Here is a 55,134-nt window from a genome sequence, read left to right as displayed (position 1 = left end):
CGAAGCGTACCGGATCTTCACATCCGGCTCGACGGGCAAACCCAAGATGGTCAGGGTCACGACCCAGGGATGCGCGAACCTGATCGACTGCCTTGGCGAACTGCTCGGATGCGATGCGGACACGAGCGTGCTATCCAGCACCTCGCCCGGCTTCGACATTTTCTATCTGGAGTACGCGCTGCCGCTTGCCAATGGCGCAACCCTGACACTCGCCGATGACGGCCGGGCGGCATCGCCGCAGTTGCTGGCCCGGCTGCTGGAGCAGGTCCGTCCGGCGATTTACCAGTCCACACCGTCGCTGCTGAAGTGCCTGTTGCCGTACCTCGGCGCATCGTTCCGATTCGACCGCCTGCTGGTCGGCGGCGAGCCGCTCGGCCAGACGCTCTCGGCCGAGATCCACGCGCGTGCGGCGCGGCCGTACAACATGTACGGTCCGACCGAAACCACCGTGTGGTCGACCTGTCAACGGATCGATCGGCCCGGTGAACGGCGCATTGGGCTGCCGATCCAGAACACGCATGTGCTGGTCGTCGACGAACATGGCTCGGAGGTGCCGCTTGGCGTGGAGGGACGCATCCTGATCGGGGGGGACGCGGTCGCGCTCGGCTATCTGGGCAACGCCGCGCTTACGGCGGAGAAGTTCATCGCGAGCGCCGACGGCCGCACGATCCGTTACGACACCGGCGACGTCGGCTTCGTCGATCGGGAGGGATGCCTGAATTTCGTCTCGCGCGTCGGCGACTTCGTGAAGATCAACGGGCATCGGGTCGACCTGCAGGAGATCGGCGACACGCTGGAGGCGCTGCCGTTCATCAGCGAGGCGGCGGCGATCCACACGCGCGACCAGAGCGAGATCGACAGCCTGTCCGCATTCATCACGCTCGATCCGCGCCATGTCATCGCGGATCCGGTGGAACTGGCGCACGCGCATCTGCGCCAATGTTTGCCCAAGTATCTGTGGCCGCGCGAGCTGACCGTGATCGACACGCTCCCGCGCAACGGCTCCGGCAAGCTCGATCGGAAAGCGCTTGCGAGCCTGCCGCCTGAGCAACCCATGCCGCTTCCCGTCAAACGGAACGCGGCACCCGATAGCCCCGAACACGTGCTGATCGTCCTGCTCTCACCCTACCTGAACGTGAGCCGGCTCGGCGAGCACGATAACTTCTTCGCGCATGGCCTCACGTCGATGCACGCGGTTTCGTTTCATCTGTCGCTGGCCGACCGATGGCCGCGCATCGAACTCTTTCACATCTTCGAGTACCCGACAATTTCCGGCTTGTCGCGGATCGTGGCAAATTTGCATTGACGCCTCTGGAGTTCGGCGGAGTAGAAGCTTGCCATGTTCATACGGGCAGTCCTGGCCCATTTTTTCATTCGGTCGCTTCTTTCGACCAACGCTTCATCGCTCGGCTGAACGCGGATGTACTTTTGTATCCCAATCGCGCCGCGATCTCCTTGATCGAATATTCCTTTTTGGCCAGATATTGCGATGTCAGATCTTGACGTACAAGGTTGTGCATGGCACTGAACGACGTCCCCATCTCCTGGAGTTTCCGCTGCAAACTGCGCAGTGAAAGTCCGAGCTCTCTGGAAAACTCGGCGATGTCTTGACACGCGGGGTTGTCGTACATCATGCCAAGTAGTCGTCCGATGAGGTCCGACGGGACCCAGTGCGCAAGTTCGAATTCGCGCTTTGCGCACGCCTTTTTTGCCAATTCGAATTCTATCGGGTGTGCGAGCGGAAGTGGGATTTCAAGTGTCGATCGATCGAACTCGAGAAAACTTTCGCGAGAATTGAATTCGATTGGACAGTTGAAATAGGCTCTGTAAGATTCCGCGTGCGGCGGTTCCGGATAGGCAAATCCTATCCTCAGGAATTCCGGATATTGCCCGATCAAATCACGCATCTCCCGGCGAATGGCGGTGAAAACCATGTCGGTATTCAAAACCAGGAGATCCGTGCGATAGGTATAGCCGCCAACCGTAATTCTGGCCACATCGCCCGTTGTCGTTATCCTCATTCTGAAATAGCTGATCCCCAGCAACGGATGCTCGAAGCCCAGGCGCAGCGCGTCACCCAACGTCGGGCTCACCAGCATGGCGTGGGCGCGCAGGCCGTACGATGTCACCGGGATCGCGTTTCCGATATGAAGCCCGATCGCGGTGTTGCCGGTCGCCTCGAGTGCATTCGCAAACAGCACCATTTCCTGCGCATGCGTCACCATTGCGTTGGGTCGCTCGACGTCCGACGGAGAAATGCCCGCGCCTTTCAGCAAGACGTCGACGGGAACCCCCATACGCTTCATGAAGTCGATCGTGATGAAGATGGTGTGAAGCGGCGCCGGACGTTGCGCGGCAGTGCGGTGACTCATGTCGGCTACCGGCTTCATTCGACTCCTAGCGACTTCGTAAACACGACCTGGCATCCATACTCGTCCAGTTCGCCGCGCTTCCACCCGAGACGCTGGTAGAAGCCATCGGCTCGCGAGCCCGGATCGGTCACGAGCGTGACTTGCGCCACGCCCTTTTCCTTCAACCATGTCAGCGCACGGTCGAGCAGCTCCCGGCCGATGCCGGCGCCATGGAACGACGGATTCACAAACAAGGCGGTGATGAACGGCTTTTCGGTGATGACCGGCAGACAGATCCCGACCACCTCATCACGACATTCACAAATCCAGCCGCCTCCCTGCCTGATTTTCTCGATCAGGAGGTTGCGGTTGAGCAGGTGAACCTGGTGGGGATGGATTCTATTCTCGCTCACGGAGAATCGCACGTCGTAAAAAGCGCCGATGTCGCGCTCGGTCATTCGGCGGTATTCCAGCTTATCAGCAATGGCCATATTCGTTATCGACTCTCATCTCGTTATATGAAATATGCATGGTGCGAATCGGGCAACTATCTCACGATTTTTGCAAATCCGCCAACGATCATGCCGCGGAAGCCGGATAGCTGCCACGTGTGCCGCGGCGGACCGGGGTTAGCCGAGCCATCGGCGAAGCCGCATGGCGCCACATGGGGCGCCCATCGGGGCGCCGGCGTGCGGCGCAGTACCCGGTGACCGTTCCCGGTGACCTGACGATTGGTCAACGCTTTAATGTTCCAGCATCGATCTAAATTGCACGAGTACGAGAATTTCTGTTGGCGAAATAATCCAATATAAAATGCCGTTCGCCAAACTTATAATGTCATTGGCGCTGACGGGTAACACATTGGCGCGAACGGCACGGGCAACCCCTATAAATGGAGCGATCTATTTGATACGCTTCCTGCCAATCGAACCGGCCTAATTGAGGTAATTGGTAGTGCGTCAAGTCCCTATGGTCCACCTGCCGAAGCTGAAATCATGGCGGAAGATGTATAACCCGGCGGTGCTCGTCATGGTCGCGGGTGTTGTTCTTCCCATGATCATCCTGGCAGTGGTCTCGCTCAGCGTGCCGCTCGACTTCGGCGGCGTCGCGTGGGGCGACTTCACTGCCCGGGCATACGAGCGGGTCGTCTTCGATCGGGACTTCGACGGTTCGCTTGTCCTTCAGCGGGGCTATCTCGCCATTTTCGCCCGGTCGATGACCATGGCCCTGCTGGCCACCGCGGGATGTCTGCTGATCGGCTTCCCGACGGCGCTTTTCATGGCGACGCGCCCTCGGAAGTGGAAAGCCGCGTTGCTGATCCTGATCACGATCCCGTTCTGGACCTGCGTCGTCGTCCAGATGTACGGGTGGATCATCGTCATCGCAGACAACGGCCTGGTGAATCGGATCTTGATCGGAGCCGGCATCATGCACGGCCCGCTCGGCTTGCTCTACACCGATCTCGCGACCTTGATCGGCCTCGTCTATGCGTTCACACCGTTCATGGTCCTGCCGATCTTTGCCGCGCTCGATGATCTCGACTGGCGGCTGGTCGAAGCGGCCTACGACCTGGGGGCAAACAAGCCGGCCGCACTTGTCCATGTGGTTGTGCCGTGCTGCCGTCCGGGCGTCATGGCGGGCGTAGGGCTCGTCTTCGTCCCTGCACTGGGTTCCTATACGATCCCCGGGCTTCTTGGCGGCAATCACGCGTTCATGATCGGCAACTTGATCGATTTCCAGTTTGCCGGCGGCCGGGATTGGCCTTTGGGCGCCGCCATGTCGTTTGCGTTGCTCGCGATTGTGCTTCTAGCGATGCTCATGCCCCGGCTGGGCGCGCTCTTTCAACGACAGGAGCGCGTTCATGAATTCGCCTGAACTGCGCCGGTTTCCGTTGGCCGCGGCAATCGCGATCGCGGTGCTGTTGTTCCTCTATTTGCCGATGCTGATCGTGATAGGGATGAGCTTCAACGTTGGCCCGTCCGCGCTCGTCTGGGACGGGTTCGGTATCCGCGGCTACGAGGAGGCGTGGTCCGATCCGACGCTGGTCCGTGCCGCGAAGAACTCGCTCGTTCTGGCGTTGATGTCGATGGTGCTTTCCACCGTGCTTGCGACGAGCGCGGCGGTTGCCGGGTGGTCGAGAAGTGATCGGCACGGGTTCGACCGGGCGGGACTTCTCGTCGCGCTTCCGCTTGCCATACCTGAAATCGTGCTGGCGATCGCGACGATGATGCTGTTCTCGATGTTCAAGACCGAGCTCGGATTCGGCGTCGTCCTGTTTGCGCATGTGGTCTTCAGCGTGCCGCTTGCTTACCTTCCGATCAAAGCCAGACTCAAGACGATCGATCGCACGCTGCTCGAGGCTGCTGCGGACCTGTCGGCCACACCCTGGGCCGCATTTCGGCAAATCACCGTGCCTTTGGCGCTGCCCGGCATCGTCGCAGGGGCGCTGCTGTCGTTCGTCGCGTCGATGAATGATTACGTCACCAGTTACTTTCTCGCTGGCGCCGGCATGACCACATTGCCGATGTACATCTTCAGTGCGATGAAGATCGGGATCACCCCAAAGGTCAGCGCTGTCTCGACCGTCGTCATCGGCCTTTCGTCGGTGCAACTGATGGCGGTCTGGGTCATCGGTGCTCGAGGCAAAAGAAGATCCACGCCCAAGCAGTCCGAGATACACCATGCAAATCTCCAAGCAATAGGAACAGTATGAAAAAAACAATCGGGGCGATGTTGCTCCTCGCCGCTGTGACGACGCAGGCCGCCGAGCTTCATATCGGAAGCTGGCCGGGCATCCTGCCCGTGAACTTGCTCAAGAAGTTCCAGGCAGATACCGGTATCGAGACGACGCTTGACACCTATGCAAGCGATGCCGCACTGACCCAGAAACTGCAGGCGGGGGGAGGAGGCTACGACGTCGTGGTGGCCGGCGACTACTACGTCCCGGTGCTCGTGAAATCCGGCCTGTTGCTCAAGCTCGACAAGAGCAAGTTGCCGAATATCGCAAACATCAAGCCTGAATACCGTCATCCGGCATTCGATCCTCAGCGGGACTATGCGATGCCCTTTACGGTCGTCCTGACCGGGTTTGCATACGACAGCGCGCGCGTGCCGGGTGGCCGGCTCGACGATAGCTGGAAATCCTTTTTCGAGCCGCCCGAGGCGCTGCGCGGCCAGATCGGCGATCTGGACGTCGAGGAGGAGCTGTACATGGCCGCGAGCTGGTATCTGGGGCAGGACGAATGTACCGAACGTCCCGAGGATGCGAAGCGCGTGCTTGACGTCCTGCAGAAGCAGAAGCCCTTCGTGAAGACCTACAGCAACGACGGCACGATCGACCGTCTCGCGTCCAGGCAAATCACCGTTCAGCACGTCTGGAACGGTGCCGCTGCGCGCGCGCAGGATCGTCTGCCGACCATCCGGTTCGTGTATCCGAAAGAGGGCGTCCGGCTGTTCATGGATAGTCTGCTTATCCCGGCAAAAGCGCGAAACGTCGAATCGGCCTACAAGTTCGTCGACTGGATGATGCGGCCCGAGAACATTGCACTGGTGACGAACGCGATTCGGTACAGCAACGAGATCGTCGGGTCGGAGCGCTACATCGATCCTGCGCTGATGAACAACCCCGCGACCAAGACGCCCGAGCAATACAAGGATCGCCTCAAGCCGTACAAGATGTGCTCGCCTGCGGCACTTCAACTACGCAACAAGGTCTGGCTGAAGCTGAAGGGCAATCAATGAGCGGCGCCTGCGGCCTGGCCTTGGGGTACACACCAAGAGACCATCATGGCTGAACGTAGATTACGACAGCATCGGCATCCCGAGCCAGCTTGCATAAGCGCACCACTGTGCGCATGTACGGGGGGCGCGGTAGCCGTTCGCAGTCCGCCGCGGAAGCGAAATCGTCGTCTGAACGAAACCCGGTGCACGACGGCCGTGTCCTTGCTCACGTTCCGGACGAAGATATCGACAACGGCATCCGAATCTCGTGTCCGTGGCGGTTGCGCTCTCGGCACGCCCGAGGGCCGTCGGGCAGTCAGTCGCTCGAGTCTTCCGCGCAGGATCGACTAGCCCCGGTCGTTGGCTCCGCCTGTGTTCGGCGATTCATTACCTCTCGGCACAGGCGGCTCGCGATTTCCCCTCTCGATCGCGCTTTTTATTCCACGCGGCATCGCGGACATTCAAAGCTAAATATTATGTATTGCGAAACAGATTGGGTCGATGCGTGCGCAATCTTTCCAGATTCACGATTCTCACATTGCCGAGGAAACGACATGCAAACCTACCTGGACCTGAAAGCCAAGATCCAAGCACTGCAAACTCAAGCTGAACTTGCACGCAAGACGGAATTGCAGAGTGCGGTAAAAGAAATTCAGAAATTGATCGCCGACTTCGATTTGAAGCCGGAAGACATTTTCGACGGTATTCGGTACAAGCTACGTCGGCGGCGTGGCCCGGCTGTCGCAAAGTACCGTGATCCCGTCTCCGGCGCCGTCTGGAGCGGGCGCGGGCGGGAACCTCGTTGGATTGCCGGTCGCGATCGAACGACGTTCCTGATCCAGGCCGAGACGTAAATAATCGTGGGTCAAGGTACGTCCAGACAAGAGCATCTTTTCGTCCGCCATGTCCAGAACAGCCCGATCGAATCGAATCAATTGCACTGCAAACTTGATACGAGCAGCCGTCCACGCTTGCATTCCCGCTTGGTACTGGAAGCGTCGATTCGGTCGGCCTTCGGCGTCGAAACTCGCCGATGCTTTCGCCACCGAGTGCGTCCACGTGGCTAACGTTGCCGCCGCGGGCGCGGTAGCATGCGCCGCGGAGCTTGAGAAATTGGCTGTACGGTATTCGACGCTGGCCACCTCTCATTTTCCGAGTACGCGTGCCCAGGTGGAGCTAATCGGTAGTCGCATCCAGAAAGCTCGCATCCATGCCCAGCGGGCACGTGATCATGCCGACACCGTGATGTCGATCCTTCAGGACAAGGCTGATGGCAACATCGGCTCGCGGTCCGAATGGGCCCGGCACCATGCCAATCTCGCGAGACAAGCGCACCTGCATGCATTCGACCTCCTCGAACTATCGCTTGCGCGAGAGCGGCGCGAGCGGATCCGCAATTCGAGGCGCCGTTCGTCGAGATAAGAGGGTAGATCCGGATGCTTGAGGGTATTTGATTGGATAGAGGGCCGGCGCCCGGCATTCATACCCGGCCGCATTGATCCACACTCGGGGCATCGACAAGCGGGTACGGATTCAATCCTGGGGGGCGATCAAGATCCCTCGATTGGCAAAATAACGATCGAAGGTTTCGCGCCGCATCGTCACGTTTTCCTGCGTGTCCCGTTCAAACCCTGACGGATTATGAAAGATCCAGTCACCGGACATTGCGTCTACGCCAAGCACGAGTACCAGATGGCCGCCACGCCCCGGCGGCTCGAAATCCTGATGCCGGATTCCTGGATGGACCGACGCCATGAGCATATGTCCGTCGCGAAGCCGTTCTTCAAGGACCGCCGATCCCGTATGCTCGACGACGCTGCCTCGAATCTGAAAGCGCTCGCCGAGCCATTGCACGAACGGTCGGTATAGCAGGCGTTTGCCGCTATCGCCCAGTTCAGGGCGATACACGCCGAAGGTCACTGCGTCGCGAACCAGTTCGAGCAACGGGAACACGCGCTTCGTCCGATGCGCGAGCATGCATCTTCAGGCATGCGATGCCGCAGATGTGAGGGCTCCATCGAGCGTACTCTTCGGGATTGTGGGCACCCGACTCGCGCCAGAGCGGATCGTCTTCCGAACGGAGTTCACCGGACAGAAACTTGTCGATCAGCATCCTTGATTCCCACTGGGAGAAATACGGTACGTCAGTCATTTTTCATCCGATAAACAGTATTGCTGCGCCGACGGCCGCCACAACGCCAAAGACGCGTTGTTCGCGGAGTTTGCCTTCAGCATGGATCAATGTGTCGCAGGGCGTTTGCACGCGACAGCTACACTTCCATCTCCCGCGCAATCTCCGCAATCTGCTGCCGCAGCCATCCATGCGCGGGATCGTCGTGCGTGCGCTCATGCCAGATCATCGACAGCGCGAACGGCGGCACCTCGACCGGCAGCTTCACAAGCGTGACCGGCATCGACAACGCGACATGCCGCGCAAGGCGTTGCGGCAACACCAGCGTCATGTCGCTGTTCGCGACGAGCGTCGGTGCCACCAGAACCTTCGCCGGTCAGCGCACCGGCGCCGCCGTCGCCAGCAGGCTGCGCAGGAACACCATGATCATGTGCCCGATGGGCACGTCGGACAGGATCGACTGCTGCAGCGACAGGCCTTGCGAGAGCCCCATGAACGACACGGCCAGGACGGCCGGCGATTCGGGCGGCACTTTCTTCATCCTCGCGAAAATCTGTTCGATGCAATAGGCGAGGCCATCGCGGTGGCCGTCAAGCAACGCCTGCGACGCCGCTGCGAACGCGGGGTTGCGACGCCCCTGGAGCTTGAACTCGACGCCCAGCACCGACCACTCGGGCTCGGCGTCGACGGTCCGCGACCAGACTTCCAGCGCATTCAATATTTCGTCCCCGGTCGCGGACGGGTCGCTCAACGCCCGGGCGATGTCGGCCACTTGCGTTTTCGATCGCTCCCGCATCAACTCCACGAACAGCTCTTCCTTGCTCGCGAAATTCGAATAGAACGCACCCTGCGTATAGCCGGCCTCGGCCGCGATATCCCTGAGCGACGTGGCGCCGAAGCCGCGGTCGACAAACAGCCGCTTTGCCGCGGCGAGCAAATGTGCGCGTGTCTGCAGTCGACTTTCTTCGCGGCTCAGCCGCGGGGGAAGGGGCGCCGTATTCATGGCGGGAAGGATATCAGTTGATATTTGAGATGGATACCATTACGATTGGGCTTCAAATATCACTTGATATGTGAAATGCGGCGCGCGATGGTGCTTCTGGATGTCTCCAGCGGGGAACTTGTCCCGGGTGGACGATCGTTTCGGCAGGACGCGCCTGTCTGTTTGCGGCATCGGAGTGTATGCCGCGGCGTCGGCGTTCCGCGGATTGTCCGTCTCTTCGCGTCGCGTTGTCCGGCGCGCAGCGATGCGTCGCATGCGATCAAGTTAATGTTGCTGTCACGGGGCGTTGTAAAACAGTCCGTTAGTCATGCGAATCATGTCGATTCGCATGCGGATGCGGGACAGGAAGCAGAAGATGAGCGTGAGCAAGACCTATGCGCAGCTCGTGGTCGAGCTGTCCGAACTGGACGAGGAAATCGAGCGCGCACGCGCACGTGAACGCATCGATGCGATCGCGAAGGTTCACTCGCTGATGGATACCTATGCGATCAAGCATCGCGACCTGGTCGGCCGCAACGGTAGCCGAGGTACGTATATCGTGAAAGTACTGCCGGCACGGTATCGCGACCCGGCGAGCGGGAAGGAATGGAGCGGGCGCGGCAATGCGCCGCTCTGGATCAGGGGCAAGGATCGCCGTCAGTTCGTGGTACGCAAGCCGTCGCCCGCAGCCAAGAAAGCCAAGTCAGGTTGACGAAACATGGCCGGGGCGCTGCCTGCATCGACGGATACGACGGTAGCGTCGTGCCCGTCTGTCGCGCCGCTCGCGTTTATCCGCGCCCCACGAAAGGCATCGCAGTGGCCATGATCGTCATGTTCAGGATGTTCGTGTCCAGCGGCAGATTCGCCATCTGGACGACCGCGTTCGCGACATGCGCGACGTCCATGCGCGCCTCGGGCGCCAGGCTGCCGTCCGCCTGCGGGACCCCTTGCGTCATCCGTTCCGTGAGCGACGTCGCCGCGTTGCCGATGTCGATCTGGCCGCACGCGATGTTGTACGCGCGGCCGTCCAGCGCAAGCGACTTGGTGATGCCCGTCACCGCGTGCTTGGTGGCCGTGTACGCGATCGTGTCGGGGCGCGGCGCATGCGCCGAGATCGAGCCGTTGTTGATGATCCTGCCACCCTGCGGCGTCTGAGCTTTCATCAGGCGCCACGCGGCACGCGCGCACAGAAAGACGCCGGTCAGGTTCGTCGCGACGACGCTGTTCCACACGTCGAATTCGTATTCGCCGAGTGAAACGGGCAGGGCGTTGCGTCCGGCATTGTTGAACAGCACGTCCAGCCGGCCGAACTGCTGCGCGATTTGCGAAAACGCGCGGTCGACCGACGCTTCGTCGGTGACGTCGGCGGGAAACACGTGCGCGTCGCCGTCGGCGGCGCGGATCGCGTCCTGCGTTTCGCGCAACGATGCTTCGTTGCGCCCGAGCAGCGCGACGGTGAATCCCGCGTGGGCGAGCGCGACGGCCGCCGCACGACCGATGCCGGATCCGGCGCCCGTGACGGCTGCGAATTTCTTCGTGACAGACATGGCTTGATTTCCTGCTGGTTGAATTGGGAAAGAGGGGCGAGCGATCGATGTCTTCGCCACCCGGTCAATGCATTCGAAATGTGCCCGGAGCAAGCTCAAGCGACATCGTACCGCCCGCTCGATTGCGCGATGACCGCGACTATTTCATCCGCCTGGGTGCCGCCTTCCGCGCTCGCGCACTCGTCTCCGCAAATAGATCGACCACCACGCCGCGCAGCCATCGATTCCCTTCGTCCTGATTGACCCGCGTATGCCAGAGCATATGAATCGGCGCACCGGGCAATGTGACGGGCAGCGCGCGCCAGCCCAGCGAAAACGGCGCGGCGAGTTGCAGCGCGAGATGCTCCGGCACGGTCGCGATCAGGTCGGTGCGCTGCAGGATGTAGCCCACGCTCATGAAATGCGGCACCGTCAGCCGCACCCGGCGCTTCACGCGGCGCCGCTTCAGCCATTCGTCCACCTGCCCGTGGCCGGTGTCGGCCGACACCACGACCAGGTGCTCGGCGTCGCGCCATGCATCGACTGTCAGCCGCGCATCCTCGAGCGGATGCCCGTGCCGGAACAGGCACACATAACGCTGATCGAACAGCCGGCGCTGATAGAACCCGCCCTTGAGTTGCGGCAGCAGGCCGATCGCGAGATCGACGCGGCCGTCGGCCATCTCGTCGCTCAGGTTGACGCTCGTGTTGCGCACGGTATTGAGCGCGATGCCCGGCGCCGCTTGCGACAGGTGTTCGAGCAGCGCGGGCAGGAACACGACTTCGCCGATATCGGTCATGCCGATCGTCAGCGTGCGCGTGGCGCGCAGCGGATCGAAACCGGTCTCGGGATTGAGCGCGGCGTGCAGCGTCGCGAGCGCGTGCGACACGGGCTCCGCGAGACGCAGCGCGAACGGCGTCGGCACCACGCCGCCCGGCCCGCGCACGAACAGCGGATCGCCGAGCCGGCGGCGCAGCTTCGCGAGCGCATTGCTGACGCCCGGCTGGCTCATGTTCATCTGCTCGGCGACGCTCGACACGCGCCGCTCCTGCATCAGCCGCTGAAAAAGCAGCAGCAGGTTCAGGTCGATCTCGCTCAGTTCCATGGGTTTCGCATTGCCCGGCTCATTGCATTCGGTGATGAAGTAGATTCATTTCATTTTATTGCGGGATGAATGTCCACTCCTGAAACTACCGATACGGCGCATGCATTCGACATGACCGCTGCGCAGCACGCAGACCCCACATCTGAATATCGGAGACACCTTCATCATGCAGAAGAACCTGAAAATCGCGATCGTCGGCGCCGGCATCGGCGGCCTGACGCTCGCGCTCGCGCTGCGCGAGCACGGCATCGACGCGCAGCTCTACGAGCAGACCGACGAATTGCGCGAAGTCGGCGCGGCCGTCGCGCTGTCGGCCAATGCGACGCGCTTCTACGAACGCATGGGCTTGCGTGCGGCCTTCGACGCGGTGTGTGCGGACATCCCGGGCCTCGTCTATCGCGACGGGCGCAGCGGTGCGGTGATCGGCCATCATCGCGGCGAACCCGACTATCGCCGGCAATTCGGCGGCGCTTACTGGGGCGTGCATCGCGCGGATCTGCAGGCCGTGCTGTCGAAGGCGGTCGGTCTCGACTGCATCCATCTCGGCCATCGGCTCGTCGATCTCGCGCAGCACGCCGATCGCGTCACGCTCGCGTTCGACAACGGCGAGCGCGTCGAAGCCGATCTCGTGATCGGCGCGGACGGCGCGCGCTCGATCACGCGGCGCTGGATGCTCGGTTATGACGATGCGCTGTATTCGGGCTGCTCGGGCTTTCGCGGCGTGGTACCGGCCGCGAGCATGGACCTGCTGCCCGATCCCGACACGATCCAGTTCTGGGTCGGGCCGCACGGGCATCTGCTGCACTATCCGATCGGCGACAACGGCGACCAGAATTTCCTGCTGGTCGAGCGTCATCCGTCACCGTGGCCGTCGCGCGACTGGGTCATGCCGGCGGAAGAGGGCGAGCAACTGCGCATGTTCAGGAGCTGGCATCCGGCGGTGGTGCAGATGATCACCGCCGTGCCGATCAGCCAGCGCTGGGGGCTGTTCCATCGGCCGCCGCTCGGCCGCTGGAGCCGCGGGCGCGTGACGCTGATCGGCGACGCCGCGCACGCGCTGGTGCCGCATCACGGGCAGGGCGCGAACCAGTCGATCGAGGATGCGGTGGTATTGGCGGCGCAACTGGCGAAGGCCGGCCCGGGCAACTGGCGCGGCGCGCAGGAAGCATACGAGCGCCTGCGTCGCGGCCGTACGCGCAAGGTGCAGTACGCGTCGATTTCCGCGGCCGACGTGCTGCACCTGCCCGACGGGCCGGCCGCGCAGGCGCGCAACGCGCGTCTGGCCGAACGCGACAGCGTGCTGCACCATCTGGACTGGATCCACGATTTCGACGCGCTCGCCGAGGAGCCGAGCGAGCGGCAGGGCGGCACGTGGCTTTGAGCCCGGCGTGCGCGCCCGGGGCGCGCGCAGTGCATTGCGCCAGTCGACGGACGATGGGCCGGGCATCGGCCGGCTTGACGAAAACGGGCGGGGCCACGCCCGCCCGCCGTCACTTCACGCACTCGAGCGCGTACTTCAACCCCTGCCCGAGCAGTCCGCGCCACACGTCCCACGTATGCCCGCCGTCGACGATGCGCAACTCGGCCGGGTTCTGCGCACGGCGCAGCTGCGTGTACAGCACGCTCGATTCCGCCTGGATCGTCAGGTCGTCGTCGCCGGCGGCGATGAACATCGGCACGCGCCAGCTACGCGCGAAATAGCCGCGCATCAGCGCCGGGTAGTTGAGCTCGTGCCACACGCGCGAGTCGAACTGCCGGTCGCCGAACACGCCGACATAGCGCGCGGCGGAATTGAGCGGCGGCTCGTTCGCATAGATCGCGGGGCTCAGCAGCATCGCACCGCAGAACAGGCCGGGTTCGAGCAGCGAGAAGCGCAGCGCACCGAAACCGCCCATCGACACGCCGCCGATCGCGCGGCCCGCGCGCTGGTTCGACACCGCGAAGTGCGCTTCGACTTCGGGCAGCAGATCGTTGAGGAACGCGCTCTGCATCTTCTCCTTGCGGTCGACGTACCAGTCGGTGCCGCCCTGCGGCATCACGATCACGACGGGCGGAATCTCGCGGCGCTCGATCAGCGTGTCGGCGGTGGCCTGCAGCCGGCCCTGCGTGATCCAGTCGTTCGCGTTGCCGGCATTGCCGTGCAGCAGGTACATCACCGGGTAGCGCGCGCCTTCCGGGTTATAGCCGGGCGGCAGGTAGACCGTGTACGACCAGTCGCGCTTCAGCGATGCCGACCGGAACGTGCGCAGCGCGACGCTGCTGCCTGGGTTGACCGGCGGCTCCTGGGCGGCCGGCGTGACCGGCGCGGCCTGGGTGGCTTGCGCGGCCAGCGGCGGCGCGGACGAACCCGTCGGCGCGGCCGGCGTGGCGCGGGCGGTGGCGATGGAGCCGGCGATCAGGGCGACGGTGAACGGTAGGGCGAGTCGGCGCATGGCGAATCGTTTCAGGAGAGGCGCCGGCTATCGTAGCAGCGGCGCATGACGGCGCGGCGCGTCATTGCCGCGAACGGAACGGCAGCCGCGCGACGAGCGGCCCGTAGAGTTTGGCGACGAGATACAGCAGGCCCATCGCGACGGCATCGGCGGTCAGGCCGAGCGGCACGTCGAGATAGCCTTCGGTCGCCTGGTAAAGCAGCGAATCGACCGCGAGCGAGATGCCGGTGCCCGCTACGAAGCACAGCAGCCCCTGCCGGCCGATCGTGCCGATCCACGGCATCGCGTGCGCGACCTTCTTCATCCAGCCGAGGTGCACGAGTTTGGCCGCGAGCCACGCGATCGCGAGGAAGTTCACGAGCCGCAGCGCGCCGAGGTTCTGCTTGATCGACGGATCGGTTGGAAACGGCTCGATGCGCAGCCGGTAGTACGCGCCGGCCGCGACGATCGCGAGTGAGGCGGCCGTGAGCAGCCAGCCCTGCGGCTTGGGCGCGAGCGTCTGGTAGACGGGCTGGCAGCGCGCGATCACGCCGAGCACGAACAGGAACTGCCACGCGAACGGGTTGAAGTCCCACGGCGCGCCTTCAACGGTCGGCAAAAAGCGCGCGACGTGCGGCGCCGCGTACCACAGCGATCCGCTGAACGCGAGCATCAGCCACGGCTGCGTGCGCGCGAGCGGCAGCGCGAGCGGGACGAGCAGCGCGAAGAACGCGTACATCGGCAGCACCGACGCGAGGTACGGCTGGCGGCGGAACAGCAGGATGTCGCGCAGCGCGGCGAGCGGTTTGTGGAGCAGGCCGTCGAGATCGTTGGTCGGCATGTTCGGGCCGTCGATCGCGAGCGCGTTCAGCGCGGCCGTGATCAGCAGCATCAGGCCGGCCGTCACGAGGAACGCGCGGTAGATCTCGAACGCGCGCAGGATGAAGCGCTGGCGCGCGGCGGCCTCGTCGTGCCGCTCGGCGAGCGAGTTGTACGCGATCGCGGTCGCGAAGCCGCCGAGGAACACGAATACCTCGGCCGCGTCGCACAGCGCGTACGCGTGCAGCGTCACGCGCGACAGGATGCTGCCGCCGATATGGTCGACGACGATGACGAGCAGCACGAGGCCGCGGAAGAAATCGAGCTCGGCGTAGCGGCCGGCCCGGGCAGGCGCGGTCATCGGACCGCCGCCCGGCGCGGGCCGCGTGCGCGGCCGGCACGCGCCGCGCATGAATCGGGGTGAAGCATGACTTCGTGAAGAAATGGCGAACGGATGCGCATTGTGCCACCGATGCGGCGCCTGTCGGGTTTACGCGGATGGCGGGCCGGGTCGCCGCTGCCGACAAGCCCCGTCAGGCTGTCTGCGCAACGGGGCAGTTGGGAGAGCGCAACGCTTTGCGCGCGGTTTCCTTGCCCCGATGGACGGACGGTTTGCGACGTGACACCATTTTGTCCTCACGCGGCCGCACACCGCGTCGTCCGCCCTGCGGGCCACACACAAAACAGACCAAACATTCGCCGGGCGCTCGGCCCGCCCGGCCCTCGGCTCCGGAGATCCGTCATGAAGAAGCACGTCATTTTTGCCGCCGCGCTCGCTGCCTTCGCCGCGCCGGCCTTTGCCCAGAACAGCGTGACGCTGTACGGCCTGATCGACGAAGGCTTCAATTACACGAACAACGTGAACGTCAATGGGGTCGGAAAGACGAATTACCAGCTCGCGAGCGGTTTCGCGCAGGGCAGCCGCTGGGGCCTGAAGGGCAGCGAGGATCTCGGCGGCGGGCTCAAGGCGATCTTCACGCTGGAAAACGGTTTTGACGTGAACAACGGCCGGCTCAACCAGGGCGGCCGCATGTTCGGCCGCCAGGCGTTCGTCGGGCTGAGCGAGTCGCGCTTCGGCACGCTGACCTTCGGCCGCCAGTACGATTCCGTCGTCGACTATCTGGCGCCGCTGACCGCGAACGGCAACTGGGGCGGCACGCTGCTCTCGCACCCGTTCGACAACGACAACACGGACAACTCGTTCCGCGTCAACAACACGGTCAAGTACGCGAGCCCCGACTGGAACGGCCTGACGTTCGGCGGCACGTACAGCTTCAGCAACAGCACCGGTTTCTCGAACAACCGCCAGTACAGCATCGGTGCGCAGTATTCGCTGGCCGGGCTGCAGGTCGCGGCCGCGTACCTGCAGGCGAACAACCCGGGCGTCGGCAGCGCGGGCGCGATCGCGGCCGACGACGCGAACTTCGTTGCCGATCGCCTGCGCATCTTCGGCGGCGGCGTCAACTACACGTTCGGCCCGGCAACGGTCGGCTTCGTTTACACGAAGACGGACGTGAAGAACCCGGTGTCGACCGTCTACCTGCCGGCCTCGACGTTCGCTGGCCTCGGGCTGACCGCGACGAAGTTCCAGAACTTCGAGATCAACGGCAAGTACCAGCTCACGCCCGATTTCTATCTCGGCGCGCAGTACGTATACACGGACGGCAAGTTCGATGCCGCGGCCGGCACGTTCAAGCCGAAGTACCACACGGTCGGCCTGATGGCCGACTACAGCCTGTCGAAGCGAACCGACGTCTATCTGCAGGGCGCGTGGCAGAAGGTCGGCGGCGACAAGACCGGCACGGCGGCCGACGGCGGCTACGTCGTCGGGACGGACGGGCCGTCGTCGTCGTCGAACCAGTTCGCGGTGCGCGCCGCGATCCGCCACAAGTTCTGAACGGGGGGCGGCCGGGGCCGAGTGCCCCTATGCAGGCCCTTGTCAGCCCGCCTGGCGCGTGCCGCCGAGCGTTTCCGCGAGCCAGTCGACGAAGATCCGCACGCGCGGCGCGAGATGGCGCCCGTGCGGGAACACCACCGACACGGGCAGCGGCTCGGCATGCCATTCCGGCAGCACCTCGACCAGCGAGCCGTCGGCGAAAAGCGGCGCGAGCCCGTCGCGCGGCGCCTGGATCAGCCCGAGGCCGGCGAGACAGCACGCGAGATACGCCTGCGAGCTGTTCACCGACACGATGCTGCGCATCTTCACCGCGTGCAGCTCGCCCGTATCCATGTCTGCATATTCCCAGTCCAGCTCGCGGCCCGTGCGGCTCGAGAAATAGCCGACCGCGACGTGGTCGGGCAGTTCGTCCGGCGATCTCGGCGTGCCGTGGCGCGCGAGATACGCGGGCGACGCGCAGTTGATCTGCGCCATCTCGCCGATCCGCCGCGCGACGAGCGACGTGTCGGACAGCACGCCGACCCGCACCGCGCAGTCGATGCCGTCGGAGACGAGATCGACGAAGCGGTCGGTCGTGCTGATCATGACGCGCAGGTCCGGGTAGCGCGCATGAAAATCCGGCAGTGCCGGAATCACCTGGTTCAGCGCGAAGCGCTCGGGCAGGTCGACGCGGATCACGCCGCGTGGCGACGCGCGGGCGTCCTCGAACAGCGATTCCGCATCGTCGAGATCGACCAGCAACTGCACGCAGCGCTCGTAATAGGTCGCGCCCTCGGCGGTCAGCGCGACGCGCCGCGTCGTGCGCTGCAGCAAGCGGATATTCAGGTGCTTTTCCAGATACTGGACGGCGTTGCTCACCGTCGGGCGCGGCAGTTGCAACTGCTCGGCCGCTTTCGTAAAGCTGCCGAGATGGGCGACGCGCGCGAAGATGCGCATTGCTTGCAGATGGTCCATACGGGGCGGGAGCGTTGGCGGATTGGAACAGGCTCCATTGTTGATCAGCGTCGAATGGTTTGGTGGAGCGTTTCGCGTTTATCGCGCGCCGCGATGCACCGACAATCCGGTCCGTCCACTCACCACTCGAAGGTCGACGCGCTGCGCGCGATCGCCGACGAGAAGGGCAGCAATCCGGCCCGGGGCGCGATCGCGTGAGTGCTGTCGCGCGGCATCGACATCGTGCCGCTGGTCGGCGCGCGCAAGCGCACGCAATTGACGGACGCATTGCACGCGCCTGAGTTGCAACTAACGGTCAATGATCTCTCTCGCATCGAAACGGCGGTTCCCGCCGGGGCGGCTGCCGGCGACCGCTATCCGGCTTCACAGATGGCTCACCTCGACAGCGAGCAGGCGCGAGGGGTGATCCATGGGGCCCGAACGGAGGGCCTGACAGGCCCGCTCGACGGGCCCTAGCCAGCCTCAGGCAAAACCAGATGGCGGGCAGGCTGACGGCGGTTCACCATCGGCGCCGTAATCATCCCAACCGGACGGAACGCCCTCCATGCAAATTCATACGCTGACGATCATCGTGCTGGTTTTCCTGCTGGCCGGCGCGGTGAAGGGAATGATCGGGCTCGGGCTGCCGACGATCGCGATGGGGTTGCTGACGCTCGCGATGCCGCCGTCGGCCGCGGCGAGCCTGCTGCTCGTGCCGTCGTTCATCACCAATGTGTGGCAGTTGTGGCTCGGCCCGTCGTTCGGGCCGTTGCTGCGTCGCCTGTGGCCGCTGCTCGCCGGTCTCGCGATCGGCACGCTGACGGGCGGACTGCCCGCGCTCGCGGCCGGCAGCACGTGGACGCATGCGGCGTTGGGCATGGTGCTGATCGCCTACGGGCTGTGGGGGCTGGCCGCCGCGCGGCTGCCCGCGCCGGGGCGTCACGAAACCTGGCTGTCGGCCGTGGTCGGCTACCTGACGGGCGTCGTGACGGCCGCGACCGGCGTGTTCGTCGTGCCGGCCGTGCCGTACCTGCAGGCGCTGCGGCTGTCGAAGGACGACCTGATCCAGGCGCTCGGGCTGTCGTTTACCGCATCGACGATCGCGCTCGGCTTGCAGTTGCGCGTGACGGGCGCGCTGCAGACGGTCGATCTCGGCGTGTCGGCGCTTGCGCTCGTGCCGGCGCTGGCCGGAATGGCCGGCGGGCAATACGCGCGGCGCGTGATGAGCGAGAAGGCGTTCAGGCGCTGCTTCTTCGTCGGGCTGATTGCGCTCGGTGCGTACATGGCTGCCTCGGGGTGGCTGTAAGCGGGTATCGCCGCGGAGCGTGATGCCCGCCGTCCCGAAACATCCCGAAGCCGGTTTCTGCTGCCGGCTTCGGGAGCTATAACAGGACGGCGGTCGCACCGCTCAGGCCGGATCGGCGTACTTCAGTGTCCAACCGAGCGTGCGGGTCGTGCCCGCGCCGAGCGCAAACGGCTTCGTCGTGCACGCGAAGTTCGAATGCAACTGGCCGATCGGCGTCGTCGACAGCGGATTCGTCGTGCCGTTTGCCGTGTCGAAGGCGGACAGCACACAGTTGTCGAACCCGGATGCCGCATAGCCGGTCGCAGCGCTGTTCGCGTATGCCACCGATACGCCGTCGCCGTTGGCGTGCGTGGACGCGAAATCCGCGAACGACGTGAAGTCCGTCTCGACCGACAGGTTGCCGGCGAGCGTGCCCGAACTCAGCGTGTCGCTGCGCGCGACCGTGCCGTGCGCGAACGTCAGCACCGTATGCACCTGCAGGTCGAGATCGGTCGTGTACGCCGCGTTCTTCGACGCGAGACGGAATTTCGCGGTATCGAACGACACGATCACCTGGCCGTTGGCCTGCTGCACGTTCAGGTTCCTGTAGTACGTGACGGGAATGTAGGTCTTCCCGTTGTACGACACCTGCGGCACCAGCAGCGCATAGCCTAGATCGGTCGTGCCGTAGATCAGCTTGTCGGAGAACGGCACCGGGTAGTACGGCGTGAACGAGTTGTAGTCGGGCGCCTGGCTGAGGTTCAGGTTGATCACGCGCCGGCCGTCGCGCACGGTGAGCAGCGCCGCGCTGTACGGATGCGCGGTGTCGCCGGGCTGGTTGTACCAGGTGAGCGTATAGCGCGGCAGCGCGTCGAGCCACGCGTTGTAGTCCGCATCCGCCATCGGCGCCTTGCCGCCGAAGCCGAGCTTGTTCCACCACGCGTTCACGTACAGGTACTGGTGCAGCAGGCTGAAGTTCTCGCCCATCACGCGCGGCTTGCCGCGATACGTGTCGGTGCCGCGACCCTTGACCCACATGTTCACCGACGGCGTCGGCAGCGACGGGTCGTACCAGTAGGTGTCGAAGCGATGCGCGGCCCGGTAGATGAATGCATACGCGACCTGCTTCTCCTGGTCGGACAGCACACCGGCGTTGGCCGCGGCCGTCAGCACTTCCATGAACGCGGAATCGCCGTACGGGCCGATCGAGCGGCCGTAATTGAAGCCCTGGCCGTCGGTGTTCAGCTGCGGCAGGATCAGGTCGACCGACTTGCGCAGATAACCCTTCAGCTCGGGCGTGAGATTCGCTTCGTTACCCATCTCGAACGTGCGCTCGACCACTTCGCCGATCAGCAGCGTGCTGTAGCGGTCGAAGCGCGCCTGGTCGTAATAGGTGGTGTGCGTGTTCGACGCTTCGTCCGAGAACCCGCCCGACGAATCCTTGCGGATGTGGTTCGCGAGCGTGTACAGCAGCGCGTCGCGCGCGCCCATCGTCGCGACGGACGGATCGGTCGCCGACGCGAATGACGGGCTGCTCCAGCCGAGCTTCTGCCGCAGCCCTGCGATTCCGTAGGACACCGCATAGTAGTTCTGCGCGGTGTTGAGCGACGCGATGTCGATCGGCGTGCCGGCGGCCGGGCACGTACTGGTCTTGCCGCTCGCGTCGGGGCCGAACATGTCGCAGAAGGTGAGCCGCTGCTGCAGCGTCGCGAGCATCGCGTCGCTGAAGACTTCGTTGAGCATCCCGTGCGCCTTCAGGTTGTTCAGCGCGACGAGGTAGTAGTACTCGCCCCACGACGTATTCGCATATGCGTAGTTGCCGCCCGACTGCGCCATCATCGCGGTCGTGATCGACTGGTACGTCGCGAGGTAGCTCGCGTATTGCGGGTCGCCCTTCGACTTCATGTCGATCAGGATGTACGACAGGCCGAGCGCGAGCTTGCCGGGCAGGAATTTGTCGCCGGTGTTCGTATCGAGCACGTGCACCGGCGTGCCGTCGCCGAGATCCATCACGACCTGCGTGAAGTCGGGCGATTTCCGGATCAGGTCGAACAGCGCGCGCATCTGGCCCATCATCGTGACGGGAATGTTCGTGCCGGCCGGCACGCTGGTGTCGGGCGCGCCGTAGACGAGCGCCTGCAGCGAGTTCGCCGCGAGCGCGGGTGTCGAAGACGGGGGCGGCGACGGCGGCGGCGTGTCGGTCACGTCGCTGCCGCCGCACGCGCTGACGAACAGGACGGAAAGGGCGCCGAGCGCGGCGCCGAGCGTGAATCTGCTGCGCGGATGCATTGTGTCTCCAGTTTGAATAGTGATGAAGGACGGGCAGGTATGGCCGTTGCCGCGCTCGACGCCCGTACCTGACCTCCGCCATGCAACCCTGATCCCTGACGACGGATGGCCTGAATCACAACCCGAGCGGGCAAGCGTTCCCCCTGCGCGGGCCGAGGCCGGCGTCGCGCTGATGCATTGGGAAAACGTTTTCCAAATTTAGGCATCGAACGGCGTGATGTCAATGAACTTTGACGCCGGAGGCGCCGGTAGAAACCCGAATAGTGGGAAGAGGGGGTGTGGGGCGAGATCGGGATTACACGGAAATTGCGGGGAATTTTTTCCGAAGACGATTAGGCGCAGTGCGGGATACCGACGCGGAAGCGGCAGGCGGGTGCGCTCTCCAGTGATGCGCGTTTGATCATATTTGAGAGAAAACGTTATCCATAAGGATCGAAGCGAATCAAGCCGGGCATCGGCGCATCGATCACGATCGGTGCCCGGCCGCGCCGGCGCTGCTAAAGCTGGGCCTCGATCGCCGCCTTGTCGATCACCGACCAGACCTGTCGGATCTTGCCGTCGTGGAACTCATAGAACACGTTCTCGGCGAACGTGACCTTCCTGCCGTCGACGGCAAGCCCCATGAACGTCCCTTTCGGCGAACACGCGAAGCGAAGCCGGCTCGCGACGCGCGGCGGCTCGCACGCGAGCAGCCGGATGTCGAAACGGAGATCGGGAATGTCGCGAAAGTCCTGTTCCAGCATCGCGCGGTAACCGGCGAGGCCGAGCGGCCGGTCGTTGTGGATCACGTTGTCGTCGACATACCGGCCGAGTGACGGCCAGTCCTGCCGGTTCAGGCAGTCGATATACGCGCGGTAGCGGGTGGCGAGATCGGTGTCGGTCATGGCCGTGCCTCCGTATGCCGGTGGGGTGGGTCGAATGCGGCGTGCGTCACCGCGGTGCTGTTTCGCAGGACAAAAACGTCACGAATTCTCGCGTGTACTTCGGCAGTGCATCGAACGACCGCGCGCAGAGCGTCAGCTTCCGGTGGCTCCATGGATCGGCCAGTTCGACGAGCCGCACGTCCATCGTCTGCATCGCGCGCTCGGCCGCGTGCCGCGACACGATGCCGATGCCCACGCCGCTCGCGATCACACGGCAGATCGCATCGAAGCTCTTCAACTGCACGCGATAGCGGATCCGCTTGCCGAGCGCGCGCGCCTGGTCGGCCAGATGCACCTGCAGCGCGCTGCCGTCGGTGAGGCCGATGAAATCGGCATCGGCGATCGCGTCGAACGCGACCTTGTCGTGCGACGCGAGCGGATGCGCGGCCGGCACGACGACGATCAGCCAGTCTTCGCGGAACGGTTTCTGTTCGAGCCCGCCGAGCCCGACCGAATCGGCAACGATGCCGATCTCCGCCGTCTTGTTGCGGATCGCATGCACGATCTCCTGGCTCGAACGCTCCTCGACGCTGATCGACAGCTTCGGATGATGCGGCAGGTAATCGGCCAGCGCGTCGGGCAGGTATTCGCTCAGCGACGCCGTGTTGCACAGCAGCCGGATATGGCCGCGCAGCCCCTGACCGTATTGCTGCAGTTCGCCGCGCATGTGGTCGATCTGTTGCAGCACGGTGCGCGCGTGGTGTTCGAGCGCGCGGCCGGCGTCGGTCGCCTGCGCGCCCGATTTCGTCCGGTGCAGCAGCGGCACGCCGAGCTCGTCCTCCATGCCGCGGATGCGCTCGCTCGCGGCCTGCAGCGTGATGTGCGTGCGTTCGGCGCCGCTCGTGATCGTGCCGGCCTCGCAGATGTTCAGGAAGAGCCGCAGGTCGGTCAGGTCGAAGCGCATGATGGGCGGGGAGCGATAGCGTTGGAATGGCCGATAAGTTAGCAGGAACCGCCGTGTCGGTCTCAGGCGCAGCCTGAGACCCGATTCGCCGGTTCCGCATTTTCGGGGCACGATCGATGCCCGATCATGGCCGCATCTCGACAGTGGGGAGCCAGTCATGCAGATCGATTCGTCGTGGGGCGTGTCGTTCAAGATCGCGTTGCATGTGTTGTTCCTGTGCATCGGCATCGCGTGGGCCTGTTCCGAACTCGTCGCATGGCTGCGTTGAGCGCGGCGGCACAATCCTATTGAAATCAATCCGCCATAGTCTCCTGAGACGAAAATTCTTCCGTTTTCACGCGAAAAGACCATCAAGTTTTTCGGGATCGGACCGTATTACCGGTAGCGAATGTCGGCTGGCGTCCCGTTCGTGATCGTTTGTCATCATTGTTTGCATCCGGTTACACGTCGGCCGTTCCGTTTTTGAGATGCTTGAAAGATTGTCAAACCGGAGTCGGATCGTCCATGAAAACGCGCGAGATTTGCCGCAATGCGGCTTGGCTGTCGGGCCTGGCCGCCGTGCTCGTCATGGCCGGTTGTGCAAACACGCAGTCCGTCCCGCCGAGCGACACGCTGGCGGGGCAGCCGTCGCCGTCGAGCCAGCCCGCCGCTGGGCCGTCGGCCGCGACGCCGCCGCCGGCGCCGATTCTCGTCGCGCAAAAGTACGTCGTGAAACGCGGTGACACGCTGACGGGCATCGCGTCCGCGAACGGCTGTAGCGTTGCCGACCTGCGCACCTGGAACAAGCTGGGCGCGAACGGCAAGCTGCGCAAGGGGCAGGTGCTGCGCATCGTCAGGCAGCAGCCGCTGCCGCCGTCGGGCGCGGCCGGCACGCAGGCCGCCGCGCCGGCCGCCGCGAGCGATGCGGTGGCCGGTAACCAGGCCACGGCATCGACGGCGAGCAACCGTCAGGTCGTGAAGGAAACGAAGCGGCATGCGGGCGGCGTCGCGCTCAAATGGCCCGCGAACGGCAAGATCGTCGAAGGGTTCCGGCCGGGGCAGAACCGCGGCATCCAGATCGCCGGCCGGCCGGGCGACCCGGTTCGCGCGGCGGCCGACGGCCGCGTGATGTACGCGGGCACCGGCCTGAACGATTACGGCAGCCTGATCATCGTCCAGCACAACGCGGATTTCCTGACCGCCTATGCGCACAATCGCAAGGTGCTCGTGAAGACGGGCGATATCGTGCGCCAGGGCGACGAGATTGCCGAGATGGGCGATCTCGACAACTCGCGCGTCGCGCTGCTGTTCGAAGTGCGGCGCGATGGCAAGCCGGTGAATCCGATGCCGTACCTGCCTTCTTCGCAAGGATGAAGCCGGGCCGTTCTGCTGGAACGCGACGACGGTCGCTGCTAGGCTAGGGGTTGTTTGCGAATCCCGCGCTTCGCGCGGGGCCGACGGCCGTCTTTCGGGGATGCGCGGCGAATGCCGTCGCGGGCCGGCCGTCGGCGTGAACGGGCGTGCATCGCCGATGCGTGCCCGCGTTGCTTCGTGCCATCGTTTCCGACAGAACACTACTCATCCATGGAACACTCTCCGACACGCCGCTCGCTGTTGCTTGCCGCCGTTGCCGCGCCGTTCGTCGCCGCGTGCACGTCAGCGCCGGTCGCCGACCAGGGGCGCGCCCATGCCGCGCAAGCCGAACTCGCCGCACTCGAGAAAGCGTCGAACGGCCGGCTCGGCGTCGCCGCGCTCGATACGTCGAACGGCGTGCGCATCGCCCACCACGCGCGCGAGCGCTTTCCTCTGTGCGGCACGTATGCGGTCGTCGCCGCCGGCGCGATACTTGCGCGCGGCGCGCTCGACGCGTCGCTGCTGCCGCGCCGCATCCTGTATCGCCGCTACGAAGTCGTGTCGGGTTCGCCGATCACGGAAAGCCATGTCGACACGGGCATGACGATCGCGCAGCTTTGCGAAGCGATGCTGCGCTCGGGCGACAAGGGCGCGGGCAACCTGCTGATGGGCGTGCTCGGCGGCCCGCAGGCCGTCACGTCGTTCGCACACGAGAGCGGCGACACGACGTTTCGCCTCGATCACTGGGAACCCGAACTGAACAAGGCCGTGCCGGATGACGAACGCGACACGTCGACGCCGGTCGCGATGATCGACACGCTGCAGCGGCTGCTGCTCGGCGACACGCTGCGCGAACCGCAGCGCGCGCAACTGACGGAATGGATGGTCGGCGGCGCGCGCGGCGCGACCGGCATCGCGGCGGGCGTGCCGCCCGGCTGGCGCGTCGCGGACAAGGCCGGCACGGGCGGTTACGGCACGACGACCGACGTCGCGGTGCTGTGGCCGCCGTCGCGCGCGCCGCTCGTGATGGCCGTGTCGTTCACGCAGCCGCAGGCCGACGCGGCGGCCCGCGCGGACGTCGTCGCATCGGCGGCGCGCATCGCGGCGGGCGCACTCGCCGCGACGGCCTGAGCGTCGCGCGCCTCGCGCAAAGCCGGCGTTTGGCTTATCGTGTCGGTCAGCGCGCGCCGGCGTCGGCGCGCGGTCCTTCCGTTTCCTGTCTCTTCATGCGCCGACTTCCGCCCCTGCACGCGCTGCAGATCTTCTCGACGGTGGCTCGCCACCGCAGCTTCACGCGCGCGGCCGAGCAGCTATGCATCACGCAGGGCGCGGTGAGCCGGCAGATCCAGACGCTCGAGGCGCATTACGGCTTTCCGCTGTTCAAGCGCCATGCGAAGGGCCTCACGCTGACGGCGGAGGGCGAGCAGCTGCTGCCGGTGGTCAACGAAAGCTTCGCGCGGATCGAGGACATCTCGATGAAGCTCACGCGTCAGCGCACCGATCTCGCGCTGAAGGTGCCGACCTGCGTGATCCGCTGGATGCTGCCGCGCATCATGCGCTTCCAGGGCGAGCATCCCGATCTCCATGTGCAGATCACGACCGCGTGGCAGCACGACGTCGATTTCTCGACCGAGCCGTTCGACGCGGCAATCGTCTACGGCACGTCGCCGGGCGCGGGCGTATTCGCGCTGCCGCTGTTCGACGAACGGCTGACGCCGGTATGCGCACCGGAGTTGCGGCAGGCGTCGCCGCTCGAAGCGGTGGGCGATCTCGCGCGCCATACGCTGCTGCATCCGACCCGCGACCATCGCGACTGGCGCGCATGGCTCGATCATGCGGGCGAGCGCGGCGTCGATCCCGCGCGCGGGCCGACCTTCGACACGCTCGATCTCGCGACCAACGCGGCGATGCAGGGCTTCGGCGTCGCGATCGGCGACGTGACGCTTGTCGACGACGACGTCAGCGCGCGCCGGCTCGAACGGCCGTTCGACATCGTGCTCGAGACCGGCGCACGCTACTTCTTCGTCTATCCCGAGAACATCGGCAACCAGCAGAAGATCCGCGCGTTCAGCGACTGGATCGCGCGCCATCGCGACTGACGCGCGGCCGCGTCGGACCCGCCGCGCGCCGCGCGGGCGGCCGGTGTTACTGGTAGGTCACGACGGCGATCATCGGCGCGAGATTGTTACCCGGACGGTTCGGTAAAACGATTGCGCGCGAGGCCTGAGTAAAGGTCGTGGTCTTGACGGCCTGCATGCTCGCCGCGTCGACGAACGCGATCTGGCCGGTCGCCGGGCGCGGGCAGTCGGCGCGCACGCGAGCGGGCGCGGCGTTGGGCGTATCGAGCGCGAACGAGCAGGGCGGCTCGACGATCATGCCGGAGAAGTGGATGATGCCGGACGCGCCGGCGGCAAAGGACGAGGACGTGGCCAGAAGCGAGGCAGCCAGGGCGAACGAGGCGGCGAACGGGCGATGCTTCATGACAGGCTCCAGAGAGGAAGCGCGTCGCAGCGGGGCCGCTCGGGTGGCAGTCCGTCAACGCCGCGATGCTGACTGCGTAAACGGCAAATCCATCGGACCTCTTGAATGAAAAAACGGAAATAGCGGGAATAAGCAAACAGCGGCGTATTCCTTCAATCAATTTATCTCAAAATTGAGCGGCCGCAAGCCCGGGTAATGCCGGTGTAGTAAACCAGAGGGACGGTTGCCGGCGGACGCCGTTTTTTGCGGGTGAATCGTTGCGGAATCAACGAATCGGTAGTAGCGCGAATCGTCGTTCGCCAAAAGAAAACGGCCGCTCGGGATCACGAGCGGCCGTTTTGCGTGAGGTGGTGTGGCGACGCGATCAGGCCATGCGCTTGCGCACCGCGCCGACGATCACCAGCAGCACGATCGCGCCGATGATCGATGCGATCCAGCCCGCACCCTGGCCCGGCGCATACCAGCCGGCCGCGCGGCCGACGTAGCCGGCGACCAGCGCGCCGACGACGCCGAGTACGGCCGTCATCAGGATGCCCATCTTGTCGTCGCCGGGCTTGAGTGCGCGGGCGAGGAGGCCGACGATGAGCCCGACGACCAGGGTTTCGATGAATTGCAGCATGAACGCCTCCCTATTGCTGTTGAGCTGTTGACGAAAGGAAATTGACCCGTGCGACGCACAAGGGTTCCATGCGGCGGCAAGCCGGCGCGTGGTGTGCGGAGTATCGCATGCCGGCGCGTCGCGCAGATGTCAGGCGGCCGGCGCGTCCGTGACCGGGTCGAGACGGCGGTAGCCTTCGGTCGCTTGCAGCAGCGTACGCGTGTAGTCGCGCGCGACCTGCCCGGTGCGCACGTCCTCGACTCGAAGCTGCTCGACGATCTCGCCATGCTGCATCACGGCGACGCGCTGGCACAGGAAGCCGATCACCGCGAGGTTGTGGCTGACGAGGATCATCGTCAGATTGCGTTCGCGATGCAGGCGGCGCAGCAGGTTCAGGATCTCGGCCTGCACCGACACGTCGAGCGCGGACGTCGGTTCGTCGAGCAGCAGCACGCGCGGCTCGACGATCAGCGCGCGTGCGATCGCGACGCGCTGCCGCTGGCCGCCCGACAACTGGTGCGGATAGCGGAAGCGGAACGCGGGACCGAGGCCGACCTCGGACAGCGCGCGGGCGATGCGCGCATCGGCGTCGCCGATCGCATGGATCGACAGCGGCTCGCGCAGCGTCTGGTCGACGGTGAAGCGTGGATGCAGCGACGCATACGGATCCTGGAACACCATCTGCACGTGGCGGCGGAACGCGCGGTCGGGCGTGCCTCCCACCGGCCGTCCGTCGATCGACAGGCTGCCGGCCGCGAGCGGCACGAGGCCCGTCAGCGCGCGCAGCAGCGTCGACTTGCCGGAGCCCGATTCGCCGACGAGCCCGAACACCTCGCCGTCGCGCACCGCGAAGCTTGCGTCGCGCACGGCGTCGACGTGACCCGTGCGGGTCGGGAAACGGATCGATGCGTGATCGACGTCGATCATCGTGCAGCCTCCTGGCGATCGGCGGGTGTGGGCGTATGCGGTGCGGGATCGAGCCAGGCCGGATCGCGCCGCAGCACGGGCAGTTCGTCCGGCGGGTTCGCGAGCGGCGGGTTCGCCGCGAGCAGCCCGCGCGTATAGGGATGAGATGCGTCGCGCAGGTCGCGCGCGGCGCAGGTTTCGACCACGCGGCCCGCGTACATCACAGCGACGCGATCGCAGAACGACATCACGAGCGGCAGGTCGTGGCTGATGAACATCAGGCCCGTACCATGCCGCGCGATCATCGCGTCGAGCACCGCGAGCACCTGCATCGAGACCGCGACGTCGAGCGCGGACGTCGGTTCGTCGGCGATCAGCAGGCGCGGGCCGGTCGACACCATCATCGCGATCATCACGCGCTGGCCCATGCCACCCGACAACTCATGCGGATACGCATCGGCGACGCGCGCCGGGTCGCGGATCTGCACGGCCGCGAGCGCGTCGACGATCCGTTCGCGCAGCGCGCGGCCGCGCGGCCCGGGCTCGTGCAGGCGGAACGCTTCGCCCATCTGCTTCGCGACCGTCATCACCGGGTTCAGCGAATACTTCGGGTCCTGCAGGATCATGCCCATCTGGCTGCCGCACAGCCGCCGGCGTTCGCGCGGCGACATCGCGAGCAGGTCGTGGCCCGCGAAGCGCATCGTGCGCGCCGACCAGCGGGCGGCGTCGGGCAGCAGGCCGAGCAGCGCGCGGCCCGTCAGCGACTTGCCGGAACCCGATTCGCCGACGATGCCGAGCCGTTCGCCGGGGGCGAGCGTCAGCGACAGGTCGCGCACCGCGTCGGTGACGACGCCGTCGTGCCCGCGAAAGCCGATCTTCAGCCCGTCGATCTCGCAGAGCGGCGCGGGCGCGGTGGTGGAATGCATCGGCATGTCACGCTCCATGACGGGGATCGAAGACGTCGCGCAGCCCGTCGCCGAGCAGGTTGAACGCGAGGCTCACGAGCAGGATCGCGATGCCGGGCAGCGTCGCGACCCACCATGCGTCGAGCAGCACGTTGCGGCCCGACGCCACCATGAAGCCCCACTCGGGGCTCGGCGGCTGCGCGCCGAGGCCGAGAAAGCCGAGGCCCGCGACGGTCAGGATGATGCCGGCCATGTCGAGCGTCGCGCGCACGATCACCGACGACATGCACAGCGGCATGATGTAGCGCAGCAGGATCCGCGGGCCCGACGCGCCTTGCAGCCGCGCGGCGTGGATGTAGTCGGCCTGCGCGATGCGGATCGTTTCGGCGCGCGCGAGCCGCGCATACGCGGGCCACGCGGTGATCGAGATCGCGACGACCGCGTTGATCACGCCGGGCCCGAGCGCGGCCGCGAATGCGAGCGCGAGCACGATCTTCGGGAACGCGAGCGCGATGTCGGTGATGCGCATCAGCACGCTGTCGACGAAGCCGCCGCAATAGCCGGCCGTCGTGCCGATCAACAGGCCGATCGGCACGACGATCACGACGACGAGCAGCGCGATGCCGAGCGTGAGGCGCGAGCCGGCGATCAGCCGCGAGAGGATGTCGCGGCCGAGCTGGTCGGTGCCGAACCAGTGCGACGGCGAGCCGGGCGGCAGCAGGCGGTCGGACAGCACCTGGCGCAGCGGATCGTGCGGCATGATCAGCGGGCCGACGATCGCGACGACGATCAGCGCGACGAGGATCGCGAGCCCGAACAGGTTGAGCGGGTTCGTGGCGAAACGGCGCCAGCGTCGGTACGCGAGGCCGAGCGCGGCCTGCGAGCGCGACGCGGGCGCATCGGAAAGCAGCCACGCGCGCAATGTGAGGCGCTCGGCGTTCATGATTGGATGGCCTTCGGCATGGACGATGAAAGAAGCAGGGTGGAAGCGGTCATGTCGAAACGGCCCTCAGCGCGCACGCGGATCGAACACGCGGTACAGCGCGTCGGTCAGCAGGTTGACGGTGATGAACATCGCGCCGATCACGAGCGTCGCGCCGAGCACGGCGTTCATGTCGGCGTTCAGCAGCGCGCCGGTCAGGTACGAGCCGAGCCCGGGCCACGCGAACACGATCTCGGTCAGCACCGAGCCTTCGAGCAGGTTGCTGTACGTGAGCGCGATCACGGTGAGCAGCGGCACCGCGATGTTGCCGAACGCATGCCGCCAGATCACGCGCCGCTCGGACAAGCCCTTCGCGCGCGCGGTGACGATGTATTCCTGGCTCAACTGGTCGAGCATGAACGAGCGCGTCATGCGGCTCAGGTACGCGACCGAGTAGTAGCCGAGGATCGCGGCCGGCAGCGCGATGTGCGATACCGCGTTGCGGAACACGTCCCATTCGCCCGCGAGCGCCGCGTCGATCAGCAGGCTGCCCGTGCGCGGATCGACCATCCCGTCGTACACAGGGTCGAGCCGGCCGGGGCCGCCGACCCAGTGCAGCCGCGCGTAGAACAGCAGCAGCCCCATCAGCCCGAGCCAGAACACCGGCACGGAATTGCCGATCAGCCCGACGAAGCGTGCGATGTGGTCGATCGGCCGGTTGTGCTTCACGGCGGCCGCGACGCCGAGCGGCACGCCGATCGCGATGCCGATCAGCGTCGCGATCGTCGCCAGTTCGAGCGTGGCCGGGAACACGCGCCTGATGTCGTCGAGCACGGGGTTCGACGTCAGCAGCGACATGCCGAGATTGCCGTGCAGCACGTCGCGCGCGTAGATCAGGAACTGCGTGACCAGCGGCTTGTCGAGGCCGAGTGCGATGCGCTCGGCCGCGTACGCATCGGCCGACGCGCGATCGCCGAGGATCGCGAGCACGGGGTCGATCGGCACCTTGCGGCCGATCACGAACGTCAGCGCGAGCAGCCCGGCGAACGTGACGGCGAGCGTGAGCGCCCAGCGCAGCACACGCAATGCCCAGCGTACAACCGGGCGCCGCGCGGGCAGCGTGCGCAGTACTTCGAGGGAGGAGGCGGGAGTCGACATGCGGCGAATCTTATTGCTTCTTCAGGTTGCGGTACGACACGAGATCGTTGATCGGCCCGACTTCGAGCCCGCTCACGCCGGGCCGCGTCGCGACCTGCGCGACTTTCTCGAACATGATCACGAACGGCGAGCGTGCGAGCATCTCCTTCTGCATCGCCTGGTACCGCTGCGCGCGTTGCGCGGCGGTCGGCTCGGCGAGCGCGGCGTCGGTTTCCTTCGTCAGTTGCGGAATGTCCCAGCTGTTGCGCCAGGCCAGCATTTTATAGCTCGACTTGTCGGAATTGTCCGGGTTCCATGCGAAACCCTGCGCGTTGCTGTGCGGGTCGATGTAGTCGGCCGACCATTCGCCGATGTAGATGTCGTGCTGGCGCGCGCGGTATTTCGCGAGCGTCTGCTTGTTGTCGCCGGGGATCAACTGCACCTTGATGCCGGCCTGCGCGAAGTTCGCCTGCACGGCCTGCGCGATCTCCGTGTACGGATAGTCGTTGCGCACGTCCATCGTCACCGAGAAGCCGTTCGGCACGCCGGCCTTCGCGAGCAGCGCCTTCGCCTTCGCGACGTCGAGCTTGTACGGGTTCGAATTCAGCGTGCCGAGGAAGCCTTCGGGCAGGAAGGTCTGGTGCACCTTGTACGTCGTCTTCACGACGTTGCCCTGGATGCCCGCATAGTCGACCAGCCACTTCAGCGCTTCCTGCACGTCGGGCTTCGCGAGCGTCGGGTTCTTCGTGTTCAGGCCGAGATACAGCAGCGTCGCCTGCGGTGACGCCGCGACCTTCGCTTTGCCGGATTTCACGACGGAAGCGAGATCGTCGGGGCTCAGGTCGCGTGCGGCATCGACGTCGCCGTTTTCCAGCAGCAGGCGCTGGCTCGCGGCTTCGGGCACGTGGCGCAGCACGATGCGCTTCATCGCGAGCGGCAGCCGGTAGCCGTCGAAGCGCTGCAGCACGATGCTGTCGCCGGCCGTCCATTTGACCAGCTTGTACGCGCCGGAGCCGGCCTCGTTGGTCTTCAGCCACGCGTTGCCGAAGTCGTTGCCCTGCTGGTGCGACAGCAGCAGCTTCTTGTCCAGCACCGACGCGGGCCACGAGCCGAGCACGTTCAGCACGAAGGTAGGCGCGTATTTGCGGTCGGTCGTGACCGACACAGTCAGGTCGTCGAGCTTCTTCACGTTCGCCGCGACGTTCGCCTTCGTGAGGCCGATGCCGTTCAGCACGGCGGCCGGGCCCTTGTCGAGCAGCACCGCGCGCTGGATCGACCATGCGACGTCGTCGGCCGTCAGCGGGTTGCCCGAATGGAACTTGAGGCCGGCGCGCAGCTTGAACGTATAGGTCAGCCCGTCGGTGCTCACCGTCCACGATTGCGCGACATCGCCGTTGAATTTCGACGGATCGCGCAGGTCGACCCGCGCGAGCCGGTCGTACGTGTTCGCGACGTATTCCTCCGGCACCAGCTCGTAGATCTCGCCCGGGTCGAGCGTCGTGAATTCGTCGAGCAGCGTGGCCATCACGAACAGGTCCTTCGGCGTTTCCGCGTGCGCGGCGGACAGCGGAACGGCGGCGAGAACGGATGCGGCGGCCAGCGCCGCGACGAGCCGGGATGTCAGGGGTTTCATTTGCGCTCCATCGTGAGGTGAACGTGCAATGGGTGAACGTAAAACGGCAACGGGACGTGCGTTACATCAGGCGCCACGCACCGCTCGCCGCGTTGTCGATCTGCGGCAGCGCGTGCGAGCCGGGCAGTTCGTAGTGCCACCATTCGCTGTCGATGTGCGCGAAGCCGGCCGCGTGCATCACGCCGAGCAGCAGCAGGCGGTTGCGTTGCACGGCTTCGGGCAGCCCCGCGTGGAAGTGGCCCGACGCGGCGACCATTTCATCGAAGCCCGTGCCCATGTCGAGCGGCTCGCCGTTCGTGCCGACCAGCGTCAGGTCGACTGCGGTGCCGCGGCTGTGATTCGAGCCGCGGCCGAGATCGGCGATGAAGTCCGGATCGGGCAGGAAATCCCACAGCACCTGCTGCGCTTGCGGCGGCCGGTATGCGTCGTAGATGCGCAGCGTGAAGCCGGCCTGCGCGGCGACGTCCACCGAGCGGCGCAATGCGGCTTCGGCCGGTTCCAGCAGCAGACAGTGCGCGCGGCGGTAGATCGGCTTGCCGGTCAGGTTGCGGTCGGTCGCGTAGACGAGATCGATGTCGACGCGATGCGAGGCGGGCGTGATTTCGACGAGGCGGTGGTCGTTCATCGGCGGTTCAGGTCGGTTCAGGCTCGCTCAGGATTCGAATTGGTCGAACGTGTGCTGCAGTTCGCGGTTGCGCGCGACGCGCCGGTCGATCGCGGGGCCGAGGCGGTCGACGACGGCGGTGATCAGCAGGTTGAACAGGCAGGTGAGCGGCGCGAGCGAATCCCAGAACTGGCCGACGTCGGTCTTCACCTGCAGCAGGTCGGCCGGCCATTCGCGGGCCCACGGGCACGAGAGATCGGTGACCAGCGCGAACGGCTGCCCGCGCTCGGCGGCCGCCTGGCAATAGCGGCGCGCGCTGCGCGAATACGCGCGCGTATCGGTGACGATGCAGTACGGCCGCTCGAATTCGGAGTTCAGCGAATCGACATACGAGCCCGACTGGCCGTCGGAATAGAACACGCGCGGGCGCAGGTATTCGAGGTAGCTGCTGAACGCGTTGCTGATCCCGCGCGTCGACTGGATGCCGAGGATGAATACGGCGTCCGCCTGCGCGATGCGATCGGCGACCTGCGCGAACACGGAGCCTTCGGCGAGCCGGTACACGTGGCGGATCGCATCGAGTTCGCGTTCGAGCGACGACGCGAGCGCGCCGTCGCTGCCTTCGGCCGGTTGCGTGCCGGCGGCGCGGCGGTATTCGTCGAGCCGGTCGGTGATCATCCAAGGGCGATCGCCGCCGCCGCGCAGTTCGCGTTTCAGGTCGTCGAGATTGCGGTAGCCGACGCTGCGCAGGAAGCGCCCGACCGAGATGCCGCTCGTGCCGGCCTGCTGCGCGATCTGGTCGGCCGTCTCGAGCCCGAGCCGGTCCAGGTTCGCGAGCATGTAGCTGGCGATGCGCTTGGCGGTCGGCGTCAGCTCGGCATAGCGGGATTCGACGGTACGGGCGAACGCGCAGGTCATCGGATGTTAGATCGTTGTCGTCTGTTGATCGAATGTCATCCATCTAACAAAGCCAAAATCATTCGCGCCAGCGGATAAAAACTATGGTGTGAGGATGGGTGATAGGGTCGAAAACGCGTTCAAGGGGCGGGTGAGGGCGTGCAAGGGTACGTTTTTATGTCTGTCAGGCATATTTTGCGTTTATGCCTGGCGCTACACGTCTGGATTTCCTCTTGTCGCCATCCGAGGCACCGCGACCGGACGCGGTCGTATTTCCACATTCACCGTACCTGACCGATTCGCCGACATCCGTCGCCGCCCTGCATCCCTCTGCACCGCAATAATTACAAAATTAAAGTCGATCAGATTAAATCATTAATTCAGGTTAATAATTCATTTAAGTTTTGCGGCGATTTGTATTTAACTTGCGTCACGGGATGTTTGATTTTCGATAATCCGAAAAACGGCAAGTGTTCCGTAATGGGAATTCGCTTAATCGCAAGAATGAAGAGGAAATCATGACGAATCTTTCTCGACGCAAGATGCTGGCGGGTACGGCCGGCGCCATTGCCGCCGCGGGCATTGCGGTATCGGCCAAGGCCGCCTCGTTCGGCAATCCGGACAGTCCGCCGGAAGGCGCGGTGAATGCGCGCAACCGCCAGAGCCTGACTGACCCGGGTCCGAAAAATCCGGCAATCGCCAACCAGTTTCAGTCTTTTCAGGATCCGCCGGCCACGGATATCAACGGGATGCCATTATTCTGGGCGTCGTTCAATAATGCCCATAAACGAATTCAAAATGGCGGATGGGCGCGCGAAGTCACGCAGGACGATTTTGCGATTTCTGAAACCATTTCCGGCGTCAACATGCGCCTGACGCGCGGCGGCATTCGCGAGATGCACTGGCACCAGCAGGCCGAGTGGGCGATCATGCTCGACGGCCGATGCCGGATCACGGTGCTCGACGAACTGGGGCGGCCGTCGGTGCAGGACGTGAAAACCGGCGATCTCTGGTATTTCCCGCCCGGCCTGCCGCATTCGCTGCAGGGCCTCGGCACCGACGGCGCCGAATTCCTGCTCGCGTTCGATAACGGCCGTGCGTCGGAATTCAATACGCTGCTGCTGACCGACTGGGTCGCGCATACGCCGCCCGACGTGCTCGCGCTGAACTTCGGCGTGCCGGCCGATGCGTTCAGGAACGTTCCGCTCGACAACCTGTGGATCTTCCAGGGCGACGAGCCCGGCCCGCTCGCGGAAGCCCAGCGCGCGTCGGCTTCGTCGGCCGGTGCGCCGCCGCATCCGTTCATCTTCTCGCTCGGCGACATGAAGCCGGTCAGGAAGACGCGCGGCGGCGAAGTGCGGATCGCGGACAGCACCAACTTCAACGTGTCGACGACCGTCGCGGCGGCGCTCGTCACCGTGCATCCGGGCGGCATGCGCGAGCTGCACTGGCATCCGAACGCGGACGAATGGCAGTACTACCTGCAGGGCGAGGCCCGGATGACCGTGTTCGACACAGGGCCGAAGGCGCAGACGGCCGACTTCCGCGCGGGCGACGTCGGCTACGTGAAGAAGAGCCTCGGACACTACGTGCAGAACACCGGCAAGACCGACCTGGTGTTCCTCGAGATCTTCAAGACCGACCGCTACGCCGAAGTGTCGCTGTCCGACTGGCTCGCGCATACGCCGCCGAAGCTCGTCGAGGCGCACCTGAACGTCGCGCCGGACGTGATCGCGCAGTTTCCGCGCAACCGTCCGGACGTCGTGCCGCTGTAACGCTGTCGTCGTGCCACCACGGCCGGCAGCCGGCAGGCGGCAGGCCGGCCGTGGTGCCGGCTTCCGGGCAAGCCCTCCTTATCCGAACCGAACACAACACACCATGATTCCCGTCACGAGCAAACCTGCCGGCGGCTTCGCGCTGCCGGCCCTGTCTTCCGAGGGCGCCGACGGCGCGGCGCGCGCCGCGCTGGAAGGGCGCCGCACCGGTGTCGCCGCGCTGCTGCCGTTCGTCGGCCCGGCCGTGATCGCGTCGATCGGCTATATGGATCCCGGCAACTTCGCGACCAACATCCAGGCCGGCGCCGCGTACGGCTACCGGCTGTTGTGGGTCGTGCTGGCCGCGAACGCGATCGCGATGCTGTTCCAGGCGATGTCGGCGAAGCTCGGCATCGTGACCGGCCGCAATCTCGCGGAGCTGTGCCGAGACCGTTTCCCCGCGCCGGTCGTGTGGGGCATGTGGGCCGCGTCCGAGATCGCCGCGATGGCGACCGATCTCGCCGAATTCCTCGGCGGCGCGCTCGCATTCGGGCTGTTGTGCCACCTGTCGCTGTTCGCGGGGATGATCGCGACGGCGTGCGCGACCTGCGCGATCCTCGCGCTCGAAAAGCGAGGCTTCCGGCCGCTGGAAGCCGCGATCGCGGCGCTGGTCGGCGTGATCGGCGCGTGCTATCTCGGCGAGCTGCTGATCGCGCCGCAGGACTGGCACGCGGCCGCGTTCCACCTGGTCGTCCCGCAGATTCCGGATCATGCGGCGCTGACGATCGCGGTCGGGATCATCGGCGCGACGATCATGCCGCACACGCTGTATCTGCATTCGGGCCTGACGCAGGATCGCACCGCGCCGCGCGACGACACGGAACGGCGGCGGCTCGTGCGTTTCTCGAACCGCGAGGTCGTCGTCGCGCTCGGGCTGGCCGGGTTCGTGAATCTCGCGATGGTGATGATGGCGTCGTCGGCGTTCCACCTCAGCGCGCCGGGCATGACGGACATCGGCGACGCGTATCACACGCTGATCCCGGTGCTCGGGCCGGCGGCCGGTGCGCTGTTTCTCGTTGCGCTGCTGACGTCGGGCGTGTCGAGTTCGGTGGTCGGCACGATGGCCGGGCAGGTCGTGATGCAGGGTTTCATCCGCCGCCGCATGTCGGTATGGATGCGGCGCGCGGTGACGATCGTGCCCGCGTTCGCGGTGGTCGCGCTCGGCTGCGACGTCACGCGCGCAATGGTGGCGAGTCAGGTCGTGCTGAGTTTCGTGCTGCCGATGCCGATGATCGCGCTGCTGATGCTGTCGGCGCGCGAGGACGTGATGGGTGCTTACGCAATGCGGATGCCGTTGCGGATCGTCGCCGGCGCGGCGACGATCGTGATCGTCGGGTTGAATGCGTATCTGGTGTGGGCTGCATTCAATTGAACGGCAGCAGTAGGCGGCTACCGCGGGGGCAGCCGCCTACTGCTGCCCGCGATTACTTCGCCAGCGTCCGGTATGACACGAGGTCGTTGATCGGTCCGATTTCCGGCCCGGTCGCACCGGGGCGCGTCGCGACCTGCACCACCTTCTCGAACATGATGATGAACGGCGAGTTCGCGAGCACGGCTTTCTGCAGCGCTTCGTAACGCTGCGCGCGCTTCGCGGGCGACGGCTCGACGAGCGCGGCCTCGGTGTCCTTCGTCAGTTGCGGAATGTCCCAGCTGTTGCGCCACGCGAGCATCTTGGTCGGCGACTGGTCCGAGTTGTCCGGGTTCCACGCGAAGCCGCGCGCGTTGCTGTTCGGGTCCATGTAGTCGGGCGACCATTCGCCGATGAAGATGTCGTGCTGGCGCGCGCGGTACTTGCCGATCGCCTGCTTCGCATCGCCGGGGATCAGCTTCACGCGGATGCCGCCCTGCGCGAAGTTCGCCTGCAGCGCCTGCGCGATCTCGAGGTACGGATAGTCGTTTGGCATGTCCATCGTCACGTCGAAGCCGTTCGGCAAGCCGGCCTTCGCGAGCAGCGCCTTCGCCTTCGCGACGTCCTGCTTGTACGGCCGCGCGTTCAGCGTGCCGAGGAAGCCTTCGGGCAGGAAGGTTTCGTGCACCTTGTAGGTGGTACTGACGATGTTGCGCTGGATGCCGTCGTAGTCGACGAGCCATTTCATCGCCTGCTGCACGTCGGGCTTCGCGAGGTTCGGGTTCTTCGTGTTCAGGCTCAGGTACAGCAGCGCGGACACCGGCCACGACGCGACCTTGATCTTGCCGGCCTTCGTCAGCGCGGCGAGGCTGTCGGGGCTCAGGTTGCGCGCGGCGTCGGCGTCGCCGTTCTCCAGCAGCAGCCGCTGCGCGGACGCTTCGGGCACGTGGCGCAGCACGACGCGCTTCATCGGGTATGGCGTGCGGTATTTGTCGAAACGTTGCAGCACGATGCTTTCGTTCGGCGTCCACTTGACGAGCTGGTACGGGCCCGAGCCCGCGTCGTTGGTCCTGAGCCAGCCGCTGCCGAAATCGTTGCCCTGCTGGTGCGACAGCAGCAGCTTCTTGTCGAACACCGATGCCGGGCACGCGCTCAGCACATTGAGCACGAAGCTCGGCGCGTACTTGCGGTCGGTTTCGAGTACGACGGTCTGCGGGTCGATCGCGCGTACCTTCTGCGTCACGTTCGCCTTCGTGAGGCCGAGATCGGCGAGCACGCCGGCCGGCCCCTTGTCGAGCAGGATGGTGCGCTGCAGCGACCACGCGACGTCGTCGGCGGTCACCGGGTTGCCGGAGTGGAACGTGAGGCCCGGGCGCAGCTTGAACGTGTAGGTCACGCCGTCGGCGCCGACCGTCCACGATTGCGCGATCTGCCCGTCGAAGCGCGTCGGGTCCTTCAGGTCGACGCGCACCAGGCGTTCGTAGGTGTTCGCGACGTACTCGGACGGCACCAGTTCGTAGATCCCGCTCGGGTCGAGGGTCGTGAATTCGCCGAGCTGCGTGGCGACGACGAAGATGCCGGGCGGCGTGGCGGCCTGCACCGGCAGCGCCGGAACAAGCGCGACGAGCGCGGCGCTGACGAACAGCCGGGACAGCAGGTGCTTCATGCGGGCTCCGTTGAAAAGGAATCGTGGGTGCGATTCTCTCATCGACGGCTACCCGGATGAAAATATTCGATGCGCGCGCGGTGGCGCGCGGGAGCGGGCCGGGCGGGCGCCCGGCGCCGGCAGGCTGCGGATCAGATCACGCAGCGCGCGATCGCGAAGCGCATCGCTTCCTCGGGCGGCTCGCTGCCCGAGCCGCGCACGACCTTGACGACCGAGCCGTTGCCCGACGGCGTCAGCGTGACGAAGTACGCATTCGAGCCGACGGCAATGTCGGTCACGCCGTTGTGCTGCGACTGCTCGGTGCCGGACAGGCGGCTGTCGAGGCAGTTGGCGATCGCGTGGGCCGGACGTTGCGACGACACGTAGATCATCGGCGCTGCGCCGGATGCGGCCGAGTTGGACGAGGGAGCGGAGCCGCAGGCGGCGAGCAGGGCGGCGGGAAGGAGCAGCAGGAATCGTTTCATGGTCGGATCGTCGAGTGTCTCGTGTCGAGGCTGGGGCGCGGGGGGAGGCGAAACGCGAAGCTTCGCGACGAAACCGCCCGGAATCGGGCCGTTTTTGACGGTCGATCCGGCGAGCGGCTGACGACGGAGTATACCCGCGGCATTTGACGCGGATGGCACGTTGAAACGATTCGATACAACAAGCACCCGCTGCCGCACGGCGGCAGCGGGCGTTTCAGGCGATGGCGATTGGGCGCTTGTTGTGGTCGCTTACTGGCCGATCTTGTTGCCGACCGCATTTTCCTGCTGGTTCAGCACGCGCTGTTCGCTCTTGGTGATGTGGCCGTGATCCTGCGCGGCCATGTCCCGCTCTTCCCGGCGGATCTTGCGGTCGTCGCGGTGCAGGCGCGCGGCCTGTGCGTGCGACATCTCGCCTTCCTTCACTTCGTGATGGATACGGCGATTCTGGTTCGCGAGACGCTGGTTGACCTCTTCGCGGCGCGGATGCGCGTGCTGCCACGGCGTGTCGGCGAACGCGGTGCCGGTCAGTACCGACATCAGCGTGGCGGCGATCGCGAGATGGCGGGTAAGGACTCGCATGGTGTTTTCTCCTGTCGTTGCGCGTTCGAATGGTGGGCGCTTGAAGAAAAAACGCGGAGCGGGCACCGGTTGTTGACGTGTCGGCCTGTATCGATTGCAAGCGTTCGTTACGTCTGGTGTTTGCGGCGCGCGTCAGGTAAGCCGATAGGATCGGCCGGGCGTCACTTCCGCCGGCAGCGGCTCGCGGTTCAGTTCGAGCAGCGTGCGTTCGATCTGCCGCGTGATTGCATCGAGTGCGAGATGGTTCGGCCCGTCGCCGAACGGCTCGGCGATCGCATGCGCGATCGCGTCGAGCGCGATCAGCGTATACGCGACGAACACGGTGACGAACGGCGTCGCCGCGCCGATCGAGTCGACCAGGCCGAACGGCAGCAGCACGCAGTACGCATAGATGGTCCGGTGCAGCAGCACGTCGTACGAAAACGGGATCGGCGTCGACGCAATGCGCTCGCAGCCGCTCACCATCGCGACGAGATCGTCGAGGCGCGCGTCGAGCATCCACAGGCGCGTGTCGGCGAGGCGGCCCGCATCGGCGCGCGCGACGAATGCTTCGCGCAGCCCGTGCACGATCGCGACCGGACGGAACCGCGCGGCGGCGACGTGCGCATAGGTGCCGCTGTCGAGCAGCGCGCGCAGGTCCGCGGCCGGATCGGTGCCGCGCAGTTGATGCTTGAGCGCATAGACGAACGCGACGACCGTCCGCACGAACGCGCGCCGCGCATCGTCGTCGCGATCGACCGCGCCGTAGCAGAGCGCCTGCGACACCAGCGTGCGCGTGGCGGTCAGCACGCCGCCCCACAGTTGCCGCGCCTCGCGGTAGCGGTCGTAGCTCGCGTTGTTGCGAAACCCGGCGAAGATGGCGAGCGTAAGGCCGATCAGCGTGAACGGCGTCGGGTTCAGCGGCACCTTTTCGCCGAGCACGCGGCCGCCGCCCCACACCGCGACGAGGCTGATCGCGAGCGTCAGCACGAGCTGCGGCAGGATGGTCGGCAGCACCGAGCCGTTCCAGACGAGCAGCATCCGCAGCCAGTGCTCGCGCGGACGAACGATCATCGTCGGGCTCCGTCAGGCGGCGATCGATGCCGGGGCGGCCGCGCGATGCAGCAGCACGGGCACCGACTTCGACGTCGGCGTGTTGCACACGTCGCCGACGCTGTCGAGCGGCACGAGCGGGTTGGTTTCCGGGTAGTACGCGCCGATGCAGCCGCGCGGGATGTCGTACTCGACGAGCAGGAAGCCGTCCGCGCGCCGCTCGATGCCGTCGTGCCACACGGTTTCCATGTCGACCCATTCGCCGGCCTTCAGGCCGAGCATCGCGAGATCGTCGCGGTTGACGAATACCACGCGGCGCTGGCCGAACACGCCGCGATAGCGGTCGTCGAGCCCGTAGACGGTCGTGTTGTACTGGTCGTGCGAGCGCGTCGTCATCAGCGTCATCAGGCGTTCGCCGTGCAGCGCGCGGGCGCGCTGGATCGGCGTGTCGGTCGGCAGCGCGTGTGCGATGAAGTTCGCCTTGGCCGTCGGCGTGAGCCATTCGCGGTCGCGCGATGCGACGCGCAGGTGGAAGCCGCCCGGCCGCGCGATGCGCGTGTTGTAGTCGTAGAAGTCGTCGAGCGTCGCCTCGATCGCGTCGCGGATCTTCGCGTAGTCGTCCTTGTACGCGAGCCAGTCGATCTTGCCGCTGCCGAACAGCGCGTGGCCCATATGCGCGACGATCGCGGGCTCCGACATCAGGTTCGGCGACGCCGGCTTGTTCATCCCGTACGACACGTGGACCATGCTCATCGAATCCTCGACCGTCACGCCTTGCGCGACGTTGTCCTGCAGGTCGATCTCGGTGCGGCCGAGCGTCGGCAGGATCAGCGCGTCGCGGCCGTGGATCAGGTGGCTGCGGTTCAGTTTCGTCGTGATGTGCACCGACAGGTCGCAGCGGCGCATGCCTTCCCACGTGCGCGGCGTGTCGGGCGTCGCCATCGCGAAGTTGCCGCCGAGGCCGATCAGCACCTTCACGCGGCCTTCGAGCATCCCCTCGATAGTCTCGACGACGTCGTAGCCGTGATGGCGCGGCGGTTCGAAATCGAACACGTGGCCGAGCCGGTCGAGGAACGCCGGTGACGGCTTTTCCTCGATGCCGACCGTGCGGTTGCCCTGTACGTTCGAGTGGCCGCGCACCGGGCACAGGCCCGCGCCGGGGCGGCCGATGTTGCCGCGCATCAGCATCAGGTTCGTCAGCATCTGCACGGTGGCGACCGAATGCTTGTGCTGCGTGATGCCCATGCCCCACGTCGCGATCACGCGCTCGCTGCGCGCATACAGCTGCGCGAGGGCGTCGATCTGCTCGTACGGCACGCCGCTTTCGGCCGTTAGCGCGGACCAGCTTTCATTGCGCAGGTCGTCGGCGAACGCGTCGAAGCCGGCCGTGTGCTCGCCGATGAACGCGGTGTCGAGCACGCGCGGCGCACCGGCGGCACGCGCGGCGTCGTCGAGTTCGAGCACGCGCTTCGCCATCCCCTTGATCAGCGCGAAATCGCCGCCGATCGTCGGCTGGATGAACGTCGATGCGATCTTTGTGCCCGACATCGTCAACATCTCGAGCGGGCTTTGCGGATCGGCGAAGCGTTCGAGGCCGCGCTCCTTCAGCGGGTTGATCGACACGATCGTCGCGCCGCGCTTCGCGCACTCGCGCAGTTCGCCCATCATCCGCGGATGGTTGGTCGCGGGGTTCTGGCCGAAGATCAGCAGCGTGTCCGCGTGCTCGAAATCGTCGAGCGTGACGGTACCCTTGCCGACGCCGACCGACGCGGGCAGCCCGCGGCTCGTCGCCTCGTGGCACATGTTCGAGCAGTCGGGGAAGTTGTTCGTGCCGTACCGCCGCACGAGCAGCTGGTACAGGAACGCCGCTTCGTTGCTCGCGCGGCCGGACGTGTAGAACGCGGCCTGGTTCGGGTCGGGCAGCGCGCGCAGGTGGCGCGCGATCAGTTCGAACGCATCGTCCCACGCGATCGGCACGTAGCGGTCGGTCTGCGCGTCGTACACCATCGGGTCGGTGAGCCGGCCGTGCTGTTCGAGTTCGAAATCCGACTGTTCGAGCAGCTCGGTGACCGTATGCGCGGCGAAGAATTCGGGCGTCACGCGCTTGCTCGTCGCTTCGGCGGCCACCGCCTTCACGCCGTTCTCGCAGAATTCGAACGTCGATGCGTGCTGGCGGTCGGGCCACGCGCAGCCGGGGCAGTCGAAGCCGTCCGGCTGGTTCTGGCGCAGCAGCGTACGGTAGTTGCCGCCGGCGACCTTTTCCTTGATCAGGTTGATCGTGACGGCTTTCAGCGCGCCCCAGCCGGCGGCCGGGTGGGTGTACGGTTCGATGCGCGCAGTGGCGGATTTCTTTTTCATGGTGCAGCAGGTGTCGGGGTCGATGGGTGCAGAGTACGCGCGGCACCGGTCCGGCTGTGTGTACACCTGTTCACCTCAAAAAAGAGTACAGTTTCGGCCATTCATACAGTGCGGATCGCAACTGTGTTGTTGAAGGGAAGTTGAAAGGGAGGCGCGTGAAGCGTTACGAACAACTGGCCGACGATCTCCAGGCGCAGATCGAGCGCGGCGTGTATCGGCCCGGCGAGCGGATTCCTTCGGTGCGGCAGGCGAGCCGGCAGCAGCAGCTCAGCGTCACGACGGTGCTGCGCGCATACCTCGTGCTCGAAAGCCGCGGCCTGATCGAAAGCCGGCCGCAGTCGGGCTATTTCGTGCGGGCGCGCGCGGCGGCGCCGGCCGAGGCCGAACTGCACATGTCGGCGCCGGCCACCGAGCCGTCGGCGGTGGACGTGAGCCGGCTCGTGCTGTCGACGCTGCGCTCGATCGCGCGCGACGATGCGGTGCCGCTCGGTTCGCCGTATCCCGATGCATCGCAGTTCCCGGTGCAGCGCCTCGCGCGCTATGCGCAGGCGATCGGACGCCGCCGCACGCGCTGGGGCGTGATCGACGACCTGCCGCCCGGCAACCAGGAACTGATCCGCCAGATCGCGCGGCGTTATGCGGAGCGCGGAATCGCGGTCGAGCCGGACGAGATCGTGATGACGATCGGCGCGACCGAGGCGATCAACCTGTGCCTGCAGGCCGTCGCGAAGCCGGGCGACACGATCGCCGTCGAGTCGCCGACGTTCTACGCGATGCTGCACGCGATCGAGCGGATGGGCATGCGCGCGCTCGAAGTCGCGACGCATCCGGTCGACGGCATCGATCTCGACGCGCTCGAACGGATCCTCGAGCGCGAGCGTATCGCCGCGTGCATGGTGATGCCGAATTTCCAGAATCCGCTCGGCTTCCAGATGCCCGACGCGCGCAAGCGCGCGCTCGTCGAGCTGCTGGCGAAGCACGGCGTGCCGGCGATCGAGAACGACGTCTATCACGAGCTGCACTTCGGCGACACGACGCCGAGCGCGCTGAAATCGTTCGATCGCGACGGGCTCGTGCTGCATTGCGCGTCGTTCACGAAGAGCCTGTCGCCGCGCTACCGGATCGGCTGGGCGATGCCCGGCCGCTACCGCGACCAGGTCGAGAAGCTGAAATTCCTGAACACGCTCGCGACGCCCGCGATCGAGCAACTGGCGATCGCCGAGTACCTGAAACATGACGGCTACGATTTCCATCTGCGGCGCATGCGCAAGCAGTACGCGCAGCAGGCGAGCCTGATGAGTGCGATGGTGCGGCGGTTCTTTCCGGAAGGCACGCGGCTGTCGCAGCCGCAGGGCGGGTATGTGCTGTGGGTCGAGCTGCCGCCGCAGGTCGATGCGATGAGGCTTTACACGCTCGCGCTCGCTCAGCGGATCACCGTTGGGCCCGGGCACATGTTCTCGGCGGGCACCGATTACCGGCATTTCATTCGGCTCAACTACAGCTATCCGTGGTCGCGGCAGATCGAGGAAGCGCTGAAGGTGCTGGGGCGGCTCGCATCGGAGTGCGCGGCGAGGTGAACGGTGCAATGCCGGGTGGCAGGCAGCGGCCGCGCCGAGCGTGCCGTTCCATTGCTCGATCGCGTCGACCTTGTCCTCGAGATAGTCCTTCAGCAGCGTCAGGCGTTCGAGCCGTTCGATCTCGTCGCTGGAGAGAAAGCGTACGCTCGTCGCGTCGACGAACAGCGCGCGCTTGATGCGGCGGCCGCCCGCTTCGGTCATTCCGCGCCAGTTCTGGTAGCTCTCGGTGATCAGTTTCCAGGTCATGACCGATCTCGTCAGGATGCTGCACGCACGCGGGATCGGCGTGCTGTTCGGGCGCGTCAACCGCTATCTGCGCGCGGACATGGATCGTCACCGGATCACCGAGGTCGTCGGCGATTCGTGCATCTTCGAGACGCTGCATCAGGCGCTGGAGGCGGCGGGCACGACGCCGGCGCCGCAGGAACCCGGCACCGTATAGCGTGAACCGCGCGCTACGCGGCCGCGCGCAAGCGCGCAAAGCCGTTGCGCAGGTGGCGGGCCAGTTCCGTTGCGGCCGGCGTGCGCTGGCCGCGCGGCAGATGAAGGTTGATCGCGAAGTTCGGCAGCGCGGGCAGGCCGCTGCCGGCCGGCAGGATGTCGAGGTCGGCCGGCACGGTGGACGCGAGCCACACGGTCACCGCGAGATCGGCGCGCACGGTCGCGGCCGTCGCGTCGAAGCTGCCGTTCTCGAACATGGTGCGCCACGCGCGATCGCTGCCGCGCAGCGCGTCGAGCACGGTCGGGCGGAACGCGCAGGTCTGCGCGACCATCGACACCGGCAGCGGCGTGTTCCGGTGCGCGGTGCCGCCTTTCGCACCGACCCAGACCAGCCGGTCGACCGCGATGCATTCGCCGCGCGACGGCCCGACCGGCGCCTCGATCAGCGCGACGTCGAGATCGCCCTGCGTGAGCCCCCGGCGCAGTTCCGGCGATGCCGCGCACACGAGCGAGAGCGCGACCTGCGGATGCGCCTGCGCATAGCCTTTCAGGATCGGCGCGAGACAGGTGCCGACGAGATCCTGCGGTGCGCCGAGGCGAACGGCGCCGTCGACCGCGCCGGCCGTCAGGTCGGTCAGCAGCGCGTCATGCACGGCGAGCAGCCGGCGCGCCTGTTCGAGCAGCCGCTCGCCGGCCGCAGTGAGCAGCAGGTTGCGATGCTCGCGGACGAACAGCGGGCCGGACAGCGTTTCGAGCCGCGCGACCTGCTGGCTGACCGCGCCTTGCGTCAGGTGCAGCGCGTGGCTGGCCGCCGTCATGCTGCGATGATCGGCGACCGTGACGAAGGCGCGCAGCAGCGCGATGTCGAGATTGCGTACCATGCGTCGGATTATGAACGCTAATGGCAGGCATAAAAAGCTTTCGCTGTCGTAATGGGAAGATCGCGGGTAAAACGGGGGCTTCGACGACGACAACCGGGAGCTTCCGTGCTGCTTCGCGACTACCTGCCGCTGATGCTGTTCGTGATCGTGTCCACCGTGACGCCGGGCGGCGCGACGACGCTCGCAACCGCATCGGGCGCCCATTTCGGCTATCGGCGGTCGCTGCCGCTGATGGCCGGCATCGCGGCCGGCCTGGCGTCGATGGCGGCGGCCGCCGCGGCCGGGCTCGGCAGCGTGTTGCTTGCGCTGCCCGCGTTGCAGCTCGCGATGAAGGCGGCCGGCTCGCTGTATCTCGTGTGGCTGGCCGTGCGCAACGGGCGCGGCGGCAAGCCGCGGCTCGATGCCGCCGTGCACCGGCCGCAAGGGTTCGTCAGCGGCGTCTGGATGCTCTGGCACAACCCGAAAGGCTGGGCGATGACGCTCGGCGCGGCCGCGTCGTTCGCCGCGCTCGCGTCCGGGCCGGCGCGGCTCGGCGTATTGCTCGGGCTGGCGTTCGGCTTGGCCGCGATGGCGTCGTTGTCGCTGTGGTGTTTCGCCGGGCTGTTGTTCGCGCGCGTGTTGCGCACGGAGAGGCAGTGGCGCTGCCTGAATGTCGGGTTGGGCGTGCTGCTCGTGGTGTCGATCGTGTCGATGTGGCGGCCGTAGCGACGCTGCGCGCGCATTGCGGTGGCGCGTCCACGTTCAGCGCGAACCGGCGCGCGCGGCGCCGGCAGTTCGTCCGCCCGTACCGGCCGACCACAACGGCAGCCGCAGCGTCGTGACGAAGCTCGCCGCATGCAGCACGCAAAGCAGGCCGAACGCCCACGCGTATGCGGCGGCTTGCGTGCTCCCGCCCGCCGACGATTCGGCCTGTAGCCGCCACGCGAGGAACAGTGTGCATATCGTCGTGAACGTCGGGCCGCCGAGGCGCTGCACGATATTGAGCGACGTCGTCGCCATCGGCAGGTTGCGGCGCTCGACCGACGCATACGCGGCGGAGATCGACGGCGCGCCGATCGCGCTCTGGCCCATGCCGCGCAGAAACAGCGCGGGCACGAGCACGTACGGATCGTAGCCGGTCAGCGCGAGGGACACGAACGGCAGCGTCGCGACGAAGGCGAGCAACGCACCGGCGGCGGCCAGCCGGCGCACGCCGAACCGGCTCGTCAACGCGCCCATCGACGGATAGGTGACGAGCATGCCGAGCCCGAGCGGCGCAAGCAGCCAGCCCATCTCGCCCGGCGAGCGCCCGCACGCCTGGATCAGGAACACGGGAATCAGCATCTGGCCCGCGTACATCGCGCCGTTCGACAGGAACTGCGTGCCGGCCGCCGCGCCGAACACGCGGGAGCGAAACAGCGCGAGATCGATCAGTGCGTGGTCGCCCTTGCGTTGCTCGAAGCGCACGAACGCGGCGAGCAGCAGCGCCGAGCATGCGATCGCGGCGATGCCGGGCGCCGTGCCGATCCGCTCGGCGCCATACAGGAACAGCACGAGGCCCGGCGACAGCAAGGCGAGGCCGATCCAGTCGAGTGTGCGCCGTTGCGTGTCGTCCCGGTCGCCGGGCAGGAACCGCACGGCCAGCGCGAGCGCCAGCACGCCGACGGGCAGGTTCACGAGAAACAGCCAGCGCCACGACGCGTATTGCAGGATCGCGCCGGCGACCACGGGGCCGAGGATCGGCGCGAGCAGCACGGGCACCGCCGCGTAGCCGATCACGCGCGCCATCTGCTGGCCGGCGACGCGCGCGATCATCATCTGCGCCATCGGTGCGAGCAGCCCGCCGCTGACGCCTTGCAGCACGCGGAACGCGATCAATGACGGCGCGGACCACGCGAGCCCGCACAGCGCCGACGTGAGCGTGAACGCGGAGAAGCACCACAGGTACAGCGCCTTTGCGCCGATGCGGTCGACGAGCCAGCCGTTCAGCGGCAGCACCAGCGTCAGCGCGAGCAGGTAGCCGCTCGTCACCCACTGGATCGTCGACAGGCTCGCATGCAGGTCGGTCGCGAGGCTCGACAGCGATACGTTGACGATCGTCGCGTCGAGCTGCGACAGCAGCGAGCCGAGCGTCGCGACCGCGCTGACCTTCCAGATCGACGGATCGAGCCGGCCGGCCGCGCGGCCCAGCGCCGGCTGCGCGCGTCGGTCGCTCACGCGCCGCGCCGGTCGAGCAGCGCGACGATGTCCTGCGTCGAGCCCGTTTCGCCGAGGCGCGGGAACACGCGCTCGACGCTGTTCGCGTGCGCGTCCGCGTTGAGGTCGGTCATCGCGTCGACGGCGAGCGTCACGTTGTAGCCGAGTTCGTGGGCCTGTCGCGCGGTCGATTCGACGCCGATGCTCGTCGCGACGCCGGTCAGCACGATCTGCGTGACGCCGGCCGCCTTCAGGTGCGCGTCGAGATCCGTACCGGTAAATGCGCCCCAGGTCTTTTTCGTCACGGCATGGTCGCCCGGCTGCCGGTTCAGTTCGGGCACGAGTTCGGTCCAGTCGGCGGGCAGGGCGTCCACGCGCACCTGCTGCTGCGTGCGGCCCGGCGCGCCGCCGGCGACGTTGACGAGCACGACCGGCAGGCCGCGGCTGCGGAATGCGTCGAGCAGTTCGCGGGTGTGCGCGATCACCGGCGCGACCGGGTGTGCGGTGGGGAGGGCGACGATGCCTTTCTGCAGGTCGATGACGACGAGTGCCGTGTTCGTGTCGAGACGGGTTGCGCTCATGATGGGGCTCCGTGGAATGGACGAAGGAAGGCGGGCGCGCGAATGCCGCGTGGCGCGCAGGCGGGGGTCATTGCTCGCCGATGCGGCGAATCAGCGGGATCGCGGCGGCGAGCGTGTCGATGTCTTCGGGGGCGAGCCTTTCGATCGCCGCGCCAAGCCACTTGTGCTTCGCGGCATTGCGCTTGCGGCGTGCGTGGAGGCCAGCGGCGGTCAGCATGAACAGGATCTGGCGACCATCGGTCGGATGCGGTTCGCGTTCGACGAGACCGTCTTCCTCGAGGCTCGCGAGGATCGCCTTCATCGATTGCGGTTTCATCGCCTCGGCGCGCGCGAGATCGGCGGTCGTCATCGGCCCGTGCCGTTCGAGCCGCGCGAGCGCACTCGTCTGGGACATGCCGAGCCCTTCGGATTCGATCTCGGAGCGCAGCCGACGGATCAACTGGCCGACCGCGAGGGTCAGGTCGGCGACGACGAGGTCGGCGGAAACGCCGGGTTTGCGTGGCGGGTTCATGCGGCGGATCATAGAACACGACAGTTAAACTTGCAAGTTTAACTGTCGAATTGGCCGGCAGATCGCGGCACCGCCCGGCACGCGGTTACGTGCGGCGGGGCAGGGCGACCGGCACGACTTCGCTGTATTTAGGCGTGGCGTTCTCGTGCAGCAGGTCGCCGAGATATTGCGCGAGTTCGTCCGCGGCGAGCGCGGACGGAATCTGCAGGTCGGCCGGGCGCCGCTTGCCTTCGGCGCCGAGATCGAACACGGTCCAGCGGCCGTTCGCACGCACGACGGCGAGCAGCCGTCCGAATGCGCTGAAGCGGTATTCGCCCTGCATGGCATCGCTCCCGTAGGGTGAACGCGCCGGCCGCCTGTGCGCGCTTACTGGATCGAGCAGGTCAGCCAGCGATGGATTTTGAGTGCGTCGCTCGATACGCCGGCGCGCGTCGGCGCGCCGAGCAGCACTACCGTTTCGCGGCGGCCCTTCACGCGCATGCGCATCACGACGCCGTGCCCCGATTCGTTGATGAAGCCCGTCTTCTGCAGCCGGATCGGCAGGCGGCGGTAGCGGACGAGCGGGTCGGAGTTCACGTACAGCAGCTCGCCGTCGCCGGGGCGCACGGTGGTCGACGTATCCGTCGAGAAATAGCGGATCAGCGGATCCTGCGCCGCCGCGCCGACGAGCTTCGCGAGATCCTCGGCCGTCGACACGTTGTGCGGTGACAGGCCGGTCGGCTCTCTGAAGTGCGTGCGGCGCATGCCGAGCCGGCGCGCTTCGCGGTTCATCGCCTTGACGAACGCGGCGCGCCCGCCCGGATAGTCGCGGCTCAACGCGGCGGCCGCGCGGTTTTCCGATGACATCAGCGCGATATGGAACATGTCGCGGCGCGACAGCTCCGAGCCGACCTGCAATCGCGAGCCGGTGAACTTGATCGTGTCGCGATCGTGCGCGGTGACGCGCAGCACGCCGTTCAGCGGACGGTCGGCGTCGCGTGCGACGACGGCCGTCATCAGCTTCGAGATCGACGCGATCGGCCGCACGGTGCGCGCGTTGCGGGCCAGCAGCGGCGTGCCGGAGTCGACGTCGAGCACATAGGCTGCGCGTGAATGCAACGACCTGATCGCGCGCGGGCTATAGCCGCAGCTTGTCATCAGGCGCGGTTTGGCGGCCGCCGGGCGCTTCGCGCGGCGATGTTGCGGGGCCGGCGCCGCATGACGCTTGACTGCACGATGCTTCGCGTGCAGACGGCGATGCTTGACGGCCTTGATCTTGCGGTGGGCAGGCTTCTTCTTGACCGCCTTCGTATGCGCGTGGGCGTGCGCGGTGCGATGCGGCTGCGTGCGCTGCGCGGACGCGTTCGCGGCGAACGCGAGCAGCAGGAACGAGAGGGCGAGGATCAGGGTGGTCCGGGCGCGAGGCAGGCGCGCGATGAGGCCGGTCAAGCGAAAGTCTCCTTTTCACGCGCGATGCGGCTGCGCGGAATGCATGGGCGGTCAGCGGGTGCGGGAAATTATACGGTCGATCGCGTGGCGATGACGATTGGATCGCGCGCAATGGCGCGTGATGCAGGCAGATTCGTGTCGTTATTTTGCTGCCGGTCAACGGCGTGCGTGTGATGAAAATCGTAAAGGCGCGCCGTGCCGGACAGGCGCACCGCAGGAGGTGGGCGCAGTTCAGCGCGGCCAGTTCCGCCGCGACACGACCGCAAAACTGATCGCGATCGAACCCGTCACGGCGCGTGGCGGCGCGTCTTCGATCGCATCGCCGAAGCGAAAACGGCGGCTGCGTCCGTCGCTGCGTTCGGCACGACGTTTCGGTGCGCGCGTATCGACGGCGGCGGTGCGTTCGTTTGCAACCGCGCCATCGCAGGATGGGGCCGCCACGCATTCGGACACTTGATCTAGTGACATGACAGTAAATTCCGGGAAGGGCATGCCCGTATTGAACGTCATTGCATTCGATCAGTAAAATGAATATTTCGATCGTTACGATTCCCTTCAAGAATGGAACTGAAACTGCTGCGAACGTTCCTGACGGTCACCGAGCTGTGCCATTTCAGCCGCGCGGCCGATGCGTTGCACATGAGCCAGCCGGCACTCAGCAAGCAGATCGGCGCGCTCGAGGCGAGCCTCGGCGGCAAGCTGTTCGAGCGCGGGCGGCACGGCGCGGAGCTGACGCCGTTCGGCGAACGCTTCCTGCCCGACGCGCAGGCGCTCGTGCGCGATGCCGACGAGATCCTCGCGCGTGCGCGGGAGGCGACCAGCGGACAGCGCGGGCATCTGCGGCTCGGCATCTGCCTGTCCGTGCTGACGCTCGTGCCGAAGCTGGTCGCGGAATTTCGTCGCCGCAATCCGGGCATCGCCGTCACGCTGAGCGACCTGTCGTCGTCCGAGCAGACGCGCCGGCTGCGCGCAGGCAAGCTCGACGCCGGCTTCCTGCGCCTGCCGTCCGACGACGGGCTGTCGTCGTTCAAGGTGATCGACGAAGGGCTCGCGCTCGCGGTGCCGCCGCACCTCGGCTTCAAGCGCGTGCCGGCCGACCTCGACGTGCTCAACGAGATCGGCTTCATCGCACTGCAGCGTGCGCGCGGCCCGGGGCTCGCTGCCCAGATCGACCGATGGTGCATCGAGCGCCGCTTCGTGCCGCACGTGACGCAGCAGGCGGAAGATGTGCAGTCGGTGCTGACGTCGGTCGCGGCCGGCGTCGGCGTCGCGTTCATCCCGTCGCGCGCGCAGTACCTGCTGCGCGACGCTACGGTGCTGCCGCTTGACGGCAGGGACGCGAAGTGGCGCGTGGGGCTGGCGTGGCTGTCGGGTCGCGACGATCCCGTCACGACGCATTTCGTGTCGTTCATGCGTGCCGCGATCAAGGGTGCGTGACGCGGCGTATAGTGTCCGCGATTGCATCCTGGATGACTGCCGGTCCGGCACCGGCTCACGAACCCGAACCGATGACTTCAGAATCCGACGAATCCCCGCTCGATCCCGCACTCGTTGCGACGCTCGCGACGCTGAACGAGGCCGCGAGCGATCCGGCCGGCAAGACGTGGTCGCTGCCGAAGATCGCGAAGCGCGCGCAACTGCCGATGAGCACTTTGCGCCGCGTGCTGACGCAGCTCGATGCCGCGGGCCTGAGCGCGACGACGCTGAACGAGGACGGCACCGGCAGCGCCGCGCTGACCGACGAAGGGCGCACCGTGTGCGCGCAACTGTTCGGCGCGAACGACGCCGGATGAATGAAAAAACGGGCCGCCGTGAATGAACGGCGGCCCGTCGTGTTGCGGCTCGACGCGTGCACCGCGCCAGCCTGTGTATCACCACCGCGCCGTCATGCCGCCCATCACCGAATGACGATAGGTCTGGTCGTTCAGCCCGCGCCGGTAGCCGACGTCGAGATCGAGCCAGCGTGTCGGCGAATAGATCGCGCCCGCGAGCACGAACGCCGGATTCGCGCCGGCGGTGCTTTCGGTGTTGCGCGACATGCCGACGTCGACCACGAGCTGCAGCCGGTCGGTCGCCTTGTAGAGCGCCGCGCCCGACACGGCCCAGACCGACGTCAGGTCGCCCTGACGATTCGGCTGGTACGCGAGGCCCGCATTCGCGAGCAGCGAGAAGCGCGCGACGTCGGCCTGTGCGAGCAGCGTCGCGCCGGTGCCGACGCGGCCCGTGCCGAGCCCGCGACTGTCGTTGCCGGTCGGCATCGTCACCTTCGGTTTCAGCGCGAGCGACAGCGGCCCGCGTTCGACGAAGCGCCATTTCATGCCGATCTCGACATCGCCGATTCCCGCGCCGTTTTCGTCGGTGCGCGTTTGCAGATGCGTATAAGGCGTGTTGACATAGAGGTCGACGTGTTCGCCGAACCCGCGCGTGAGCGTCGCGTTCCATAGCTGGTGGCGGCCGCTGTCTTCCTGTTTCGAGGTTTCCTCGGCGTTGAACTCGAACTGCCAGTTCGCATTGCCCTGCGTGCCCGTATCGTCGCTGACGAGCGGGTGGGCCGGATAGGCGTCGAGCGGTGCGAGGAGTGCGCTCGCGGCTGCGAGCGGAAGGATTCTTTTCATCGCATTACCCTAAAAGCGTCGTGAAAGGCCGGCCCACGCGCATCGCGCGGGCCGGCACGTCGGTATCCGAACGGAATCAGAACCACTGCTTGTAGCGGCGCACATAGATCGTCTTGACGATCTGCGCGAGCAGGATGTAGCCGACCATCGTCGCGGCGAGCCACAGCCAGAAGGTGCCCGGCAGGTGCATGAAGCCGAGCGCATCCGCGAACGGCGAGAACGGCAGCCAGCAGCCGATCGCGATCGCGGTGAACGTCGACAGCAGTACCGGCAGCGCGGCCGTGCTTTGAAGGAACGGGATCTTCTGCGTGCGCAGCAGGTGCACCACGAGCGTTTGCGACACGAGGCTCTCGATGAACCAGCCCGAGTTCATCACGATCTGGCCGCCCGTGCCGCCGTGCAGGTGATACATCGCGCCCGCGCCGAACACGGTCCACATCAGCACGTAGGTCGTGATGTCGAACACGGACGACGTCGGCCCGACCCACAGCATGAAGCGGCTGATGTTGCCGGCTTCCCACTTGCGCGGCTTCTTCAGGAACTCGGGATCCATCTTGTCCCACGGCAGCAGCATCTGCGACGTGTCGTAGACCAGGTTCAGCACGAGCAGCTGCGTCGCGAGCATCGGCTCCCACGGCAGGAACGCGCTGGCGACGAGCACCGAGAACACGTTGCCGAAGTTCGAGCTCGCGGTCATGTTCAGGTACTTCAGGATGTTGCCGAACGTCTCGCGGCCCTTGATCACGCCTTCCTCGAGCACCATCAGGCTCTTTTCGAGCAGGATGATGTCGGCGGTTTCCTTCGCGATGTCGGCGCCGCTGTCGACCGAGATGCCGACGTCGGCGTCGCGCAGCGCGGGCGCATCGTTGATGCCGTCGCCGAGGAAGCCGACCGTGTGCCCGTTCGCCTGCAGCGCCTTGACGATGCGCGCCTTTTGCAGCGGCGTCAGCTTCGCGAACACGGTCGTGCGTTC

Annotated in this window: 55 protein-coding genes and 3 pseudogenes (2 of these 58 only partly in view); 21 read left to right on the top strand and 37 right to left on the bottom strand. The window is 66.0% G+C overall.

What is annotated here, in order from left to right:
- Positions 1-1,306 carry the 3' portion of an AMP-binding protein gene (locus tag ACNQQL_RS11620; RefSeq protein WP_347064206.1) on the top strand. It extends 455 nt beyond the left edge of the window, so 1,306 of the gene's 1,761 nt are visible here — the last part of the coding sequence; its start codon lies off the left edge, out of view; the stop codon is at positions 1,304-1,306.
- A gap of 64 nt (positions 1,307-1,370) precedes the next feature.
- Here the strand turns inward: ACNQQL_RS11620 and ACNQQL_RS11615 are convergent, their stop codons facing one another.
- Positions 1,371-2,390 carry an AraC family transcriptional regulator gene (locus ACNQQL_RS11615; protein ID WP_347064205.1) on the bottom strand — a complete coding sequence of 340 codons (1,020 nt, stop codon included), beginning with the start codon at positions 2,388-2,390 and terminating at the stop codon, positions 1,371-1,373.
- Positions 2,387-2,842, bottom strand: a complete 456-nt coding sequence (locus ACNQQL_RS11610) for a GNAT family N-acetyltransferase (protein ID WP_072439028.1) — start codon at positions 2,840-2,842, stop codon at positions 2,387-2,389. Before ACNQQL_RS11610 ends, ACNQQL_RS11615 begins: the two co-directional genes overlap by 4 nt.
- Positions 2,843-3,380: 538 nt before the next feature.
- On the opposite strand from ACNQQL_RS11610, the gene ACNQQL_RS11605 reads away from it, so the two are divergent.
- The 5 genes from ACNQQL_RS11605 to ACNQQL_RS11585 all read left to right on the top strand — a co-directional run bounded on the left by ACNQQL_RS11605 (position 3,381) and on the right by ACNQQL_RS11585 (position 7,493).
- On the top strand, positions 3,381-4,226 hold the full coding sequence (locus tag ACNQQL_RS11605; RefSeq protein ID WP_347064221.1) for an ABC transporter permease: 846 nt from the start codon (positions 3,381-3,383) through the stop codon (positions 4,224-4,226).
- Entirely contained in the window at positions 4,213-5,064 is an 852-nt protein-coding gene (locus tag ACNQQL_RS11600; protein WP_347064204.1) for an ABC transporter permease, read from the top strand. The genes ACNQQL_RS11605 and ACNQQL_RS11600 overlap by 14 nt, the downstream gene beginning before the upstream one ends.
- Positions 5,061-6,092 carry an extracellular solute-binding protein gene (locus ACNQQL_RS11595; RefSeq protein ID WP_347064203.1) on the top strand — a complete coding sequence of 344 codons (1,032 nt, stop codon included), beginning with the start codon at positions 5,061-5,063 and terminating at the stop codon, positions 6,090-6,092. Before ACNQQL_RS11600 ends, ACNQQL_RS11595 begins: the two co-directional genes overlap by 4 nt.
- Positions 6,093-6,625: 533 nt before the next feature.
- Positions 6,626-6,925, top strand: a complete 300-nt coding sequence (locus ACNQQL_RS11590) for an H-NS family nucleoid-associated regulatory protein (RefSeq protein WP_072439020.1) — start codon at positions 6,626-6,628, stop codon at positions 6,923-6,925.
- 205 nt (positions 6,926-7,130) lie between these two features.
- On the top strand, positions 7,131-7,493 hold the full coding sequence (locus ACNQQL_RS11585; protein ID WP_347064202.1) for a hypothetical protein: 363 nt from the start codon (positions 7,131-7,133) through the stop codon (positions 7,491-7,493).
- A 111-nt stretch (positions 7,494-7,604) separates the two neighbouring features.
- On the opposite strand, the gene ACNQQL_RS11580 is transcribed toward ACNQQL_RS11585, so the two are convergent.
- The 3 genes from ACNQQL_RS11580 to ACNQQL_RS11570 form a co-directional block, all read right to left on the bottom strand.
- Positions 7,605-8,024, bottom strand: a complete 420-nt coding sequence (locus tag ACNQQL_RS11580; RefSeq protein ID WP_218173347.1) for a hypothetical protein — start codon at positions 8,022-8,024, stop codon at positions 7,605-7,607.
- 317 nt (positions 8,025-8,341) lie between these two features.
- Positions 8,342-8,563, bottom strand: a complete 222-nt coding sequence (locus tag ACNQQL_RS11575) for a hypothetical protein (RefSeq protein ID WP_072439018.1) — start codon at positions 8,561-8,563, stop codon at positions 8,342-8,344.
- A gap of 15 nt (positions 8,564-8,578) precedes the next feature.
- The gene (locus tag ACNQQL_RS11570) at positions 8,579-9,205 is read right to left on the bottom strand and encodes a TetR/AcrR family transcriptional regulator (protein ID WP_072439016.1); all 627 of its coding nucleotides are present in this window, start codon (positions 9,203-9,205) and stop codon (positions 8,579-8,581) included.
- A gap of 355 nt (positions 9,206-9,560) precedes the next feature.
- Between ACNQQL_RS11570 and ACNQQL_RS11565 the strand changes: the two genes are divergently transcribed.
- The gene (locus ACNQQL_RS11565) at positions 9,561-9,896 is read left to right on the top strand and encodes an H-NS histone family protein (protein WP_347064201.1); all 336 of its coding nucleotides are present in this window, start codon (positions 9,561-9,563) and stop codon (positions 9,894-9,896) included.
- Between the two features lie 76 nt (positions 9,897-9,972).
- Here ACNQQL_RS11565 and ACNQQL_RS11560 read toward each other — a convergent pair whose 3' ends face one another.
- Positions 9,973-10,731: an SDR family oxidoreductase gene (locus ACNQQL_RS11560; protein ID WP_347064200.1), complete on the bottom strand. Its 759-nt coding sequence runs from the start codon at positions 10,729-10,731 to the stop codon at positions 9,973-9,975.
- A 139-nt stretch (positions 10,732-10,870) separates the two neighbouring features.
- A complete protein-coding gene (locus ACNQQL_RS11555) occupies positions 10,871-11,815 on the bottom strand; it encodes a LysR family transcriptional regulator (RefSeq protein WP_347064199.1) in 945 nt (314 codons plus the stop codon).
- 166 nt (positions 11,816-11,981) lie between these two features.
- Here ACNQQL_RS11555 and ACNQQL_RS11550 point away from each other — a divergent pair, with 166 nt between their 5' ends.
- Positions 11,982-13,196, top strand: a complete 1,215-nt coding sequence (locus ACNQQL_RS11550; RefSeq protein WP_347064198.1) for an FAD-dependent monooxygenase — start codon at positions 11,982-11,984, stop codon at positions 13,194-13,196.
- Between the two features lie 109 nt (positions 13,197-13,305).
- Here ACNQQL_RS11550 and ACNQQL_RS11545 read toward each other — a convergent pair whose 3' ends face one another.
- Together ACNQQL_RS11545 and ACNQQL_RS11540 are read right to left on the bottom strand one after the other, a co-directional pair.
- The gene (locus tag ACNQQL_RS11545; RefSeq protein ID WP_072439005.1) at positions 13,306-14,247 is read right to left on the bottom strand and encodes an alpha/beta hydrolase; all 942 of its coding nucleotides are present in this window, start codon (positions 14,245-14,247) and stop codon (positions 13,306-13,308) included.
- Positions 14,248-14,308: 61 nt separating this feature from the next.
- Positions 14,309-15,406, bottom strand: a complete 1,098-nt coding sequence (locus ACNQQL_RS11540; protein WP_347064197.1) for an OpgC domain-containing protein — start codon at positions 15,404-15,406, stop codon at positions 14,309-14,311.
- Positions 15,407-15,787: 381 nt separating this feature from the next.
- Here ACNQQL_RS11540 and ACNQQL_RS11535 point away from each other — a divergent pair, with 381 nt between their 5' ends.
- The gene (locus tag ACNQQL_RS11535; protein WP_347064196.1) at positions 15,788-16,942 is read left to right on the top strand and encodes a porin; all 1,155 of its coding nucleotides are present in this window, start codon (positions 15,788-15,790) and stop codon (positions 16,940-16,942) included.
- A gap of 42 nt (positions 16,943-16,984) precedes the next feature.
- Here ACNQQL_RS11535 and ACNQQL_RS11530 read toward each other — a convergent pair whose 3' ends face one another.
- Positions 16,985-17,896: a LysR family transcriptional regulator gene (locus ACNQQL_RS11530; protein WP_072439000.1), complete on the bottom strand. Its 912-nt coding sequence runs from the start codon at positions 17,894-17,896 to the stop codon at positions 16,985-16,987.
- 69 nt (positions 17,897-17,965) lie between these two features.
- On the opposite strand from ACNQQL_RS11530, the pseudogene ACNQQL_RS11525 reads away from it, so the two are divergent.
- Positions 17,966-18,352, top strand: a pseudogene (locus ACNQQL_RS11525) (aldo/keto reductase); the annotation flags it as partial.
- 88 nt (positions 18,353-18,440) lie between these two features.
- Positions 18,441-19,181 (top strand): sulfite exporter TauE/SafE family protein, encoded by a 741-nt coding sequence (locus ACNQQL_RS11520; RefSeq protein WP_072438998.1) that lies wholly within the window; start codon positions 18,441-18,443, stop codon positions 19,179-19,181.
- Positions 19,182-19,283: 102 nt separating this feature from the next.
- Here the strand turns inward: ACNQQL_RS11520 and ACNQQL_RS11515 are convergent, their stop codons facing one another.
- From ACNQQL_RS11515 to ACNQQL_RS11505, 3 genes are all read right to left on the bottom strand, one after another.
- Positions 19,284-21,449 carry a hypothetical protein gene (locus ACNQQL_RS11515; RefSeq protein ID WP_347064195.1) on the bottom strand — a complete coding sequence of 722 codons (2,166 nt, stop codon included), beginning with the start codon at positions 21,447-21,449 and terminating at the stop codon, positions 19,284-19,286.
- Positions 21,450-21,946: 497 nt separating this feature from the next.
- Positions 21,947-22,333 (bottom strand): ester cyclase, encoded by a 387-nt coding sequence (locus ACNQQL_RS11510; protein WP_105392506.1) that lies wholly within the window; start codon positions 22,331-22,333, stop codon positions 21,947-21,949.
- Positions 22,334-22,379: 46 nt separating this feature from the next.
- Positions 22,380-23,276 (bottom strand): LysR substrate-binding domain-containing protein, encoded by an 897-nt coding sequence (locus tag ACNQQL_RS11505; RefSeq protein WP_347064194.1) that lies wholly within the window; start codon positions 23,274-23,276, stop codon positions 22,380-22,382.
- Positions 23,277-23,780: 504 nt separating this feature from the next.
- On the opposite strand from ACNQQL_RS11505, the gene ACNQQL_RS11500 reads away from it, so the two are divergent.
- From ACNQQL_RS11500 to ACNQQL_RS11490, 3 genes are all read left to right on the top strand, one after another.
- Positions 23,781-24,629 carry a peptidoglycan DD-metalloendopeptidase family protein gene (locus ACNQQL_RS11500; protein WP_347064193.1) on the top strand — a complete coding sequence of 283 codons (849 nt, stop codon included), beginning with the start codon at positions 23,781-23,783 and terminating at the stop codon, positions 24,627-24,629.
- Positions 24,630-24,839: 210 nt separating this feature from the next.
- Positions 24,840-25,739, top strand: coding sequence for a class A beta-lactamase (gene bla / locus ACNQQL_RS11495; RefSeq protein WP_072438988.1), 900 nt, complete (start codon positions 24,840-24,842; stop codon positions 25,737-25,739).
- A gap of 95 nt (positions 25,740-25,834) precedes the next feature.
- Positions 25,835-26,707, top strand: coding sequence for a LysR substrate-binding domain-containing protein (locus tag ACNQQL_RS11490; RefSeq protein ID WP_347064192.1), 873 nt, complete (start codon positions 25,835-25,837; stop codon positions 26,705-26,707).
- Between the two features lie 46 nt (positions 26,708-26,753).
- Here the strand turns inward: ACNQQL_RS11490 and ACNQQL_RS11485 are convergent, their stop codons facing one another.
- From ACNQQL_RS11485 to sapR, 9 genes are all read right to left on the bottom strand, one after another.
- Positions 26,754-27,089, bottom strand: a complete 336-nt coding sequence (locus tag ACNQQL_RS11485) for a hypothetical protein (protein ID WP_072438984.1) — start codon at positions 27,087-27,089, stop codon at positions 26,754-26,756.
- 364 nt (positions 27,090-27,453) lie between these two features.
- Complete coding sequence (locus ACNQQL_RS11480) at positions 27,454-27,708, bottom strand: GlsB/YeaQ/YmgE family stress response membrane protein (protein WP_034180284.1); 255 nt, start codon at positions 27,706-27,708, stop codon at positions 27,454-27,456.
- A 129-nt stretch (positions 27,709-27,837) separates the two neighbouring features.
- Positions 27,838-28,614: an ABC transporter ATP-binding protein gene (locus ACNQQL_RS11475; protein ID WP_072438982.1), complete on the bottom strand. Its 777-nt coding sequence runs from the start codon at positions 28,612-28,614 to the stop codon at positions 27,838-27,840.
- Positions 28,611-29,525: an ABC transporter ATP-binding protein gene (locus ACNQQL_RS11470; protein WP_347064191.1), complete on the bottom strand. Its 915-nt coding sequence runs from the start codon at positions 29,523-29,525 to the stop codon at positions 28,611-28,613. The genes ACNQQL_RS11475 and ACNQQL_RS11470 overlap by 4 nt, the downstream gene beginning before the upstream one ends.
- 1 nt (position 29,526) lies before the next feature.
- Positions 29,527-30,441 carry a nickel transporter permease gene (gene nikC / locus ACNQQL_RS11465; protein ID WP_204421344.1) on the bottom strand — a complete coding sequence of 305 codons (915 nt, stop codon included), beginning with the start codon at positions 30,439-30,441 and terminating at the stop codon, positions 29,527-29,529.
- 66 nt (positions 30,442-30,507) lie between these two features.
- The gene (locus ACNQQL_RS11460) at positions 30,508-31,578 is read right to left on the bottom strand and encodes an ABC transporter permease (RefSeq protein ID WP_347064190.1); all 1,071 of its coding nucleotides are present in this window, start codon (positions 31,576-31,578) and stop codon (positions 30,508-30,510) included.
- Positions 31,579-31,588: 10 nt separating this feature from the next.
- Entirely contained in the window at positions 31,589-33,190 is a 1,602-nt protein-coding gene (locus tag ACNQQL_RS11455; RefSeq protein WP_347064189.1) for an ABC transporter substrate-binding protein, read from the bottom strand.
- Positions 33,191-33,251: 61 nt separating this feature from the next.
- The gene (gene ddpX, locus ACNQQL_RS11450; protein ID WP_347064188.1) at positions 33,252-33,815 is read right to left on the bottom strand and encodes a D-alanyl-D-alanine dipeptidase; all 564 of its coding nucleotides are present in this window, start codon (positions 33,813-33,815) and stop codon (positions 33,252-33,254) included.
- A 27-nt stretch (positions 33,816-33,842) separates the two neighbouring features.
- Positions 33,843-34,712 (bottom strand): sap1 transcriptional regulator SapR, encoded by an 870-nt coding sequence (sapR, locus tag ACNQQL_RS11445; RefSeq protein ID WP_347064187.1) that lies wholly within the window; start codon positions 34,710-34,712, stop codon positions 33,843-33,845.
- A gap of 497 nt (positions 34,713-35,209) precedes the next feature.
- On the opposite strand from sapR, the gene ACNQQL_RS11440 reads away from it, so the two are divergent.
- Both ACNQQL_RS11440 and ACNQQL_RS11435 read left to right on the top strand, forming a co-directional pair.
- Positions 35,210-36,466 (top strand): oxalate decarboxylase family bicupin, encoded by a 1,257-nt coding sequence (locus ACNQQL_RS11440; RefSeq protein ID WP_347064186.1) that lies wholly within the window; start codon positions 35,210-35,212, stop codon positions 36,464-36,466.
- Between the two features lie 103 nt (positions 36,467-36,569).
- Positions 36,570-37,877, top strand: a complete 1,308-nt coding sequence (locus ACNQQL_RS11435) for an Nramp family divalent metal transporter (RefSeq protein WP_347064185.1) — start codon at positions 36,570-36,572, stop codon at positions 37,875-37,877.
- A 52-nt stretch (positions 37,878-37,929) separates the two neighbouring features.
- Here the strand turns inward: ACNQQL_RS11435 and ACNQQL_RS11430 are convergent, their stop codons facing one another.
- The 5 genes from ACNQQL_RS11430 to ACNQQL_RS11410 form a co-directional block, all read right to left on the bottom strand.
- A complete protein-coding gene (locus ACNQQL_RS11430) occupies positions 37,930-39,519 on the bottom strand; it encodes an ABC transporter substrate-binding protein (RefSeq protein ID WP_347064184.1) in 1,590 nt (529 codons plus the stop codon).
- Between the two features lie 131 nt (positions 39,520-39,650).
- Complete coding sequence (locus ACNQQL_RS11425) at positions 39,651-39,983, bottom strand: sugar ABC transporter ATPase (protein WP_034180272.1); 333 nt, start codon at positions 39,981-39,983, stop codon at positions 39,651-39,653.
- 249 nt (positions 39,984-40,232) lie between these two features.
- The gene (locus ACNQQL_RS11420) at positions 40,233-40,562 is read right to left on the bottom strand and encodes a hypothetical protein (protein ID WP_347064183.1); all 330 of its coding nucleotides are present in this window, start codon (positions 40,560-40,562) and stop codon (positions 40,233-40,235) included.
- A gap of 132 nt (positions 40,563-40,694) precedes the next feature.
- A complete protein-coding gene (locus tag ACNQQL_RS11415; RefSeq protein WP_347064182.1) occupies positions 40,695-41,615 on the bottom strand; it encodes a bestrophin family protein in 921 nt (306 codons plus the stop codon).
- Between the two features lie 12 nt (positions 41,616-41,627).
- Positions 41,628-43,952: an FdhF/YdeP family oxidoreductase gene (locus tag ACNQQL_RS11410; RefSeq protein WP_204421332.1), complete on the bottom strand. Its 2,325-nt coding sequence runs from the start codon at positions 43,950-43,952 to the stop codon at positions 41,628-41,630.
- 155 nt (positions 43,953-44,107) lie between these two features.
- Between ACNQQL_RS11410 and ACNQQL_RS11405 the strand changes: the two genes are divergently transcribed.
- On the top strand, positions 44,108-45,529 hold the full coding sequence (locus ACNQQL_RS11405) for a PLP-dependent aminotransferase family protein (protein ID WP_347064181.1): 1,422 nt from the start codon (positions 44,108-44,110) through the stop codon (positions 45,527-45,529).
- Here ACNQQL_RS11405 and ACNQQL_RS11400 read toward each other — a convergent pair.
- Positions 45,530-45,781: pseudogene (locus ACNQQL_RS11400) on the bottom strand (mechanosensitive ion channel family protein); the annotation flags it as partial. It abuts the gene before it with no gap.
- Between ACNQQL_RS11400 and ACNQQL_RS11395 the strand changes: the two are divergent.
- Positions 45,768-45,971, top strand: a pseudogene (locus tag ACNQQL_RS11395) (sodium-independent anion transporter); the annotation flags it as partial. The pseudogenes ACNQQL_RS11400 and ACNQQL_RS11395 sit on opposite strands and share 14 nt — an antisense overlap.
- A 13-nt stretch (positions 45,972-45,984) precedes the next feature.
- On the opposite strand, the gene ACNQQL_RS11390 reads toward ACNQQL_RS11395, so the two are convergent.
- Positions 45,985-46,851, bottom strand: a complete 867-nt coding sequence (locus ACNQQL_RS11390) for a LysR substrate-binding domain-containing protein (RefSeq protein ID WP_347064180.1) — start codon at positions 46,849-46,851, stop codon at positions 45,985-45,987.
- Positions 46,852-46,902: 51 nt separating this feature from the next.
- Here ACNQQL_RS11390 and ACNQQL_RS11385 point away from each other — a divergent pair, with 51 nt between their 5' ends.
- Complete coding sequence (locus ACNQQL_RS11385) at positions 46,903-47,556, top strand: LysE family translocator (RefSeq protein ID WP_347064179.1); 654 nt, start codon at positions 46,903-46,905, stop codon at positions 47,554-47,556.
- 36 nt (positions 47,557-47,592) lie between these two features.
- On the opposite strand, the gene ACNQQL_RS11380 is transcribed toward ACNQQL_RS11385, so the two are convergent.
- The 6 genes from ACNQQL_RS11380 to ACNQQL_RS11355 form a co-directional block, all read right to left on the bottom strand.
- Positions 47,593-49,047 (bottom strand): DHA2 family efflux MFS transporter permease subunit, encoded by a 1,455-nt coding sequence (locus tag ACNQQL_RS11380; RefSeq protein ID WP_347064178.1) that lies wholly within the window; start codon positions 49,045-49,047, stop codon positions 47,593-47,595.
- Entirely contained in the window at positions 49,044-49,607 is a 564-nt protein-coding gene (locus ACNQQL_RS11375; RefSeq protein ID WP_204421327.1) for an isochorismatase family protein, read from the bottom strand. Before ACNQQL_RS11375 ends, ACNQQL_RS11380 begins: the two co-directional genes overlap by 4 nt.
- A gap of 67 nt (positions 49,608-49,674) precedes the next feature.
- Positions 49,675-50,130, bottom strand: coding sequence for a MarR family transcriptional regulator (locus ACNQQL_RS11370; RefSeq protein ID WP_347064177.1), 456 nt, complete (start codon positions 50,128-50,130; stop codon positions 49,675-49,677).
- 73 nt (positions 50,131-50,203) lie between these two features.
- Positions 50,204-50,440, bottom strand: coding sequence for a DUF7661 family protein (locus ACNQQL_RS11365; RefSeq protein WP_347064176.1), 237 nt, complete (start codon positions 50,438-50,440; stop codon positions 50,204-50,206).
- 44 nt (positions 50,441-50,484) lie between these two features.
- Positions 50,485-51,546 (bottom strand): serine hydrolase, encoded by a 1,062-nt coding sequence (locus ACNQQL_RS11360; protein WP_347064175.1) that lies wholly within the window; start codon positions 51,544-51,546, stop codon positions 50,485-50,487.
- Between the two features lie 231 nt (positions 51,547-51,777).
- Positions 51,778-52,056 (bottom strand): hypothetical protein, encoded by a 279-nt coding sequence (locus ACNQQL_RS11355; RefSeq protein WP_310137564.1) that lies wholly within the window; start codon positions 52,054-52,056, stop codon positions 51,778-51,780.
- A 51-nt stretch (positions 52,057-52,107) separates the two neighbouring features.
- On the opposite strand from ACNQQL_RS11355, the gene ACNQQL_RS11350 reads away from it, so the two are divergent.
- Both ACNQQL_RS11350 and ACNQQL_RS11345 read left to right on the top strand, forming a co-directional pair.
- Entirely contained in the window at positions 52,108-52,983 is an 876-nt protein-coding gene (locus ACNQQL_RS11350) for a LysR family transcriptional regulator (protein ID WP_347064174.1), read from the top strand.
- Between the two features lie 71 nt (positions 52,984-53,054).
- Positions 53,055-53,339, top strand: a complete 285-nt coding sequence (locus ACNQQL_RS11345; protein ID WP_110281303.1) for a transcriptional regulator — start codon at positions 53,055-53,057, stop codon at positions 53,337-53,339.
- Between the two features lie 78 nt (positions 53,340-53,417).
- Here the strand turns inward: ACNQQL_RS11345 and ACNQQL_RS11340 are convergent, their stop codons facing one another.
- Both ACNQQL_RS11340 and mgtA read right to left on the bottom strand, forming a co-directional pair.
- Positions 53,418-54,161, bottom strand: coding sequence for a transporter (locus tag ACNQQL_RS11340; protein WP_072438936.1), 744 nt, complete (start codon positions 54,159-54,161; stop codon positions 53,418-53,420).
- Between the two features lie 76 nt (positions 54,162-54,237).
- On the bottom strand, positions 54,238-55,134 hold the end of the coding sequence (gene mgtA / locus ACNQQL_RS11335) for a magnesium-translocating P-type ATPase (RefSeq protein ID WP_347064173.1). The gene runs 1,866 nt beyond the window's last position; 897 of the gene's 2,763 nt are visible here — the last part of the coding sequence; its start codon lies beyond the right edge, outside the window; it ends in the stop codon at positions 54,238-54,240.

This window comes from Burkholderia sp. LFS061 (genome assembly GCF_047978125.1).
Classification (GTDB): domain Bacteria; phylum Pseudomonadota; class Gammaproteobacteria; order Burkholderiales; family Burkholderiaceae; genus Burkholderia; species Burkholderia pyrrocinia_C.
The sequence above is the reverse complement of the archived record's forward strand: the minus strand, read 5'-3'. Positions and strand labels throughout refer to the sequence as shown.

Bases quoted from the DNA above. Each gene is read 5' to 3' on its own strand.
- ACNQQL_RS11615 (WP_347064205.1), bottom strand. From the start codon at position 2,390: ATGAAGCCGGTAGCCGACATGAGTCACCGCACTGCCGCGCAACGTCCG.
- ACNQQL_RS11610 (WP_072439028.1), bottom strand. From the start codon at position 2,842: ATGGCCATTGCTGATAAGCTGGAATACCGCCGAATGACCGAGCGCGAC.
- ACNQQL_RS11605 (WP_347064221.1), top strand. From the start codon at position 3,381: ATGGTCGCGGGTGTTGTTCTTCCCATGATCATCCTGGCAGTGGTCTCG.
- ACNQQL_RS11600 (WP_347064204.1), top strand. From the start codon at position 4,213: ATGAATTCGCCTGAACTGCGCCGGTTTCCGTTGGCCGCGGCAATCGCG.
- ACNQQL_RS11595 (WP_347064203.1), top strand. From the start codon at position 5,061: ATGAAAAAAACAATCGGGGCGATGTTGCTCCTCGCCGCTGTGACGACG.
- ACNQQL_RS11590 (WP_072439020.1), top strand. From the start codon at position 6,626: ATGCAAACCTACCTGGACCTGAAAGCCAAGATCCAAGCACTGCAAACT.
- ACNQQL_RS11570 (WP_072439016.1), bottom strand. From the start codon at position 9,205: ATGAATACGGCGCCCCTTCCCCCGCGGCTGAGCCGCGAAGAAAGTCGA.
- ACNQQL_RS11565 (WP_347064201.1), top strand. From the start codon at position 9,561: ATGAGCGTGAGCAAGACCTATGCGCAGCTCGTGGTCGAGCTGTCCGAA.
- ACNQQL_RS11560 (WP_347064200.1), bottom strand. From the start codon at position 10,731: ATGTCTGTCACGAAGAAATTCGCAGCCGTCACGGGCGCCGGATCCGGC.
- ACNQQL_RS11555 (WP_347064199.1), bottom strand. From the start codon at position 11,815: ATGGAACTGAGCGAGATCGACCTGAACCTGCTGCTGCTTTTTCAGCGG.
- ACNQQL_RS11550 (WP_347064198.1), top strand. From the start codon at position 11,982: ATGCAGAAGAACCTGAAAATCGCGATCGTCGGCGCCGGCATCGGCGGC.
- ACNQQL_RS11545 (WP_072439005.1), bottom strand. From the start codon at position 14,247: ATGCGCCGACTCGCCCTACCGTTCACCGTCGCCCTGATCGCCGGCTCC.
- ACNQQL_RS11540 (WP_347064197.1), bottom strand. From the start codon at position 15,406: ATGACCGCGCCTGCCCGGGCCGGCCGCTACGCCGAGCTCGATTTCTTC.
- ACNQQL_RS11535 (WP_347064196.1), top strand. From the start codon at position 15,788: ATGAAGAAGCACGTCATTTTTGCCGCCGCGCTCGCTGCCTTCGCCGCG.
- ACNQQL_RS11530 (WP_072439000.1), bottom strand. From the start codon at position 17,896: ATGGACCATCTGCAAGCAATGCGCATCTTCGCGCGCGTCGCCCATCTC.
- ACNQQL_RS11520 (WP_072438998.1), top strand. From the start codon at position 18,441: ATGCAAATTCATACGCTGACGATCATCGTGCTGGTTTTCCTGCTGGCC.
- ACNQQL_RS11515 (WP_347064195.1), bottom strand. From the start codon at position 21,449: ATGCATCCGCGCAGCAGATTCACGCTCGGCGCCGCGCTCGGCGCCCTT.
- ACNQQL_RS11510 (WP_105392506.1), bottom strand. From the start codon at position 22,333: ATGACCGACACCGATCTCGCCACCCGCTACCGCGCGTATATCGACTGC.
- ACNQQL_RS11505 (WP_347064194.1), bottom strand. From the start codon at position 23,276: ATGCGCTTCGACCTGACCGACCTGCGGCTCTTCCTGAACATCTGCGAG.
- ACNQQL_RS11500 (WP_347064193.1), top strand. From the start codon at position 23,781: ATGAAAACGCGCGAGATTTGCCGCAATGCGGCTTGGCTGTCGGGCCTG.
- bla (WP_072438988.1), top strand. From the start codon at position 24,840: ATGGAACACTCTCCGACACGCCGCTCGCTGTTGCTTGCCGCCGTTGCC.
- ACNQQL_RS11490 (WP_347064192.1), top strand. From the start codon at position 25,835: ATGCGCCGACTTCCGCCCCTGCACGCGCTGCAGATCTTCTCGACGGTG.
- ACNQQL_RS11485 (WP_072438984.1), bottom strand. From the start codon at position 27,089: ATGAAGCATCGCCCGTTCGCCGCCTCGTTCGCCCTGGCTGCCTCGCTT.
- ACNQQL_RS11480 (WP_034180284.1), bottom strand. From the start codon at position 27,708: ATGCTGCAATTCATCGAAACCCTGGTCGTCGGGCTCATCGTCGGCCTC.
- ACNQQL_RS11475 (WP_072438982.1), bottom strand. From the start codon at position 28,614: ATGATCGACGTCGATCACGCATCGATCCGTTTCCCGACCCGCACGGGT.
- ACNQQL_RS11470 (WP_347064191.1), bottom strand. From the start codon at position 29,525: ATGCCGATGCATTCCACCACCGCGCCCGCGCCGCTCTGCGAGATCGAC.
- nikC (WP_204421344.1), bottom strand. From the start codon at position 30,441: ATGAACGCCGAGCGCCTCACATTGCGCGCGTGGCTGCTTTCCGATGCG.
- ACNQQL_RS11460 (WP_347064190.1), bottom strand. From the start codon at position 31,578: ATGTCGACTCCCGCCTCCTCCCTCGAAGTACTGCGCACGCTGCCCGCG.
- ACNQQL_RS11455 (WP_347064189.1), bottom strand. From the start codon at position 33,190: ATGAAACCCCTGACATCCCGGCTCGTCGCGGCGCTGGCCGCCGCATCC.
- ddpX (WP_347064188.1), bottom strand. From the start codon at position 33,815: ATGAACGACCACCGCCTCGTCGAAATCACGCCCGCCTCGCATCGCGTC.
- sapR (WP_347064187.1), bottom strand. From the start codon at position 34,712: ATGACCTGCGCGTTCGCCCGTACCGTCGAATCCCGCTATGCCGAGCTG.
- ACNQQL_RS11440 (WP_347064186.1), top strand. From the start codon at position 35,210: ATGACGAATCTTTCTCGACGCAAGATGCTGGCGGGTACGGCCGGCGCC.
- ACNQQL_RS11435 (WP_347064185.1), top strand. From the start codon at position 36,570: ATGATTCCCGTCACGAGCAAACCTGCCGGCGGCTTCGCGCTGCCGGCC.
- ACNQQL_RS11430 (WP_347064184.1), bottom strand. From the start codon at position 39,519: ATGAAGCACCTGCTGTCCCGGCTGTTCGTCAGCGCCGCGCTCGTCGCG.
- ACNQQL_RS11425 (WP_034180272.1), bottom strand. From the start codon at position 39,983: ATGAAACGATTCCTGCTGCTCCTTCCCGCCGCCCTGCTCGCCGCCTGC.
- ACNQQL_RS11420 (WP_347064183.1), bottom strand. From the start codon at position 40,562: ATGCGAGTCCTTACCCGCCATCTCGCGATCGCCGCCACGCTGATGTCG.
- ACNQQL_RS11415 (WP_347064182.1), bottom strand. From the start codon at position 41,615: ATGATCGTTCGTCCGCGCGAGCACTGGCTGCGGATGCTGCTCGTCTGG.
- ACNQQL_RS11410 (WP_204421332.1), bottom strand. From the start codon at position 43,952: ATGAAAAAGAAATCCGCCACTGCGCGCATCGAACCGTACACCCACCCG.
- ACNQQL_RS11390 (WP_347064180.1), bottom strand. From the start codon at position 46,851: ATGGTACGCAATCTCGACATCGCGCTGCTGCGCGCCTTCGTCACGGTC.
- ACNQQL_RS11385 (WP_347064179.1), top strand. From the start codon at position 46,903: ATGGGAAGATCGCGGGTAAAACGGGGGCTTCGACGACGACAACCGGGA.
- ACNQQL_RS11375 (WP_204421327.1), bottom strand. From the start codon at position 49,607: ATGAGCGCAACCCGTCTCGACACGAACACGGCACTCGTCGTCATCGAC.
- ACNQQL_RS11370 (WP_347064177.1), bottom strand. From the start codon at position 50,130: ATGATCCGCCGCATGAACCCGCCACGCAAACCCGGCGTTTCCGCCGAC.
- ACNQQL_RS11365 (WP_347064176.1), bottom strand. From the start codon at position 50,440: ATGCAGGGCGAATACCGCTTCAGCGCATTCGGACGGCTGCTCGCCGTC.
- ACNQQL_RS11355 (WP_310137564.1), bottom strand. From the start codon at position 52,056: ATGACGTTCAATACGGGCATGCCCTTCCCGGAATTTACTGTCATGTCA.
- ACNQQL_RS11350 (WP_347064174.1), top strand. From the start codon at position 52,108: ATGGAACTGAAACTGCTGCGAACGTTCCTGACGGTCACCGAGCTGTGC.
- ACNQQL_RS11345 (WP_110281303.1), top strand. From the start codon at position 53,055: ATGACTTCAGAATCCGACGAATCCCCGCTCGATCCCGCACTCGTTGCG.
- ACNQQL_RS11340 (WP_072438936.1), bottom strand. From the start codon at position 54,161: ATGAAAAGAATCCTTCCGCTCGCAGCCGCGAGCGCACTCCTCGCACCG.